This window comes from Chryseobacterium sp. MEBOG06 (genome assembly GCF_021869765.1).
Lineage (GTDB): Bacteria > Bacteroidota > Bacteroidia > Flavobacteriales > Weeksellaceae > Chryseobacterium.
Genome location: NZ_CP084580.1, coordinates 5,246,623 through 5,292,741, shown reverse-complemented (window position 1 = coordinate 5,292,741; position 46,119 = coordinate 5,246,623). Strand labels below are relative to the sequence as shown.

At 36.7% G+C, this 46,119-nt stretch carries 52 protein-coding genes (1 of these 52 only partly in view); 34 read left to right on the top strand and 18 right to left on the bottom strand.

The features are described from left to right. Positions 1–22: 22 nt before the first annotated feature. The 6 genes from LF887_RS24190 (at position 23) to LF887_RS24165 (ending at position 7,445) form a co-directional block, all read left to right on the top strand. Positions 23–4,921 carry an RHS repeat domain-containing protein gene (locus LF887_RS24190; protein WP_236856791.1) on the top strand — a complete coding sequence of 1,633 codons (4,899 nt, stop codon included), beginning with the start codon at positions 23–25 and terminating at the stop codon, positions 4,919–4,921. Continuing rightward, complete coding sequence (locus tag LF887_RS24185) at positions 4,911–5,444, top strand: hypothetical protein (protein ID WP_236856790.1); 534 nt, start codon at positions 4,911–4,913, stop codon at positions 5,442–5,444. Before LF887_RS24190 ends, LF887_RS24185 begins: the two co-directional genes overlap by 11 nt. A gap of 101 nt (positions 5,445–5,545) precedes the next feature. Then, positions 5,546–6,055: a hypothetical protein gene (locus LF887_RS24180; protein ID WP_236856789.1), complete on the top strand. Its 510-nt coding sequence runs from the start codon at positions 5,546–5,548 to the stop codon at positions 6,053–6,055. After that, on the top strand, positions 6,052–6,399 hold the full coding sequence (locus LF887_RS24175; RefSeq protein ID WP_236856788.1) for a tRNA-binding protein: 348 nt from the start codon (positions 6,052–6,054) through the stop codon (positions 6,397–6,399). Before LF887_RS24180 ends, LF887_RS24175 begins: the two co-directional genes overlap by 4 nt. 14 nt (positions 6,400–6,413) lie before the next feature. Continuing rightward, positions 6,414–7,115: a 3'-5' exonuclease gene (locus LF887_RS24170; RefSeq protein WP_236856787.1), complete on the top strand. Its 702-nt coding sequence runs from the start codon at positions 6,414–6,416 to the stop codon at positions 7,113–7,115. A gap of 3 nt (positions 7,116–7,118) precedes the next feature. Beyond that, positions 7,119–7,445 (top strand): SUF system Fe-S cluster assembly protein, encoded by a 327-nt coding sequence (locus tag LF887_RS24165; protein WP_034691980.1) that lies wholly within the window; start codon positions 7,119–7,121, stop codon positions 7,443–7,445. A 51-nt stretch (positions 7,446–7,496) separates the two neighbouring features. On the opposite strand, the gene LF887_RS24160 is transcribed toward LF887_RS24165, so the two are convergent. Both LF887_RS24160 and LF887_RS24155 read right to left on the bottom strand, forming a co-directional pair. Further along, positions 7,497–8,333: a sulfurtransferase gene (locus LF887_RS24160; RefSeq protein ID WP_236856786.1), complete on the bottom strand. Its 837-nt coding sequence runs from the start codon at positions 8,331–8,333 to the stop codon at positions 7,497–7,499. Between the two features lie 142 nt (positions 8,334–8,475). Further along, positions 8,476–9,324, bottom strand: coding sequence for a hydroxymethylglutaryl-CoA lyase (locus tag LF887_RS24155; RefSeq protein WP_236856785.1), 849 nt, complete (start codon positions 9,322–9,324; stop codon positions 8,476–8,478). A gap of 189 nt (positions 9,325–9,513) precedes the next feature. On the opposite strand from LF887_RS24155, the gene pepT reads away from it, so the two are divergent. The 6 genes from pepT to LF887_RS24125 all read left to right on the top strand — a co-directional run bounded on the left by pepT (position 9,514) and on the right by LF887_RS24125 (position 14,377). Continuing rightward, positions 9,514–10,761, top strand: coding sequence for a peptidase T (gene pepT, locus LF887_RS24150; protein ID WP_236856784.1), 1,248 nt, complete (start codon positions 9,514–9,516; stop codon positions 10,759–10,761). Between the two features lie 2 nt (positions 10,762–10,763). Beyond that, the gene (locus LF887_RS24145) at positions 10,764–11,330 is read left to right on the top strand and encodes an energy transducer TonB (protein ID WP_236856783.1); all 567 of its coding nucleotides are present in this window, start codon (positions 10,764–10,766) and stop codon (positions 11,328–11,330) included. A 198-nt stretch (positions 11,331–11,528) separates the two neighbouring features. Beyond that, on the top strand, positions 11,529–11,768 hold the full coding sequence (locus LF887_RS24140; RefSeq protein ID WP_236856782.1) for a hypothetical protein: 240 nt from the start codon (positions 11,529–11,531) through the stop codon (positions 11,766–11,768). Positions 11,769–11,914: 146 nt separating this feature from the next. Next, positions 11,915–12,511: a porin family protein gene (locus LF887_RS24135; RefSeq protein WP_236856781.1), complete on the top strand. Its 597-nt coding sequence runs from the start codon at positions 11,915–11,917 to the stop codon at positions 12,509–12,511. A gap of 80 nt (positions 12,512–12,591) precedes the next feature. Further along, on the top strand, positions 12,592–13,662 hold the full coding sequence (locus LF887_RS24130; protein ID WP_236856780.1) for a sensor histidine kinase: 1,071 nt from the start codon (positions 12,592–12,594) through the stop codon (positions 13,660–13,662). Further along, positions 13,643–14,377, top strand: coding sequence for a LytR/AlgR family response regulator transcription factor (locus LF887_RS24125; RefSeq protein WP_236856779.1), 735 nt, complete (start codon positions 13,643–13,645; stop codon positions 14,375–14,377). Before LF887_RS24130 ends, LF887_RS24125 begins: the two co-directional genes overlap by 20 nt. 59 nt (positions 14,378–14,436) lie before the next feature. Here the strand turns inward: LF887_RS24125 and LF887_RS24120 are convergent, their stop codons facing one another. The 5 genes from LF887_RS24120 to LF887_RS24100 all read right to left on the bottom strand — a co-directional run bounded on the left by LF887_RS24120 (position 14,437) and on the right by LF887_RS24100 (position 19,464). Beyond that, a complete protein-coding gene (locus tag LF887_RS24120; RefSeq protein WP_236856778.1) occupies positions 14,437–15,345 on the bottom strand; it encodes a DUF6268 family outer membrane beta-barrel protein in 909 nt (302 codons plus the stop codon). Between the two features lie 200 nt (positions 15,346–15,545). Then, positions 15,546–16,742, bottom strand: coding sequence for a multidrug effflux MFS transporter (locus LF887_RS24115; protein ID WP_236856777.1), 1,197 nt, complete (start codon positions 16,740–16,742; stop codon positions 15,546–15,548). A gap of 170 nt (positions 16,743–16,912) precedes the next feature. Then, a complete protein-coding gene (locus LF887_RS24110) occupies positions 16,913–17,731 on the bottom strand; it encodes a helix-turn-helix domain-containing protein (protein ID WP_236856776.1) in 819 nt (272 codons plus the stop codon). An 89-nt stretch (positions 17,732–17,820) separates the two neighbouring features. Further along, positions 17,821–18,882 carry a thiamine-phosphate kinase gene (thiL, locus tag LF887_RS24105; protein ID WP_236856775.1) on the bottom strand — a complete coding sequence of 354 codons (1,062 nt, stop codon included), beginning with the start codon at positions 18,880–18,882 and terminating at the stop codon, positions 17,821–17,823. Positions 18,883–18,969: 87 nt separating this feature from the next. Continuing rightward, complete coding sequence (locus LF887_RS24100; RefSeq protein ID WP_236856774.1) at positions 18,970–19,464, bottom strand: acyl-CoA thioesterase; 495 nt, start codon at positions 19,462–19,464, stop codon at positions 18,970–18,972. A 114-nt stretch (positions 19,465–19,578) separates the two neighbouring features. On the opposite strand from LF887_RS24100, the gene LF887_RS24095 reads away from it, so the two are divergent. Genes LF887_RS24095 through LF887_RS24080 form a run of 4 tightly spaced genes read left to right on the top strand, consistent with a single transcriptional unit; the run spans position 19,579 to position 22,760 of the window. After that, the gene (locus tag LF887_RS24095) at positions 19,579–20,781 is read left to right on the top strand and encodes an NAD(P)/FAD-dependent oxidoreductase (protein WP_236856773.1); all 1,203 of its coding nucleotides are present in this window, start codon (positions 19,579–19,581) and stop codon (positions 20,779–20,781) included. Positions 20,782–20,797: 16 nt separating this feature from the next. Then, a complete protein-coding gene (locus tag LF887_RS24090; RefSeq protein ID WP_236856772.1) occupies positions 20,798–21,199 on the top strand; it encodes a hypothetical protein in 402 nt (133 codons plus the stop codon). A 5-nt stretch (positions 21,200–21,204) separates the two neighbouring features. Further along, positions 21,205–21,843 (top strand): DUF2306 domain-containing protein, encoded by a 639-nt coding sequence (locus tag LF887_RS24085; protein WP_236856771.1) that lies wholly within the window; start codon positions 21,205–21,207, stop codon positions 21,841–21,843. Further along, positions 21,840–22,760: a YARHG domain-containing protein gene (locus LF887_RS24080; protein ID WP_236856770.1), complete on the top strand. Its 921-nt coding sequence runs from the start codon at positions 21,840–21,842 to the stop codon at positions 22,758–22,760. The genes LF887_RS24085 and LF887_RS24080 overlap by 4 nt, the downstream gene beginning before the upstream one ends. Positions 22,761–22,769: 9 nt before the next feature. On the opposite strand, the gene LF887_RS24075 is transcribed toward LF887_RS24080, so the two are convergent. The 3 genes from LF887_RS24075 to LF887_RS24065 form a co-directional block, all read right to left on the bottom strand. Continuing rightward, complete coding sequence (locus LF887_RS24075) at positions 22,770–23,159, bottom strand: DUF2809 domain-containing protein (RefSeq protein ID WP_236856769.1); 390 nt, start codon at positions 23,157–23,159, stop codon at positions 22,770–22,772. A 76-nt stretch (positions 23,160–23,235) separates the two neighbouring features. Beyond that, a complete protein-coding gene (locus LF887_RS24070; protein ID WP_236856768.1) occupies positions 23,236–23,892 on the bottom strand; it encodes a thioredoxin family protein in 657 nt (218 codons plus the stop codon). Between the two features lie 11 nt (positions 23,893–23,903). Then, positions 23,904–24,392 (bottom strand): TlpA family protein disulfide reductase, encoded by a 489-nt coding sequence (locus LF887_RS24065; protein WP_236856767.1) that lies wholly within the window; start codon positions 24,390–24,392, stop codon positions 23,904–23,906. Between the two features lie 163 nt (positions 24,393–24,555). Between LF887_RS24065 and LF887_RS24060 the strand changes: the two genes are divergently transcribed. The 4 genes from LF887_RS24060 to LF887_RS24045 all read left to right on the top strand — a co-directional run bounded on the left by LF887_RS24060 (position 24,556) and on the right by LF887_RS24045 (position 26,208). Beyond that, positions 24,556–25,401 (top strand): hypothetical protein, encoded by an 846-nt coding sequence (locus LF887_RS24060; protein WP_236856766.1) that lies wholly within the window; start codon positions 24,556–24,558, stop codon positions 25,399–25,401. A gap of 116 nt (positions 25,402–25,517) precedes the next feature. Beyond that, positions 25,518–25,676 carry a hypothetical protein gene (locus LF887_RS24055; protein WP_236856765.1) on the top strand — a complete coding sequence of 53 codons (159 nt, stop codon included), beginning with the start codon at positions 25,518–25,520 and terminating at the stop codon, positions 25,674–25,676. Positions 25,677–25,715: 39 nt separating this feature from the next. After that, a complete protein-coding gene (locus LF887_RS24050; protein ID WP_236856764.1) occupies positions 25,716–25,871 on the top strand; it encodes a class IIb bacteriocin, lactobin A/cerein 7B family in 156 nt (51 codons plus the stop codon). 172 nt (positions 25,872–26,043) lie between these two features. Continuing rightward, the gene (locus LF887_RS24045; protein ID WP_236856763.1) at positions 26,044–26,208 is read left to right on the top strand and encodes a bacteriocin; all 165 of its coding nucleotides are present in this window, start codon (positions 26,044–26,046) and stop codon (positions 26,206–26,208) included. 29 nt (positions 26,209–26,237) lie between these two features. Here LF887_RS24045 and mutS read toward each other — a convergent pair whose 3' ends face one another. After that, positions 26,238–28,829: a DNA mismatch repair protein MutS gene (gene mutS / locus LF887_RS24040; RefSeq protein WP_236856762.1), complete on the bottom strand. Its 2,592-nt coding sequence runs from the start codon at positions 28,827–28,829 to the stop codon at positions 26,238–26,240. 126 nt (positions 28,830–28,955) lie between these two features. Between mutS and LF887_RS24035 the strand changes: the two genes are divergently transcribed. Beyond that, the gene (locus LF887_RS24035; RefSeq protein ID WP_236856761.1) at positions 28,956–29,486 is read left to right on the top strand and encodes a GNAT family N-acetyltransferase; all 531 of its coding nucleotides are present in this window, start codon (positions 28,956–28,958) and stop codon (positions 29,484–29,486) included. A gap of 26 nt (positions 29,487–29,512) precedes the next feature. Here the strand turns inward: LF887_RS24035 and LF887_RS24030 are convergent, their stop codons facing one another. Further along, the gene (locus LF887_RS24030) at positions 29,513–30,400 is read right to left on the bottom strand and encodes a cupin-like domain-containing protein (protein WP_236856760.1); all 888 of its coding nucleotides are present in this window, start codon (positions 30,398–30,400) and stop codon (positions 29,513–29,515) included. A 130-nt stretch (positions 30,401–30,530) separates the two neighbouring features. On the opposite strand from LF887_RS24030, the gene LF887_RS24025 reads away from it, so the two are divergent. Beyond that, the gene (locus LF887_RS24025; protein WP_236856759.1) at positions 30,531–31,427 is read left to right on the top strand and encodes a bestrophin family protein; all 897 of its coding nucleotides are present in this window, start codon (positions 30,531–30,533) and stop codon (positions 31,425–31,427) included. A gap of 12 nt (positions 31,428–31,439) precedes the next feature. On the opposite strand, the gene LF887_RS24020 is transcribed toward LF887_RS24025, so the two are convergent. Beyond that, positions 31,440–32,039: a hypothetical protein gene (locus tag LF887_RS24020; protein ID WP_236856758.1), complete on the bottom strand. Its 600-nt coding sequence runs from the start codon at positions 32,037–32,039 to the stop codon at positions 31,440–31,442. A gap of 55 nt (positions 32,040–32,094) precedes the next feature. Here LF887_RS24020 and LF887_RS24015 point away from each other — a divergent pair, with 55 nt between their 5' ends. From LF887_RS24015 to LF887_RS23975, 9 genes are all read left to right on the top strand, one after another. Beyond that, the gene (locus LF887_RS24015; RefSeq protein WP_236856757.1) at positions 32,095–32,715 is read left to right on the top strand and encodes a toxin-antitoxin system YwqK family antitoxin; all 621 of its coding nucleotides are present in this window, start codon (positions 32,095–32,097) and stop codon (positions 32,713–32,715) included. 5 nt (positions 32,716–32,720) lie between these two features. Continuing rightward, complete coding sequence (locus tag LF887_RS24010; protein ID WP_236856756.1) at positions 32,721–33,251, top strand: RNA methyltransferase; 531 nt, start codon at positions 32,721–32,723, stop codon at positions 33,249–33,251. Between the two features lie 187 nt (positions 33,252–33,438). After that, complete coding sequence (locus LF887_RS24005; RefSeq protein WP_236856755.1) at positions 33,439–34,092, top strand: CBS domain-containing protein; 654 nt, start codon at positions 33,439–33,441, stop codon at positions 34,090–34,092. 1 nt (position 34,093) lies between these two features. After that, the gene (locus LF887_RS24000; protein ID WP_236856754.1) at positions 34,094–34,960 is read left to right on the top strand and encodes an NAD kinase; all 867 of its coding nucleotides are present in this window, start codon (positions 34,094–34,096) and stop codon (positions 34,958–34,960) included. Positions 34,961–35,031: 71 nt separating this feature from the next. After that, positions 35,032–36,102 carry a class II fructose-bisphosphate aldolase gene (gene fbaA, locus LF887_RS23995; protein WP_236856753.1) on the top strand — a complete coding sequence of 357 codons (1,071 nt, stop codon included), beginning with the start codon at positions 35,032–35,034 and terminating at the stop codon, positions 36,100–36,102. 98 nt (positions 36,103–36,200) lie between these two features. Then, a complete protein-coding gene (gene accD, locus LF887_RS23990) occupies positions 36,201–37,055 on the top strand; it encodes an acetyl-CoA carboxylase, carboxyltransferase subunit beta (protein ID WP_236856752.1) in 855 nt (284 codons plus the stop codon). A 55-nt stretch (positions 37,056–37,110) separates the two neighbouring features. Then, positions 37,111–37,620, top strand: coding sequence for a DUF6973 domain-containing protein (locus tag LF887_RS23985; protein WP_236856751.1), 510 nt, complete (start codon positions 37,111–37,113; stop codon positions 37,618–37,620). 264 nt (positions 37,621–37,884) lie between these two features. Next, on the top strand, positions 37,885–39,288 hold the full coding sequence (locus tag LF887_RS23980) for a spore maturation protein (RefSeq protein ID WP_236856750.1): 1,404 nt from the start codon (positions 37,885–37,887) through the stop codon (positions 39,286–39,288). Positions 39,289–39,351: 63 nt separating this feature from the next. Further along, positions 39,352–39,744 (top strand): hypothetical protein, encoded by a 393-nt coding sequence (locus tag LF887_RS23975; protein ID WP_236856749.1) that lies wholly within the window; start codon positions 39,352–39,354, stop codon positions 39,742–39,744. Positions 39,745–39,759: 15 nt separating this feature from the next. On the opposite strand, the gene LF887_RS23970 is transcribed toward LF887_RS23975, so the two are convergent. The 4 genes from LF887_RS23970 to LF887_RS23955 form a co-directional block, all read right to left on the bottom strand. After that, positions 39,760–40,644, bottom strand: a complete 885-nt coding sequence (locus tag LF887_RS23970) for a ferric siderophore ABC transporter substrate-binding protein (protein WP_236856748.1) — start codon at positions 40,642–40,644, stop codon at positions 39,760–39,762. 34 nt (positions 40,645–40,678) lie between these two features. Continuing rightward, complete coding sequence (locus LF887_RS23965; protein ID WP_236856747.1) at positions 40,679–41,077, bottom strand: ExbD/TolR family protein; 399 nt, start codon at positions 41,075–41,077, stop codon at positions 40,679–40,681. A 93-nt stretch (positions 41,078–41,170) separates the two neighbouring features. Next, positions 41,171–41,875, bottom strand: coding sequence for a MotA/TolQ/ExbB proton channel family protein (locus tag LF887_RS23960; RefSeq protein ID WP_236856746.1), 705 nt, complete (start codon positions 41,873–41,875; stop codon positions 41,171–41,173). Positions 41,876–42,050: 175 nt separating this feature from the next. Then, a complete protein-coding gene (locus LF887_RS23955; protein ID WP_236856745.1) occupies positions 42,051–42,512 on the bottom strand; it encodes a hypothetical protein in 462 nt (153 codons plus the stop codon). A 168-nt stretch (positions 42,513–42,680) separates the two neighbouring features. Between LF887_RS23955 and LF887_RS23950 the strand changes: the two genes are divergently transcribed. Both LF887_RS23950 and LF887_RS23945 read left to right on the top strand, forming a co-directional pair. Next, entirely contained in the window at positions 42,681–44,477 is a 1,797-nt protein-coding gene (locus tag LF887_RS23950; protein ID WP_236856744.1) for a DUF885 domain-containing protein, read from the top strand. 108 nt (positions 44,478–44,585) lie between these two features. Next, positions 44,586–45,032, top strand: a complete 447-nt coding sequence (locus LF887_RS23945) for a DinB family protein (RefSeq protein ID WP_236856743.1) — start codon at positions 44,586–44,588, stop codon at positions 45,030–45,032. 67 nt (positions 45,033–45,099) lie between these two features. On the opposite strand, the gene LF887_RS23940 is transcribed toward LF887_RS23945, so the two are convergent. Continuing rightward, entirely contained in the window at positions 45,100–45,720 is a 621-nt protein-coding gene (locus tag LF887_RS23940; protein WP_236856742.1) for an endonuclease III domain-containing protein, read from the bottom strand. Between the two features lie 33 nt (positions 45,721–45,753). Between LF887_RS23940 and bcp the strand changes: the two genes are divergently transcribed. Further along, positions 45,754–46,119, top strand: the 5' portion of a protein-coding gene (bcp, locus tag LF887_RS23935) for a thioredoxin-dependent thiol peroxidase (RefSeq protein WP_236856741.1). Its footprint extends 84 nt past the window's final position; the window shows 366 of its 450 coding nt (coding positions 1–366); the start codon lies at positions 45,754–45,756; the stop codon falls past the right edge of the window.

Below are 46,119 nucleotides of genomic sequence, written 5' to 3'. Positions count from 1 at the left end.
CATTGAAAATACAACTCAGTTTATGTGGTGGTTGTATACTTCGGATGGTAAAAAGTTTATTCCAAGTCAACTTGATCTTACAGCTCAGAAACTAGCTTATATAAAGCCTTCCCAAGATGAAACCGTTCCAAAACAATCCGGATGGGATTTATTTTTATGGGGTCCTGATAGCTCTATGACAGGTTTTGCTGTAGGAAATGTTGTTGTAACAGATATCAATAATGACGGGAAATCTGACCTTGTTTCCATCAGTAAGTTTGGTAAAATAAAGTATAATGATCCAAACCCTCTGATCAGTAATTTCACTTATGAAAATGTTAATGATTGGTATACTGAACAAGTATATTCGCATTCGTGCTTTAATACGACTGCCCAATCTATGCCAGCAACCTATATCAGCATATTTCAGGAATACAGATGTAACTTTCCGGGGTTCTCTCAATATGTGGGGCCACATCAATTTGGAAATGTACAGCTCCCGGGAACATATATGACGATGTTACCCAATTTTAATAAGGTAAAGTTCTTTGTCAATACAACGGATAATAACGGGAATACATCTTTTACCAAACTGAATCAGGAAATTGATTTACAAAATGAGAAAATAACACCATTCTCTCTTTTCACCGTTTCTGATGAGGTTAACTTCTTAAATACTTATAAAACATCCATCAGTAATTTCGACATTACTACGGGATCTGAGTTTAAGATTACATTCAACAATAACAATTTCCTAGAAAAGCAGATTCAGGAAGTAGATAACGGTTCTACTGTTCTTCAAAAGGTTGAATACCGCCCAATGATGAAACTGGATACAAAGGAAGAAATATGTTATCAACACAAGGATAATGATTTAAAATATCCTTTGTACTCGCATCAGACCAACGGAGCATTATATCTTGTTAATAAGATTCATACTCTTTTCAGCGGAAAAATTCTGTCAAAAGAGTATCGTTATGAAAATGCAATACAAAGCCTTGACGGACGCGGAGTCTTAGGGTTCCAAAAAACATATGTGTCTGACGGATATGAATCTGTTCTACAAAATGGAAAATACAGAAATAAGAAGCTTGCCAACGCTCTTTTCTGGACCATTAACACCAAAGATCCGCTATTGGATAATGCCTTAGTAAAAACAACTTACGGAGGAATTTCCAAATTTTTAACAGAGACCAACATCGTCAATAAAAAATTCACTACAGGAAATCAAAGTATCATTCTGAGTACTGAAGAACTTACTCAGGACTATCTGAGAAAAATGGTTGTTCTTAAAAGATATACTTACGATGAATCTGATGATCTAAAACTAAAGAAGGTTTGGACAAATTATAATGATCAAACTGTAACGCACACTAATTTCTCTTATGTGCCGGAATTCACTAATGGTCAGCATTATTTTTATGGCAAAATAAGCGAACAAGTGAACAATTCTTTTAGAGAAGGTGATTTTTTTACAGCAAAAGAAGTAAGTATTTATTATCCAACTCATGGTGGTTTAAAAGAAATTCAAAAATTCAGCCAGAACTCACAGCCAGTCGTTAAAAATTTCCTCTATGACAGCTACGGAAACCCCACACAGGAAACACTTTCTACTGTTGGAATAGCCTCTCAGACGACAACTTACGAATATGACCCTACTCACCGTTACCGGAATTCTACAACTTCTTCGGATGGCTTAGTTTCAAGTGCCGTAATAGATCCGAAGGGAAGAACCCTGGAACAAACATCAGCTGTTGGATCATTGAAAACTTACTTTGGCTATGACAACTGGGGTAATATTACAACGATTACTGACTATCTGGGTAAAAAAACGTTTATTTCCAAATCTGCAGCCACTGGAATTCAGGGTGGAATATACCAGATATCTACAAAAAAAGAGGCTGAAGCAGAAACCATCTCTGTATACGATGAATTTGACAGAGAAATTTTGAAAAAAACTCAGAGCATTAATGGAAAATGGATCGTTAAAAAATCTGAGTATGACATTTTTGGAAAAATAATAAAAGACTCACGTTCATCTTTTGAAGGTGACCAAACTCAATGGAATACTATAGAATACGATTCTTATAATCGTCCTGTAAAAAACATTACCTATACAGGAAAAACCATTATTACTTGCTATGAAGGATTAAAAGTAACAACAGATGATGGTTATCAAAAAACTTCAAAAACAATGGATGCCTTAGGCAACACCATTATACATCAGGATCATGGAGGAATTATCAATTATAGCTATTATGCAAACGGGGCTCTAAAAGAAACCGATTATGAGGGCAGCAAAACAACCTATGAAATTGATGATTGGGGTAACAAAAAGAAAGTAACGGAACCGTCAGCAGGAACTTTCAATTACCAATATGACAACCTGGGAAGACTTGTAAGGGAAGATACTCCGAAAGGATATACTATTATTCAGTATGATAATTCAGGAAAAACCGAATTTGAAAAAACCTATGGAAATACATCTGCTGAGAACACAAATATTGAAAGATATTATCAGTATAACCCCACCTCTAAGCTGCCGGAGAAAGTCTATGGGACAAGCAATGGGAAAAACTTTACCTATACTACAGAGTATGATCAGTATTTCCGTATAAAAGGGAAAAAAGAAGAAACTCCCGATTTTTCATATACCAGCTCCTTAACTTTTGACAGCTTTGGGAGAGTAGATGAAACCCATATTTCGGCGACATGGCTAAATCCACTTTACTCTACTTCCTCAAAAATAAAAAATGTGTATGACAGTAATGGTATACTGATACAACAAAATAATGTAGATGCTAATAAAACAATATGGCATATTTCATCTACAAATGCAATGAACCAGATTGCTCAGATGGAATATGGCAATGGTTATATTTTAAACAATTATTACAGTCCGCAGAATGGAAGCCTGCTAAGGGTAAATCATGCTAATGGAAGCCTTGTCGCCCTTGATATAAGCTACGATTTTGATGTCAATAAAGGAGTTCTCAAATCCAGAAATAATAACAATTTCGGGAAAAATGAAACTTTTGAGTATGACCAGCTAAACAGGCTGGTTAAGGAAACAACCAACGGAACTGTTACCAATCAATACTCTTATGACAAAAGAGGAAGAATGACCGCAAACCTTGAACTGGGTTACTATAACTACAATGGAGCGAATGATTATAAACTTAATAATATAGCCTTCAATGCCAGCGGACAGCAGGTAAATACCAACAGAGGTTTTGCTGAAGTAACTTACAATGCATTCAATGCACCATTGACGGTTAAGGTACCAAACAAAGAGGACTTAAGCTTTGAATACAGCCTGTTAAAATCAAGATATTCTATGACCTCAGCAATATCGGGTAAGAAAAAGTTCTATTCTGCTGATGGAACAATAGAATTTACCAGAAGATCAGGAAAAGGAGGAGGTAAGCTTGAAATTATCACCTATATCACAGGAGATCCTTATTCTGCAAACTACATCAAGAAAGATATAATTAATATCGCAGAGGCAACACAGGAGTCGCAAAATTACTACCTGCATCGTGACCATCTTGGAAGTATACTTGCCATTACCAAAGAGGATGGCTCTGTAGCCGAGAAACGTTTTTTTGATGCCTGGGGGAATCTTAAGGGACTGGCAGATAGTACCGGTCAGTTTGTTAATCTGGACCAGTTTACAGGAGAATCATTATTATTAGACAGAGGATATAGTGGCCATGAGCATTTATGGAGAGCGGGGCTTATCCATATGAATGCAAGAATTTATGATCCTATTCTGAGAAGATTTTTAAGCCCTGACAATGTCCTGCAGGAGCCGTTTGATACCCAGAATTATAACAGATACGGATATGTATTCAATAATCCTCTACTGTATACTGATCCAAGTGGAAATATCGGTTTAGCAGCTGTTTTACTTATTGCAGTAGCAGTCTCTGCCACTACCCATGCTATTGTAAATACTATAAAAGGAGTTCCTTACTGGTATGGTATGGGCCAGGCAATGACAACGGGTCTTGCGGCAGGTATCATCAGTTTTGGAGTAGGAAGTGTCGCCACTTCCATGTTTTCAGAAGCGCTCACAGTGGGTAAGGCTGCTTTCCAGGCTGGAATGCATGCATTGTCTGGTGGTATGATGTCTGAAATCAACGGTGGTACATTTATTTCAGGATTTATGAGCGGAGCTATCTCATCTATCATTTCAAGTGGTGTCGAAACGCTAGGGGGAATAGCAGAAGATTTTCAATTAACCAATGAAAGTGAGGGCGTAGGAATTTTAACTACTTTTGGAAGTAGAAATCCAGGAACAATTAAAGCCATCATGCTTGCATCAGGAGGTCTTTCGGGAGGGGTATCATCTACGATTGCGGGAGGGAATTTCTGGGATGGACTACAGCAGGGACTAATGACCTCGGGATTAAATCACGTTGCCCATTATTTAGCCATTAATTATGAAATCACCAACCTCATCAGAGATAAAGTAACCAACCCTGACGATGTACCTGAAATGAACACAAAATCAATAACCAGAGTGAAAGCAGAAATTCATTCTTTATTTGATGAGCGTATGAAAAAATATGAAGCTAAAGCTAAAGTTACCATCGATCCGGATAAAGTTACCATATTTGCTGCTGAAACATCGAACGGAAAAATTGGTGCTAACACAGGTAAATTTGACGGACCGCTAGTTATCACATTTTTTAAAGCTGCCTTTCAGTCTAATTATTCACTTGCAGTGGCCATTCTTCATGAGTACTATCATGTTGCTGATTTTGCTTCAGGACAAGCCACAAAAAATTTCTTAAATTTTAAGAAAACATTTAATGCCCAGCAAAGTGCTTTAAAAATGAAAGGATTAAATGAAAAAAAAGCTTATGAATTCGTTTTCAAACTAGGAGATACAAACAGCCAGTGGACTCCTGAAAAACAAAAAATGTATGGACTTTAAAAGAATTAAATTATTGATACTTCTTGTCGTTTTTGGGAATTTATTTTATTCCCAAAAACTAAAGATTTCAGCATCCTCACCTGCCACAGGAATTTTTGATGTGATACTTACCAATACTACCAATCATGAAATAAAGATTGTCATTGATACTACAGGTATTAATTTCGCGTGTAAAAAGGAGGATATCTATAACAATAACTATTTAAGAATTGCACTATGTACAACAATCCCAAAAAACACGGATTTCCCAACAGGAATAGAATTTAATCAACATGAACCTGATAACAAATACGGAGGATATCTGTCCCCAAAAGAATATATTGAAGCATCAAAAATTCTTTTGAAACCTGGCGAGCAGAAGAAAATAGGCTTTAATATTTTCAAACAAAAAGATATTTTCAGTAAACTGGATAAAAAACCAACTTTACTAAAATCCAGAATGATCCTTTTCAAAAATGATTTAATAGATGAAACCTTTATATCAAATACCTTTACTGCAAAAATGCCATTAAAAAAATGGTGATAAACAAAAAACAGTTGATTTCTTCAACTGTTTTTTTGTTTTTAGAAACCTTCTTTGTAATTATCAATATTTTAATACATTTGTTATAAAACATATTCAGAGTGAATTTCGAGCAGGTAAATCTACACCTTGACGCTTATAAAGAGCATAACCAGATTTTGGATGCGGCAGAATATCTGATCCATTCTTTTAATCTGGAACATGACAACTTCGCAGGGTTTGGATTCAGGGAAGAGCTTTCTCCTGTCTCTATGCTTCTTACTGCTGAAGGAGAACTGGGAGGTCCGCAAACCGTAATGATCCCGAGAAATTTATTCGATTTTGATTTGAATCTTGTCCTGAATATGGTTGCCCATGAAATGCTTCATGTAAGGCAGAAAGCTCCAGGGCAGGTTATAGAAGATAAAAATGAAAGAGAATTTCAGGCCTATTATGAAATGCTTTTTCATAAAGTATTCCCACAAATTCCGGAAGTCTCAGACTTTCATAAAAAATTCTTTGGCGGAAAAGCTTTAGAATATTATAAAAGAATGGGGGAAGATTCTGTGTTGCAACAAAAATATGCAGATCAGAAAACAGAAGTAGAACATTTAATCAGTAAATTATCATGACAGTAAAACCAGATATTACCTGGGCAGATTTTGAAAAAATAGACATCCGCTGCGGAACAATAATCGCTGTAAACGATTTCGAAAAAGCAAGAAATCCCTCTTACCAACTGGAAATTGACTTCGGGGACTTAGGAATCCTAAAATCGTCAGCACAGATTACTACTCTTTATGAAAAAGAAGACCTTGTAGGAAAACAAATCTTAGCAGTCGTTAATTTCCCTAAAAAACAGATTGCCAATTTCTTCAGCGAATGCCTTGTACTGGGAGTATATGGTGAAGATAAAAAAGACGTCACTCTTATATCTCCCTCACTACCCGTAAAAAACGGAATGCAGCTAGGATAATAAACAAAACACACATGATACAGCACATACCATTAGAAAGAGTCTTATTTCTTGATATTGAAACCGTTCCTCAGGCTGCATCCTGGGATGATTTATCTGAAACAGACCAATATCTCTGGGACAAGAAAACAAGATTTCAGAGAAAAGAAGAAGTCACCGCAGAAGAATTTTATGAAAGAGCAGGCATTATGGCCGAGTTCGGAAAAATTATCTGCATCACCATAGGAATGATTGAGAAGAATGAAACGTTGAAAATAAAAAGCTTCTCAGGACATGATGAAAAGAAAATGCTCAGAGAATTTGGTGAAATTTTCAACAGTCCAAGACTTAATAATGTCATTCTCTGTGCCCATAACGGAAAAGAATTTGATTTTCCATGGATTGCAAGACGATACCTGATCAATGGAATGCAGCCTCCCGCTCCATTTCAGATGTTTGGAAAAAAACCATGGGAGATCCCTCATATAGACCCCATGGAACTATGGAAATTCGGGGATTATAAGAGTTTTGTATCACTGGAATTATTGGCTCATGTATTCGGTATTCCCACTCCGAAGGATGATATTGACGGCTCAATGGTTTCATCAATTTACTACATAGAAAAAGACTTGCAGCGAATTGTTGATTATTGTGAAAAAGATGTCTTAACTTTGGCAAATATTTTCCGGCGTATGCGTCAGGAAGATTTGTTGAAAAGGAATATCAATCTAGATTAAAAAATGAAATTTACAGACGATCAAATTGCTGACATTGGTGAGGAAATCATTGGTGTACTGAAAACCGTATATGACCCCGAAATTCCGGTAGATATTTACGAATTAGGACTGATTTATGATGTCCAGATCTCCGATGATGCTGACGTAAAAATTATAATGACACTGACTACTCCGAACTGTCCTGTTGCTGAAACTCTTCCGCAAGAGGTAAAAGATAAAGTGGCTGAAGTAGAAAATGTAAAAAGCGTTGATTTAGAGCTTACTTTCGAACCGAGCTGGAATAAAGATATGATGAGCGAGGAGGCAAAGTTTGAACTGGGAATGCTTTAATCATTCTTAAAAATATAAAACCCCGAAAAATTAATTTTCGGGGTTTTACTTTTATATCTCTTTTGCAATTTCTTTTCCTTCTCTCCTGCTCCATTCACTCCATGAACCTACATACAGATCCGGGATCGGATATCCGGCATAATCTAAAGCTAAAATGGTATGGCATGCTGTAACTCCCGATCCACAGTGGATGATCAAATGCTCAGCCTTATTTTCCAGTATTTTACCGTATTTTTCCTTTAGAATTTCCGGCTTAAGAAAATTTCCGTTTTCATCAAGATTTTCAGAAAAAGGAATATTAATAGCCCCAGGAATATGACCGGCAACCAAATCAATCGGCTCAGATTCTCCTCTATAACGATAAGCATCTCTTACATCAATGACAGTAGAAGAAGTCTTTTCCAATTCATTTTCAACCTTTTCTAAGTCGGAAACAGGCAAATCCCAATGTTCTTTTCTTATCAGTGGAGATTTTTCAAATGTTTCTTCTCCAGACGAAAATTCAATTCCAATCTTTTCTGCAGACTGAATTCCTCCATCCAGAACCTGAACGTTTTTAAATCCAAAAGACCTCAGCATCCACCAGGCTCTGGCAGCTGCATTCGATCCGTTTTTGTCATCATATACTACAATATGAGAATTTTCAGCAATCCCAAGATTAGAAAGTGTTTCAGCAAATTTCTCCGGGTTTGGAAGCGGATGTCTTCCTCCAAAAGCGGCATTTTCAACTGTTTCAGCCAGATCTTTATCCAGATCAATGAATCTGGCCCCTTTGATATGCTTTTCCAGGTAGTTTTCCTGAACATCTTTTCCAGCTCTTGCATCAAGAATAACGAGGTTTTCTGACGGAAGATTTTTCAATTCGGATGGTGAGATTATTGGAGACATTGTATTGGTTTTAGGATTAATATAACTTATGTTTTGGCAAAAGCCACTGCATTTTAATAGAGTAAAGCGGACTACGGCCCGCTCTTCTTGATATTTTATAGGTCACAGAATTTTCATCCGTGAGAATTATTATTAATTCATTTTAAAAATGAAAAATATCTTTCGCTTTATTGTAAGAGCTTTCAAAGTTTAAAAGATTCAGCTTGTGATCTGCTTTTTCAACACTCATAAAGTTGATCACCTGCTCAGTAGGCATATTACCTACCAAATCATCTTTAGCCATAGGACATCCTCCGATTCCTTTGATAGCACTGTCGAATCTTCTGCAACCTTGATCATAAGCTGCTTTCAGTTTTGAATAAGACTCTTCATAACGGTTATGAAAGTGTCCTCCGAAATTGATTTCAGGATATTTTGAAGGAATTTTCTCAAATAAAAGCGCAATCGTTTCTGGTGTAGCCACTCCGGTTGTATCAGAAAGCAGGATATCCTTTATCCCGATCTCTGAAAATCGCTGTGCCCATTGGTCTACATCTTCCCACTTCCACATTTCTCCATACGGGTTTCCAAAAGCCATCGAGAAATAAATATTCAGCTGTTTTCCTTCTGTTTTTACCAGTTCAAGCATTTTAATGATCTCATCAAAAGCTTCTTCCTGACTCTTATTGGTATTTCTGTGCTGAAAAGTTTCGGAAATAGAAAACGGAAATCCAAGAATATCGACAGACTGATGCTTCAGTGCTTTTTCAGCACCTCTGTAATTTCCGATAATAGCAGAAACTTTTGTATTGGAGCGGGACTTATCAATATTTTCGGCAACCTCATCAGAGTCAGCCATCTGCGGAATTGCTTTTGGAGAAACAAAACTCAGACAATCCAATACATCAAAACCAACATCCATAAGTGAGTTGATATAATCTATTTTTTTATCGGTAGGGATAAACTCTCCCCATCCCTGCATGGCATCTCTAGGACATTCTGTAAGAAACATTTTTACTTTTTGATTTTCTCAAATATAATAAAACTAAACTACTTAGTATACTGTACATACAAATCTAACACTATTTTGATTTTCAAAGATTTATATCTGATTTATAATTTCAATAACTGATATTCAGTCTCAAATAATGCATTCTGAGCATCAAATTTGCTAACTTTGTTAAAATTTATGATAAATCTGATGAGTACAATAGAATTCAATCCTTTATGGAAAGAGAAATTACTGAACCGTTTTCTTAGTTATGTAAAAATATATTCAACGAGTGATGCAGAAAGTGAAGCAACTCCTTCTACAGAGCGTCAGTGGGATATTGCCAATTATATTACAGAAGAATTGAGAACAATCGGTTTAGAAGATGTTTCAATTGATGAGCACGGTTATATTATGGGCTATGTTCCTTCTAACCTTGAAAATGATGACAGACCTACGATTGGTTTCATTTCACACTACGATACATCGCCTGATTTCAGCGGAGAAAATGTAAAGCCTCAGGTTTGGGAGAATTATGACGGGAATGATCTTTTACTGAACCAGGCTACAGGATTCAAGTTGTCTCCTTCAAAATTTGAAAGTTTAAAAAAATATGTTGGCCAGACTTTAATTACCACTGACGGAACTACCCTTCTTGGCGCTGATGATAAAGCGGGCTGTGCAGAAATTGTAACGGCTGCTGAGTATCTTATCGCTCATCCAGACATCAAGCATGGAAGAATTGCGGTAGGATTTACCCCGGACGAAGAGATCGGAAGAGGTGCTCATAAATTTGATGTAGCTAAATTCGGTGCTGAATGGGCCTATACAATGGATGGTGGAGAAGTAGGTGAATTAGAATATGAAAACTTTAACGCTGCAGGCGCTGTTGTAAAAATCCACGGACTGAGCGTACACCCTGGTTATGCTTATGGAAAAATGGTTAATGCTGCACTTTTAGCCGCTGAGTTCGCACAAATACTTCCAGCTAATGAAACTCCTGCAACCACTAAAGGTTTTGATGGGTTTTATCATTTAATGGATATTACAGCGGATATCTCTGAAGCTAAACTTCAATATATTATTCGTGATCATGATGCCGAAAAGTTTGAAGCGAGAAAGAGGTTCTTAGAAGAAAAAGTAGCTGAATTTAACCAAAAACACGGTGAAGGAACAGCTGAAGTGGAGATCAAAGAGCAATACAGAAATATGAAGCAGCAGTTTGAAGGTAAAATGCACATCATAGACCTTGCTGCAAAAGCAATGACAGAAGCAGGCATTGAGCCTAAGATCAAAGCAATCAGAGGAGGAACAGACGGTGCACAGTTATCCTACATGGGACTTCCTTGTCCAAACATCTTTGCAGGAGGAATCAACTTCCATGGGCCGTATGAATATGTAGCTCTGGAAAGTATGGAAAAAGCAACCGGTGTAATTATTAATATTGTAAAAGCGTGATAATGAAAAAGCTCTTTGCATTAGCATTCATTTTCTCTTTTGTCTTCGGAAGTGCCCAGATCTCTGAGTTTCAGAGAGCAGATTCCCGATATGAAAGAAAGAAAAAGGCCCTGTATAACAAATACCCAAAGCCTAACGATTTAAGAACTAAGCGGGAGTGGCTTCTTACTGAGGATAAGATAAATGCTTATAAAGAAGCTCTTGACAAAATTTCTGAAGAAGAAAAAAAAGCAATAGCTAATGATCCACCTCTAAAGAATAAGGTAACCAAAGAAGCAGAATATGAAACAGGAAAAGTTTCTTTTCTGAAAATGCTGTATGAAGCTGTTGATCTTGATTTTTTAAATTATTCTTCAGACACTTACAGGGCTACATTAAGCTTTATAGTAGATTCTAAAGGCAATGCATTAGATGCTAAAATTAAAGGAAACAATGAAGATGTAAATGCATTTATCCAGGCTGCCTTTTATCGTATACAGGATAAGGGCAAATGGAAACCTGCAGAAGATAAGGGGAAACCTGTTTCATCCACAGTTACTATTCCTTTACAACTTATATTAAAAAAATAAACATCCATACACCCATTGTTACAGCAATGGGTTTTATTTTTTCAGCATGCAGTGGGGAAGTTATCATCATACTTTCTCTAGCTCTTTTTCATTCAATCACAATAAGTTATAATACAATCGATTACTTTTTCAGTATATTTACAATGTAATACAAACCGAATCATTAATTTTTTTAACCAAAACTTTACTATGAAAAAAATGAAAAAACTTTTGAGAAAGGATTTATCAACCATTCTGGGCAGCGGACTGGGAGATGGCTGTCATATGGGAGGTGACTCTTATAACTGTCAAAATGACTGCCAGTGTACTTTTGGAAGTGCCTGTGAAATGTATGAAAACGGAAGTGCGGGACAGTGCATTGCTGTTGGAGGAAATCCTGGAGGCGGCGGCGGAGGAGGATGTAATCCACCATCTCGTTGTGAAGAACAGCCTTTTTAATAAAAATACAATCGGAAGCAGATGTGCTTCCGATTTTTTTCATCCAAAAACAGATCCTCGTCAAAAGATCTCTGCCATTCATCAAATAAAATTTCATCTCATCAACGAGAATTGTTGTTTTGCATCAAATAATAGTATTTAATTTTATGAAACAACAATTTTTAGCATTTAGCTCTTTGCTTTTATGCATCATCAGCTCCGTAAACATTTATGCACAGCAAACCCCATCTTTTCATATTGGAGTAAAGGGAGGAACAAGTTTTACAAAAACCTCAACGGAGTCTTCTTCCTTGGAAGGGAAATACGGCTTCGGTTATCAGGCAGGAATTATGACCAGAATGGATATCGGAAAGCTTTATGTGCAAGGAGAAGCCTTATTCAACAAAAGAAAAACGTCCTACGAAGCAAAAGATGGAAGCTCGGCAAAACTAAGTTGGAATGCCATTGACATCCCGGTAGTTGTAGGATATAAAGTGGTAAAAACAGATGATTTTAATGTAAGAGTATTTGCCGGCGGAGTCTACAGCTATGCTTTTAATAACAAAATTTCCACTTCACAGGCTGTCGCCGAAGGCTTTAAAAATTTTGATAAATCCAATATTGGAATTACAGGCGGTTTGGGAATAGATTATAAGAATTTCACCGTAGATCTGAGATATGAAAACGGGCTTTCAAATATCAGTAAAGAGTTCAAGTCTAAACCTCACAGCTTTAGCCTTGGGATAGGGTATTTCCTGTTCTAAAAACTTAAATTACCTTTACATGATTAGAAACTGTTTCCCTTCAGTTTCTAATTTTTTATCAATCAACTTTAGATTATTTCATGGCAAGATTTTTTGTTTTAAGAAAACATACTTTCATTATCCTTTTCTGGCTCGTTTTTACGGTTGCCATTTGGATTAATTTTCAAGCTACATCGAATGGGTACACTGCGGTTTTTCAGACTTTTGTGATCACAGCTACGTCCTTTATTTTCACTCATTTTCTTACAACAAAACTACTTCCCAAGGCCCTTCGTTCAAAAAGGATGGGTTTCTTTCTTACACAGGCCACCCTGATTATTTTTGCATTAAGCTTTATATATTCTTTGATATTCACCTATGTTAAAGGAAGTTCGGACACTGTGCTTCCCCCAGATTTTTCTGATCAGATTCCTATTTTATGGAAGGGATTCTACCTTGCCCTTCCCGCCTCTTTCTTAATTAACGGTGCTGCCTGCGGTGTAAAATTCTATCAGGAGCATGGAAAAATAGAGCGGGATCATATTCTTCTTCAGCAGGCACATCTGGAAAACCAACTCAAGCTTTTACAAGATCAGATCAATCCGCATGTGGTATTCAACATTCTGAATCACATTCATATTTTAATGAGAACAGATACTCAGCTTGCAGATTATCTGCTCCTTAAATTTTCAGATATCTTACGCTACCAGCTATATCACTGTAATCAAAACACTGTCCCTTTAGATAAAGATATAGAGCATATTCAGAATCTGGTAGAAGTTGAAAAACTGAGATGGGGTAATGAACTGGACGTAACGACAATCTGGGAGATTAGCAGTAACAAAGCTTTTATTGCCCCTCTTCTCTTGGTAACTTTTATTGAAAATGCATTCAAATATGTATGCAGGCTTCCCGGCCATAAAGGTCACATCTCAATTTCTTGTATGGAAAGAGATAAAGTTCTCTCCTTTTATATAGAAAATTCTTATTCTGATGTATTGAGCTATAAAAAGAAGGATGGAGTTGGAGGAATTGGTCTTGAAAACGTAAAAAAACGCCTAAAATTACAGTATCCAGGCTCCCATGATTTAAAAATAGAAGCTGATCAGAATATATTCAAAGTAACTTTAACCTTAAATTTAGCTGAGTATCATGAGTACTACTATTCCTAAAATGAAATGCCTCATTATAGATGACGAACCTCTGGCAAGATTCCATCTTAAAGAGCTGGCCGGCCAGATTGACTTTTTATCAGTGGAAGGGACCTGTGCCACAGCACTGGAAGCTGATACTATAGTGAAGGAAAAAGAAATAGACCTTCTTCTTCTGGATATTAATATGCCCTACCTTACCGGTCTTGAGTTTCTGGAGCAGCTGGAAAACCCTCCTTTATGTATTCTCACTACCGCTTACTCTGAATATGCTTTAGAGGGATTCAGGCTTCAGGTGGTAGACTATCTTTTGAAGCCTATTGCTTTTAACCGTTTTTATCAGGCTGTAAATAAAGCACAGCAGCAGTTTATTGTCAGTGAAAAACTGAGAAAAAATATACCCCTTGATGATCCTTTTCTGTACGTAAGGCAATCTGACAGCTTTATTAAAGTTTCATGGGTGGATATTCTCTACGTAGAAAGTATGCAGAATTATACCAGGCTTCATTTTAAAGATAAATCGCTGATCATTCATCAGACAATGAAGGCTATTGAAGAATCGCTTCCCTCTGATCATTTTTTCAGGATCCATAAGTCTTATCTGATCAATATTACCCATATCGATATGATTTCCGGAGGACGTATTTTTATTAATAAGATCGAACTTCCCATTTCCCGTAACCGAAAGGAAGAGCTGCTGAATCAGGTGGTTTATAAAAAATTGATCAGCAAATAATTTTAAAAGGGAAGATACAGTATGATGACAGCCTTAGGCATCTTCCCTTTTTGAATCTTCTATGGAAGATTCCAGCGTAATGATACTGCTGCATAGAATGTGCTTGCGAATCTGGGATCTGCCATTTTTTTGTCCCGGAAAATATTTTTGATTTTTCGGTCACTTTCACTGAAGCTTCTTAATAATGCAGTTCCGCCTGTAAGACGCAATGTAAGTTTATCATTGATCTTAAACTCCGGTCTGAGTCCGGCAGTGATCTGCTGGTAACCCAACAGTATTGATTTTCCGTCCTTATTTCTTTCTACGGTCATTCCGTTAAGGTTTACTACAGCTTTTAATGCAAATTGATCAGAAAACAGATACCCGGCTTCCATTCCTTCCGGGAAGTTGATATTAAACTTAATTTTTCCGTTCGTCTTCCAGTCAAAATAGATCCAGGGTAAAATCATAGGAACGCCAAATGCTGTTGTCAATACCGGACCTCCTCCCAAAGCAAGATTAGGATTGAAATGTCTGATAAACAAAATTCCACCCTGTCCCAATACATCATCAAAGTTCACTTTTTCCATATCGGTATATACTCCTACCGATGCTGTCATCATCATACTCCACTTTTTACCCAGAGGCCTCATATGCTGAAGTCCGACCTGCGCATTCAGCATCTGGTCAGGAAATAATTGAGTGTCATAGTTGGTGTGTTTCATCTTTGCATAGGATCCGCTGAGAAGCATTGACCAGGCTCTTACTTTTCCATCTGTATCTTTTTTTACAGATAATGGAATCCTCAGATTCAGATCTACTCTTTTAAAATCGCTTTTAGAGTTGGTTTTGGTACTGTCTTCAGGGCGTATATAATTGGAGCCTGGTATATATTCGGTTTTAAGCTCGGCAGATATTCCGGATTGTGCACTTACCCAATACCCTAATGGCAATAAACAGCAGATAGCTGTCAAAAGGTTTCTTTTCATATTTTAAATTTTATGCAAATAGAACCCTTTGGCAATTTTTTACAAAAATTACTTGATTAAGTGTTTGGATAGTATGACAACAGGATCAAATAACAGGATCAATATAATATTAACAACTCATTAAAAAAGATAACCTTTTTAAAATAACTATACCCCTATTTAACTGTAACACAACCATAGAAACAGAGCCATTGCTATTTTTACACAGCAGCTTTTTGATTTTTAAAAATACGATACCCAAACCAAACTGCAATCAAAGCAATTCCTGCACGGGCCACCACCATTGGAATAATAGAGTCTGCTTCCAAAAGACCGATGAGTCCTGACATCAAAAATGTAACCATCAACTGCATAAATCCAAGCAAGGCTGCAGCCGTCCCGCGTCCTTCTTTAAATGGGGATAAAGCATGTGCTGAAGTAATAGGAAATAAAATTCCGATCGCAAGTAATGACAAATAGAGCATTGTAATTTCTAAAGCTACAGAAAGATTTTCTGCTGCAATTAAGATATGCAGGGTACACACAACCAGTAAAATAATTGTGGCAATAAATAAAACGGTTGAATTACTTATTCTCTTGATCAATTTGGGTGTAATGTAAGCAGCTGTTATCAAAGCCAGCGAGTTAAAAGCAAATATAAAACTGAAAACCCCGCTTGAGAAACCATGAAGTTCCATAAACAGAAACGGAGCATTTGAAATGTAGATGATAAGAGAGGCAAAAGCAATACTTCCGATCATCGTACTGTTGATAAAATCTTTATTTGAAATGATCATTTTCAGCTGATCTTTTAAGCTTTTTTCATTTTCATGGTCGTACTCGTCAGGAAGACTGATTTTCGCATTAGTTTCAGGAATGTATTTGTACACCATAAAAAAAGTAATCAGCCCCATAACACACAGGAAAGCAAAAGAACTGTTCCAGCCCCAAAACTTAAGAAATACACTTCCCAGCAAAGGTGCAACAATAGGCGCAATACCACTGATCTGTGACTGTTGGGAAAAGATTGCTACAGATTTTTGTTTATCATAAAGGTCAATGACAATGGCTCTTCCTATGACAATTCCGGCACTTCCTCCAAAAGCTTGTAGAAAACGCATTGCCCATAAAACATAAATATCTGATGTAAAATAGATGGCTGTAGCGCCTATGATAAAAAGTAAAAGTCCACAATACAGCATAGGTTTACGGCCTTTTTTATCCGATAAGGGCCCCCATAAAAGCTGTCCGAATGCAAAACCGGCAAAGAAAACCGAAATGGATATCTGGATATGCCCAATATCAGTATTAAAAATCTGGGCCATATTTGGAAAAGCGGGGAGATAAAGATCGATACTCAGAGACTCCAACGTGTTGAGTAGTGCCAAAATAAACACTACAATATTCAAATTCTTCATAAATAGTCATATAGCCTTCACAGGCGATTTTTGAGAGTACAAAAATGCTGTAAAAAGCAAAGGCTTACAATAAAAGAACTGAAGGATGACTAGCACAAACTGAGGATTACACCGTCTAAATATTTCCTTTTTATCAATTTTAAAATAAAACAACGGGAACTTTCTGAAGATTAGCCTTTTGCTGTTTTAAATTCTTCAGGACTCTGCCCGGTATGTTTTTTGAAAAATCTTGAAAAATAAGAAGCATCACCGAATCCCAGCTTAAAACTTACTTCTTTCACAGTCAGAGCTCCAAAACTAAGCTCTCTCTTGGCCTCCAGCACAAGACGTTGGGCAATCATCTTTTTTACTGTAGTACCTCTCAGTAAACGTACAATATCGTTAAGGTGATGAGCGCTTATTTTAAGATGATCGGCATAGAAACCGGTTTCCTTTTGCAGTATATAATTCTTTTCTATCAGCCCTACCAATTCCTGAACTCTCTGCCGGTCATTAAGTAAAGGTTCGTGGGGATTAATTTGTTCCGCAATGATAATACAAAATGCTTTCAGATAGGCCTTTAAGAGCTCAGTTCTTGAAGCCTCCTTATATTCCTGCTCAATAAGTGACATGATCGCGGTACAGGTCTTTTCATTTTGTGGATTTAAATAAAAGGGAAGTACCCCTCCTGTGAGTAACCACTCTATATCACAAACTTCATTGAAAATCTCCCGGCTTATGGCCATTGCATACCCTTCCTCTCCTGCTAATTTCATATTGAATGCCTGTCCCGGTGCAATGATGCAGATTTGATTGTTATCTAGTTTGTAACTTTCAAAATCCAATTCTAAGCGACTGTTTTCATACACCTCTCTGAACCAGATAATTTCAAAAAAATTATGCCGGTGTACATCATGGAAATTTTCCGGACCGGCTGCACTCAAGGTACTCATCTGAAATTTTTCAGATGTAAGATGGTGGACCGGAATTTCTTTTTCGGGTATGATCATGATTCTATTTTAAAATCGTTAAGCTACAAACAAAAACCACAGCAAAAAAAGTGCTGCGGTTTTCTACAATATTCAAAATTAAATATAATTTATCCATTCTGGTTACCAAGGAAGGCGTCCCAGCCCTGTGCCGTAAGAGCAACAAGCTGGTTAGAACCCCTTGCTACCATAAAGTTTCCATCTTCTTTTTCAACAGCATGTCCTATAATGGTAAAATCAGGATGGTTTTTAATTTTATCAAAATCATTAGATGAAATGGTAAACAGTAATTCATAATCCTCACCACCACTTAAGGCAGTCATTACAGGATTTAAATTCATTTCATCTGCCGTAGAGATCGTAAGGCTATCCATCGGAATTTTTTCTTCATAAAGCCTGAACCCTACTCCTGACTGATCAGAAAGGTGAAGAATTTCAGAAGCCAGACCATCAGAAATATCAATCATAGAAGTTGGCTTAATATCCAGTTCTTCCAAAATGGTTTTAATATCTGTTCTTGCTTCAGGTTTTAACTGTCTTTCCAGGATATAATCATATCCCTCCATCTCCGGCTGCATATTTGGATCTGCAAGATAAACAGCATGTTCTCTCTCCAAAATCTGAAGTCCCATGTAGGCTCCACCTAAGTCTCCGCTTACTACAAGAAGATCATTAGCTTTAGCACCACTTCTTTTTACAATATTCTCTTCATTCTCAAGTCCTACAGCGGTAATACTCATCACCAGTCCGGAATTAGAACTTGTAGTATCTCCTCCAATCAGATCTACCTTGTATCTTGTACATGCAGCCTGTATTCCTGCATAGATTTCTTCTAAAGCTTCTACCGGAAAACGGTTGGAAACAGCAAGGGAAACCAGTATCTGAGTAGGAACAGCATTCATAGCAGCAATATCGCTAAGGTTTACCACTACAGCTTTATAGCCAAGGTGCTTTAAAGGGACATACCCTAAATTAAAATGTACTCCTTCTGCCAGAACGTCTGTCGTAAGAACTACTTTTTTATTTTCGGGATTGATCACTGCCGCATCATCTCCTACTCCAAGTATTGAAGATTCATTGGATAGGGGAAAATTTTCCGTCAAATGTTTAATAAGGCCAAATTCTCCCAATTTTGAAATGGGCGTCAGCTCCTGTGATTTATCTTCAAACATAATTTTTTGTATTAATATTCAATGTAAAAAGTATTAATGATTCAAAGTTACCTTCTAAACATTAAACTCTAAACCTTGAATTCTGAATTATTTTGTAAGTTCTGCCGGATCAATATTGTGTGGATGAAAAGGGAACTTTTTAAAGTCTTCTTTTGACAAAACCACAGTTTCCGGGCTTTTATATTTATTCATGGCTTCCACAACATCATCTGGCGGGGTCGTCATTTTTCTAAGCATCATATCGATCCATACTCCTGTAGCTTCAGAAGTAGCACAGTGTACCCCATCCGGAGTATAAAACTTGTGTACAAAACGGTAGATAGAAGAATCTTCTGAGCATCCGTCTATTTCTACACTTACGATCACCGTTTGATCTGCATAGATTTCTTTAAAGAAAGAATATCTTTCGTGCAGGATCACAGGACCTATTCCCCATCTGCTAAGCTGGGTAACGCCCATTTTTTCTTTGGTCATAAAAGCCATTCTGGCTTGCGCACAATATTGTACATATGACGAATTGGCTAAATGCTTATTAGCATCAAGATCGCTCCATCGCACTTCAAATTTATGGTAGAAAATCATTTGAAAATCGTTTTTGGTATAATTAAAATTATAATCTTCAAAAATACTCAAATAAGATGGTTTATAAAAATTGTACTTTTGAAAAAATAATCTTCAGCATAGGATTACATATACATGAAACAGATCATTATAATCGGAGGCGGTGCTGCAGGCTTTTTCTGCGCATCCAACCTTGACGAAAAGAAATACAATATTACCATTTTAGAACAGAACTCTGATGTTCTACAGAAAGTAAAAATATCAGGAGGAGGGCGCTGCAATGTGACCCACGCCTGTTTTGATCCAAGGGAGCTGGTACAGTTTTATCCCCGTGGAAATAAGGAGTTATTGAGTGTTTTCAGCAAATTCCAACCCGGAGATACCATGGAATGGTTTGATCAGCGGAACGTTCCCCTGAAAATTGAAAATGACAACAGGACCTTTCCTGAAAGCAATTCATCACAGACCATTATCAATACTTTTTTAAATGAAACCCAGAAAAAAAATGTATCAGTAAGGACAAAATCTGTGGTGAAAGAGATTGAAAAGCAGGATGAAAAATACAGGGTAAAAACCAGTTCCGGTGATTTTGAAGCAGATTATATTGTTTACGCTACAGGAAGTTCTCCCAAATCACTGAAAATCATTGAAAATCTGGGCCATAAGATTGTAGATCTTGTTCCTTCACTTTTTACTTTTAATATTAAAGATGATTTGTTAAAAGATCTTCCGGGAACAAGTTTTGAAAATGCAGGGATTTCAATTCCTAAGCTGAAAACAGATGAAAGCGGGCCGCTGCTTATTACTCACTGGGGACTTTCCGGGCCTGCGGTTTTGAAAATTTCTGCATGGGAGGCGATAAGTCTTGCGCAGCTTAAATATAATTTTGAAATAGAGGTTAATTTTATTTCAATAGATCTGGATGAAGCAGAGGAAGTGTTCCATAGTTTTAAACAAAGCAATCCTAAAAAAACCGTCGGACAGTCAAAGATTTTTGATATTACGAACAGATTCTGGCAGAAAGTTTTAGAAATTTCAAAAGTTGACCTCAACAAACAGGTTGCTAATATTTCAGGAAAGGAAATGCAGAAAATCCTTGAAAATCTTTGCAGAAAGAAATTCCAGGTGACCGGAAAATCAACGTTCAAAGATGAGTTTGTAACAGCCGGAGGGGTTGATTTAAAAGAAATTAACTTTAAAAACATGTCTTCGAAACTTCTTCCGAACTTTTATATTGCGGGAGAAGTCTTAAATATAGATGCCGTGACAGGAGGCTTCAACTTTCAGGCGTGCTGGAGTGAAGGCTGGCTGATTGCACAGGATCTCAATAATTTGTAAAAAATAAATAACACATATGAAAAAAATAATATTTCTATTTCTGTCCCTGGGATTTTGCTTATGTTTTTCCCAAGCAAAGGAAACAGTAGTAAATCCTTCTAAAGAAAACAATACCACGGAAGAGCGTAAACAGGCAGAATACCCCGGAGGAATCAATGTATTTATGAGGGAAGTGTCTCAAAAAATAGATATCAAACGAATCAAAGGAGGTCCTGGACAAGTACGGGCCAGCGCAAAGTTCTCCGTCAATACTCAGGGTGTAATAGAAAAAATTTCTATTACAGGAAGCAACGAAAAAGTGAATAAAGAAATTGAAAGAGTAATGAAGTCTATGACAACCAAATGGACGCCCGGAGAATACAAAGGAAGCCCGGCAGAGATTTTTTATACCCTTCCATTCATTGTTAATTTTGAATAATTAAAATGCTATCACTCAAAAGAAATACCGCCATTTTCTTTAAAATCCTTTTAATTTTGGGATTCGGGTATTTCTTTTGGCTGATGGTGAAAATAACGCTGGAATATATTCCTTGTGATCCAGATGCCAGCTTTTTAATGATCAAACAAACGGAAGTTGCAGAAAGGCCGGAATATATTGTGTTTTTCTATACTCATGTTTATACCAGTATTTTTGTACTTCTTTCAGGCTTTCTGGCCATGCTCAGAAAAAATTTCGGATTAAAAAACTTTCACAGGAATATGGGAAAGATCTATATTTTTCTCATTCTCATCTTTGCTGCGCCATCAGGATTTTACATGGGGATATGGGCAAACGGAGGTCTTCTCTCGAAGGTTTCATTTGTCATTCTGGGTATTTTATGGTGGTTTTCAACCTTCAAAGCCTACCAGCTTGCCCGGCAGAAAAAGTTCAAAGAACATAAACAATGGATGTGGCGGAGCTTTGCCTTTACATTATCTGCCATTACCCTCCGAATGTGGAAAGTTATTATTGTATATTTATTTCATCCCAATCCGATGGATGTTTATCAAATCATTGCATGGCTGGGCTGGATTCCCAATATCCTTATTATTGAATATTTAATCAAAAGAAAACTAATATGAAAATTTTAAATTACACTCTTATTTCTTTACTTGCGGTTTCTCTGATAAGCTGTAAAAAAGATGGAAAAAGCAATGAATCCGGAAAAGATTCTCTGACGGCAAAAAAGGATTCTGTTTTCATTCCTGAAGTTCATAAAGAATATTACGGAATTTATACAGGTGAGTTTGCCGGAATGGAAAAGGTAGTTGATAAAATGGATGGTTCAGAGTATGACGTTAACAATTATAAAAAAATCTCATTAAAAATCAATAGAATTACAAAGGACAGCGTATACGGACAAAGCATTGTCAATGGAAACCAGCGTCCGTTCAGAGGGGTTTTTAATGAAGCGACATCTTCTTTTGTACTTGATGAACCGGGAAATGATAAAACCGACGGACGATTTGAAGTAAAACTGAAAGGAGACAGCTTGAGCGGAAAATGGAATGCTTTCAATAAAACATCGGTAAAAGCACCTTCAAAAACCGTGAAACTGATCAAAAAGGAATTTGTTTACAATCCCAACTTTATGCTGGATAAGGATTCCGACATTGTGGACTGGACAAATTCTAAAGATTTTACCGAAAAATATACAGATGAAGAAACCGGAAAAACAGAAAGTTATAAAACGACTAAAAACCGTGTTGCTTCCGAAGCGATATTCAAACTCAATGCATCCAAGCAAAAACTGACCGAGAAAGATCTTAAAAACCTAAGAAAACTGGATCTGGAAATCATCAAAAACTCTGTATTTGCAAGGCATGGCTACTCTTTTAAAAAAGAAACCTACAGAAATTTCTTTGAACAAACAGACTGGTATATTCCGGTTTCAGGCAATGTAGACAATGATCTTTCGCCTATGGAAAAAGAGAACGTGGCTTTACTGAATCGTTTTACCAAATATGCAGAGGATAAATATGACAGTTTTGGCAGATAGAAACAGCTTTTAAGAATTAGAGGCTTCAGTTCTGGCCATTTTTACGAAAATATAGAGGAAAAGACAGACTACTGCATAACAGAGAATATCAATCCACGAAAAAGAGTTCCCGATAACAATATACATCAGACTTCCGCGACGAAAGCCCAGTCTTTCTGCGATGTTGAAATACTGTGCAAATTCTATAAGAAATGAAAAAAGCAAAATTCCCAAGATCAGCTTCTGATCATTTACCTCCACAAAACTCTTCACAAAAGTATAAAGAAGCATGACCACAATGACGTCGCCCAGATAAGCTCTTACAAAGAAAATATCTTTCAGGATGGTAGCGATTGAAACTTCTACAAGAAAAATAAAGAGGGTCAGAAGGAGATATTTAAGGCTAAATTTCAGTTTCATTTCAATGGTATTTTCAGGGCATGAAAAATCGGTATTCAGAAAATACCGATTTTATTTTTTTATTCAGGCAAATATATTACTTCTTTACCTTGACCGTGCAACCGATAGCTACGGTTTTCGTCATTTTCACTGGCTCACCTTTGATCAAGGCATTCACAGCATCCTGAGCATAATATTCCGATACATCATTTGGATTATCATAATTGTTGTCGATAGCTCCAATATATTTGACGATATTTTTTCCTTTTTCTTTCTGCAGTACAAAAACATGCGGAGTTTTCGTTGCTCCATACTGCGGATAGATTTTCTGGCCCTCATCTACTAAATACGGAAAAGTAAAGCCTTTCTGTTTAGCTCTCTCGATCATTTGCTGATACCCATCCTCAGGCTGTACATTAGGATCATTAGGGTTGATAGCGATTACTGGATATCCCTGGTTTTTATATTTTTTATCAAGCTCAACAATACGGTCTTCATATTTCTTCGCATAAGGACAATGGTTACAGGTAAATATAACAATGAACCCTTTTGCACTTTTAAAATCACTTAGAGAAACCATTTTACCGTCAACATTTTTAAGCTTAAAATCAGCCGCTTCATCTCCAACTTCATAACCTTTTGCTGAAGAAACTTTTTCTTTCTGAGATTTATTGTGATCATGGTCAGTGGTTGTAAAACTTAACAACCCTAAGCCAACGGCAAATGCTGTGATTAAAATTTTCAGATTTTTCATATATAGATTATTTATTGTAGATTCTCTGTAATTGTTTTTTCAAGATCTTCCCTGCTCATTTCCCCATCATTGAAATTTATTTTTTCACCATTTTTATAAAACAGCGTCACCGGAATGTTACCATCCCAGTCTTTCTCAAATCTTGGAATCCAGGTATTCATTCTTTTAATATCATCCAGCAGCAGCACTTCAGCACTAAGATTTTTATTTTTCATAAACTTCAGTACTTTTTCTTTATCTGCAAGCCTGTCCAATGAAACAAGAATCATTTTATACTTTGGGCTTCCTGCATATTTATTATTGATTTCCATGAAGTGAGGAAGCTCCTTTACACATGGAGCGCAGGTTGTTGACCAGAAATTCACCACAAGAAGTTTATCTTTTTCCTGCTCAATACGTTTTTCGAGTTCTTCATATTTCATCACAGGCACAAAACTCTGCTGAGCTTTGAAGAAAGTACAAAAAACAAAGACTATTAAAATCTTTAACAAATTCTTCATAATCAAATTTAATAAATTAATATAAATCAACCGCCTGCCAAACAAAATTCTCTTCCTACACTACAGATTATATTTTTCATAAAATTATTATGTATTACCTTTATTATATTTACTATAATTGATTTTTTTTAATACTTTTACTCCCGTTTTTAAACTAGAAACCATGAAAAAATATTACTTACTACTACCTATTCTTTTTTTGGCATCTTGCTCAGACAGCAATGATGACAATGACTCATCCAACAATAATGGGAACAACAATGATAACAGCCCAGTTCTAGTAACGAAAATGATTTCGGACGGAGAAGTATCAACATATACTTACAATGGTTCGAAAATCGCTCAGATAAACAACAGTACCAATGGTGAGGTAACCACTTTTATGTATTCGGGAAACTTAATCACTCAACAGATCACTTCCGGCGCAAATACTAATTATAAAACCACTTATGCTTATGATGGAAACAGCAGATTGAGTAAAAAAATATACACTGAAACTTCTCTTTCATCCGGAGGTACTTCTACTGTAGAAACAAATTATAGCTATATTACCGGTAATAGTGTAAAGATATCCTACGTAGCAAGTTTTTCAGGATCTTCCAGTTCCAGAACCGGGACAAAAAATGCGATATTAAATACGGACGGCTCCCTGAGCAGCTGGACAGAAACGGCAGCTGTACCGGCTAATACCGGTGGATTTCATGCTGCAACAGGTACCATGAAGCCGATTGTGTATGATACTAAGAATGCTCCATTTAAAAATGTAACAGGATTCTTAAAAATTATTGACACTGAGGATGAAAACGGTTCTACCCATAACATTGTAAGTTATAATAGTATACTGAATTACAATAACGGAGCGGGAAGTGCTGAATGGACTATCTTTAAATCCAACTATGAGTATAACGCCAGCGGTTATCCTACAAAGAATTCCAGAACTTATTATAATAAGGCTGAAACCAACGTAACCAATAGCGGATTAAACATTTACGAATATAATCACTTATGATAAAAGAGAGCTTAAAGTTCTCTTTTTTGTTTTTTTAAAGGAGATATATTTTTTCACATTCTATAGAATTAAATGAATGATTTTGTATATTTGGGTGTAACCAAATTAAAATTATCATGAAAAACTTAAACATTCAGAAAAGAAAGCTTGGTAAATCAGAATTAAAAGAAATTAATGGTGGGGCTGCTCCCAGATGCTTACGTGGATTCTGCATGAATCCTGACTCAGGAGAAATGGTACCTGGCCTTGTAGGAAAAGACGGATTCTGCTGCTAACCCAGCATCTTTAAAACTAAAAACTAAATTATAACTACTATGAAAAAAACAAACATTCAAAAAAGAAAATTAACCAAAGCCGAATTAAAAGAAATTAACGGCGGAGGCGGACCAACCTGTTTAATGGCTTGCTTTTGTAATATTGACGGAGAGATGACATTAGGATCATGTACTCCGAAAGGACAATGCTGCTAAAATAACATTTATAACATTCTGAAAGTGATTGGAGAGAAATCTTCAATCACTTTTTTTTAAAGAACTCCTCTGAACAACCAATCTTCCACCAACATAACCAATTAATTTTCAGTATTTTATACTTAAATTAAAAAAATAAACCATATCTTAGAATTACCAAATTAAAATTATCATGAAAAAAACAAACACTCAAAAAAGAAAACTTACAAAAAATGAGCTAAAAGAAATCAGCGGAGGAAGAAGACCTGTCTGCCCAAGAGTAGTAAGCTGCACAGATCCGCAAACCGGAGAAGAGCGGTCCGGAGTTCCTGGTATTCAGGATGGACTATGCTGTTAACGATTGCTCAAATAAAAAAAATGATTGGATTACTTTCCAATCATTTTTTTTATTGCATTAAGCTTCATTAGAGCTTCAATAGGAGTCAGTGTATTGATATCTATTTTTGTCAGTTCTTCACGGATATTTTCCAAAACGGGGTCATCAAGCTGGAAGAAAGAAAGCTGCATATTTTCTTCGGTTACCCTTTTTATGTTTTCTGATGTACTTCCGCCGCCCTGTGTTCTGCTGGCTTCAAGTGTTTTAAGGATTTCATTCGCCCTATTTACTACTTTTGCAGGCATTCCGGCCAGTTTTGCCACATGAATACCGAAGCTATGTTCACTTCCTCCCGGCACAAGTTTTCTAAGAAAAATAATATTTCCTTTATTCTCCTGAATAGACACATGGAAGTTTTTCACCCTTTCAAAGTTGACCGTCATTTCATTCAACTCATGATAATGGGTTGCAAACAACGTTTTAGCCTGTGTAGTATGCTGATGCAGATATTCTGCAATCGCCCAGGCAATAGAAACTCCATCATAAGTAGAAGTTCCACGTCCAATCTCATCAAGTAAAATAAGGCTTCGCTCAGAAATATTATTCAGAATATTCGCCGCTTCATTCATTTCTACCATAAATGTAGATTCACCTGCTGAAATATTATCAGTAGCCCCTACCCTAGTAAAAATTTTATCCAGCATTCCGATCTCAGCATGCTTTGCCGGCACAAAACTACCAATCTGCGCCAAAAGACATACGATAGCCGTCTGACGAAGGATTGCCGACTTACCGGCCATGTTCGGTCCTGTAACCATAATGATCTGCTGAGAATCTTTATCCAGAAAGATGTCATTCGGAATGTATTTCTCTCCCAATGGAAGCGCATTCTCTATAATGGGATGTCTTGCTTCTTTTAAATCAATTGCATAGCCATCATTCAGAATAGGCTTTGTATAGCTTTCTGAAACAGCAAGTTCGGATAATCCGGAGGCAACATCAAGCTGGGCAATGATGTTGGAATTCCCCTGAATCTGATCAATATAAACCATGGTTTCTGCGCACAGATTTCTGTACAGAGAGGTTTCCAGCACACCGATTTTTTCTTCGGCCCCCAGAATCTGACTCTCATATTCCTTCAGTTCTTCGGTGATATATCTTTCAGCATTCACAAGGGTCTGTTTTCTTACCCAGTCATCAGGAACTTTATCTTTATGGGTATTTCTTACTTCAATATAATACCCGAAAACATTATTAAAATCAATTTTAAGGCTAGTAATTCCTGTTCTTTCAATTTCCCTCTGGCACATATCATCCAGGAATCCGCGGCCTTTGCTCTGTAGATTTCTCAATCTGTCCAGTTCTTCAGAGACCCCTTCTTTAATGACATTTCCTTTGGCAATGCTTACCGGAAGCTCTTCATTAAGGTGATTCTGTAAAAATTTAATCAGTTCTTCCAGATCAAATAAAGGTTCAAGCCATGCCAGTACATCTGCATGAGGATGCAATAAAGCTTTGATTTTATGAATATTAATTAAACTCTGGCGCAGATGTCCCAATTCTCTTGGCGAAATTTTCTCGGCTGCCAGTTTTCCCATCAGTCTGTCCAGATCAGATATAGACTTCAGCAGTTGGCAGATCTCATATTTCAGATGGTCGTTCTCGTTTAAGAAATCAATCAGAGAAAGCCTTCTCATAATCTCATCCACAGATTTTAAGGGAAGAATAATTCTTCTCCTCAATAGTCTTCCTCCCATTGGAGTAGACGTTTTGTCTATAATATCCAATAGTGATTTTCCCTGTGGATTACTTGGATAGACAATTTCCAGGTTTCTTAAGGTAAAATTATCCATCATCAGATAATCTTCCTGTGGAATAACCTGAAGTTTTGTAATATGGGCAAGCAGATTGTGGTGGGTATCTTCAACAAGATAGGCAAAAATAGCACCTGCAGCTGTAATCGCTAATGGAATATTTTCTACTCCAAATCCTTTTAAAGATTTAGTTTTGAAATGATTGGTTAGTTTATCGTAGGCAAAATTATATTGAAAAGCCCAGTCTTCAAGTTTAAAAGCATTTTTATTTTTAAACTGTTCCGGGATCTGTGAACTTCTCTGATAAATAATCTCACTTGGATCAAAAGTATTGACAATATGCAATAGTTTTTCCAGATTCCCTTCGCTTACCAAAAATTCTCCTGTAGAGATATCTACTAAGGCTATTCCGTATTTTTCTTTCTCTTTATGTAAGGAAAGAAGAAAATTATTCTTTTTCGAGTTCAGGACCTGGTCATTGAAGGTAACTCCTGGCGTCACCAGCTCGGTTACCCCTCTCTTTACAATTCCCTTTACCATTTTCGGGTCTTCCAGCTGATCACAGATAGCCACTCTCATTCCTGCTCTTACCAGTTTTGGAAGATAAGAATCTATTGAATGGTGCGGAAACCCTGCAAGTTCCACACTTCCTTCTCCATTATTTCTCTTGGTAAGAACAATACCCAGGATTTGGGATGTTTTCACTGCATCCTGCCCAAAAGTTTCATAAAAGTCCCCTACTCTGAAAAGTAAAAGTGCATCCGGGTATTTACCCTTGATGGTATTGTACTGCGTCATTAACGGGGTTTCCTTCTTCGATTTTGCCATAGTAAAAAATGAACCCCAAATTTAAAAAAATAAATTCAGGGTTTTGAGATTTGTTTCTTGGTTAATATTATCCTCTTTTTGGTATCATTAATTAGTTGTATTTTCACCATAAAATCAAATATTAATATGGAATTTCCTGTTTTAGAGACCGAAAGGCTTATTTTACGGCAACTTACCCATAACGACACTGAAGATCTTTTTGAATATTTTTCTCTGAATGAGGTTATGGAATATTATGATCTGGCTCCCTTTCAAAATTTGGAAGATGCCCAACACATCATTAGGCACTTTAATGGTGAATTTGAGAAAGGGAAAGGATTCAGATGGGCACTGGAATTAAAATCTGAAAAGCAAGTTATTGGAACCTGCGGCTACCACAACTGGTACAGGGAGCATTTCCGGGCAGAGATAGGTTATGAACTTAACCCAAAATTCTGGCAGCAGTCCTATATGAAAGAAGCCATTCTTCCTATTCTTACCTTTGGTTTTGAAACAATGAGGTTACACAGGGTAGACGCCTTTATCGATCCTTCCAATATATCTTCTGAAAGGCTGCTGTCGTCTCTCAATTTCAGCAAAGAAGGTACTTTAAAAGACTTCTTTTTTGAAAAAGGAAAATTCGTAGATGCAACCATCTTCGGGTTAATAAATAAATAATCTTAATTTAAGAGCAAAACATAAAGTCAGTTATTTTGTTTTTCAGATTTCAGATGCACCTCCAATGCTTCTGAGCTTTTCTTATATGCCCATTGCTGCTTGTAATTCACCCATTTAGCTTTAAACAGTTTACGCATCAGTTTATCTGTATACCTCATCACGAAAACATGATACAGCATATTGGCAAAAGTCTTCGGTTTATTGGGAAGAGCTCGTAACGAAAGGGAAAATCCGGGTTCCAGATATCTGTTGAAATGCCAGAATGCCCCTGGAATAAAAAGGGCATCCCCATGTTCCATGAAAATCTCATATCCTTTCGCATATTGTAAAGCCGGAAACTTTTCATAATCAGGATTTTCATAGTCCAGATCATAAATTGTATGGACCGATAACGGAACTTTATATAGAAAAGGCGACTGCTTCTGGTCAAACAGTAAAATTCTCTTTTTCCCTTCAAAATGGATATGCATAAAATCACCCAAATCAACATCATAATGCATTAAAACATGAGCCTCACTGCCACCGAAAAACAAAGTAGGCAGTCTTTTAAAAAACTTTATCCCAAGATCCGGATAGGTAAAGTTTTTCAAGAGTTCGGGCAGTTTATCCGTAATAATATAGAAAAAGATACGCAGATCTGAAGGCTTGCTTTTTATAGTATCAATATAATCCTTCATTTTCATACGGGCCACCGGAGCATCAGAACTTTTAGCAGCATCAGCGGGTTTATTATTATACAGCGGTATTTCCTGACCTCCTGCTTTTTCGCGGATATAAGCCAGATTCCATTTGTCAAAAGCAGACCAGCGGCTTGCAAAATTCTTGATTAAAAGAGGTTTTTGCTTTTTGAAATAATTTTTCTGAAAATCTTCTTTACTGATATCATTGACGACATCTACGTTTTCGAGGATCATGTATTTTGTATTTTGGGGAAATAAAAATAGTGTTTTTTTGATACTCGAAAAAATTTTAAAAGAAGAACTTCTCTCAAATAAATGTAACAGTTTTTCGTCAGTCATTACTAAATGAAAAAAAATTATATTTGTGGTATTAAGTGAATTTATGAGAGTCTACAATACCAAGCATTTCCTTAAAATCCTTTTCAGCTTACACAAAAGTGATACCCTAAAAATTCTTTTTCCAAGCATGATCCTTGTAGGATTATATTCCTGGGGAATTCAATATCTGGAGGTGGAATATTTTCATCTTACTTCAAAGTCAGGGATCAGCAATGTAGGAATGATTCATTCTTTACTGGGCTTTGTACTTTCTCTTCTGTTGGTTTTCAGAACAAATACTGCTTATGACAGATGGTGGGAGGGAAGAAAGCTTTGGGGAAAACTGGTGAATGATACCCGAAATTTTTCTATAAAAATCAATACTATTCTTGCAGACAATCGTCAGGATGCAGAACAGATTGCAAGATATTTAAAATTCTTTCCACACTTTTTAGCCAAACATCTTTCCAAAGAATCTACGAGACTTGCTTTGGATGAAGATTATTCTGAGATTGAAAAGTCATTGAAAAATCATGGCCCAAGTGAAATAATTATCCTTTTAACCCATAAGCTGAATCAGCTGAAAAAAGAAGGAAAGATTTCAGAAATTGAAATGCTGTATCTGGACACCCAGCTTTCCGGGTTCCTGGATGTATGTGGGGGTTGTGAGAGAATCAAAAATACTCCGATTCCCTATTCTTATTCGTCTTTTATTAAAAAGTTTATTATCCTGTATGTTTTTGCTTTGCCCATAGCCTACGTGATTAACATTGGACTTTTCATGATCCCCCTTACCGTTTTTGTATATTATGTTCTGATGAGCCTTGAGCTTATTGCCGAAGAGATTGAAGATCCGTTCAACAATGATGAAAATGACATCCCTATGGAAGTGCTGGCCCAGAATATTGAAAAAAACGTACATCAGATTATGAACAGAAAATAAGAAATCAAGCTTTTAAAGCTTGATTTCTTTTAATTCGCCGTCCTGTTTTATTTCTACAAATTTACTTTCTCTGTTGGCCGCAGAGTACCCGTAGAAAAATGTATTATATATAGGTGTGGAATACATATATCCACCCATTCCGTTATAAGTATCTGTAGTTCCTGTCTGTTTCTGATAGCTTGCCGATGCTGTGAAATTGATAATAGTCTCAAGATAATACTTTCCCGGTTTCAGTTTTTCGAATTTAAATCTTCCATGGTCATCTGTTAAGGCTTCCACTCTATATTTAAAAGCATCTTCAGACATATACACTGTAGTTTTTTTGTTTTCATATTTTCTTCTCATATCATAAAACTCCTCAAAATAAGGAGTCACCGGAAAAAGCATAACTACAGTTCCCTGTTTCGCGTAATGTTTTTCTCCGAGAAGAGGCTTAATTCCCAGAGATGTTTTTTGTTTGGTAGAAGCAACTCCTTCAATGGTTGAATTTCCAAAACCAAGCATGTCTCTGGCCAGTTTTTTATCAAAAAAAGCTTGAGGATAATAGGTGTTTTGAGCTTTTGAGTGCATAAAAGCAATCATAAGAATAAATAAAATGAATAATTTTTTCATAGTATATTTTGGAATCAAATATAAGTATTTTACTATTTTTGAAATAAAAACAGCCATGAAGTATATTTTTATATTATTTTTTTCTGCCTCTACCCTTATTTTTGCACAGAAACCTTGTGGATATAAAGACGGGCTTCAGGAAGGAAACTGCAAGGAGTTCTATGAAAACGGACAGGTGAAAAATAGTGTTGAATGGAGAAAAGGAAAGCTTGATGGCAATGCTGTTTTTTACCATGATAATGGAAAAATACAGTCAAAAGGAGAATACAAAAAAGGATTTAAGGTTCAAAAATGGGCTTATTATGATAAAAACGGAGTACTGACCTCTGAAGAAGTTTTCAGAAATGGCGAAAAAAATATTTATGACAACAGCCTTACTGCCACTTTTTACTCTCCTTCCGGTAAGGTTACTGAAATTTCCAATTATAAATTCAATAAATTGCAGGGGGAAAGCAGAACCTTCCATGAAGACGGAAAATCTGTGAAAGAAATTGGCCAGTATGACAACGGCCTTGCCACCGGAAAATGGAAAGTGCTTTATCCATCAGGAAAGATACAGCGTGAAACAGAATTTGCCAATGACAAAAGGAATGGCAACAGAGTTCATTACCGTGAAGACGGAAGCATTGAAAAAACAGAGGTCTATAAAGACGGAAAATTAATCTCAACAAAATAATACAATTGGTACAGAAACTAAAACTGGAGGAACTGAACAGAATAGATGTAGAAGCATTTAAGAAAGTTGAAAAAATTCCATTAGTCATCATTTTAGATAATATTAGAAGTATGCACAATGTAGGTGCAGCTTTCAGGACGGCAGATGCTTTTCTGATTGAAAAAATAATTCTCTGCGGAATTACGCCACAGCCCCCGCACCGCGAGATCCATAAAGCGGCATTAGGAGCTACGGAAAGCGTAGACTGGATTCATGAGGATGAAACCAACACCGCTATTGCCGATCTGAAAAGCAAAGGATACGAAATTATAGGAATTGAACAGACTACGGACAGCAAGCTTATTACTGATTTTACCATTGATCAATCCCAAAAATATGCTTTGATTTTAGGAAATGAAGTAGAAGGAATCAGTGATGAAGTATTACCTAATATTGATGTGTTTCTGGAAATTCCACAACTTGGAACTAAGCACTCTCTTAATGTAAGTGTATGTGCCGGAATTGTGATGTGGGAATTCTCAAAAGCCCTAAAATAAAAAAACTGCATATGTCGTTAGTAGACAGTGCAGTTTGAAATAAATCTAATAAAAAGTAAAAATGAAAGGCGACAAAGGTACTTTAATTTTCTTTACAAACAAATTTTGACGGCATTTTTTTTGCTTCATCTTAAAAAAAGTCGTGTTTTCAGAAAAAGTTTCATTTAATTTTTTATAAATTAGCACAATGTTTATCAAGGACTATATCTCAAAAGACTTCCCGTGTTTTAGTATGTCTGATTCAATAGAATCAGCCAGAAATATGCTGGAGGATTTCGGATATTCCCATATTTTCATCAAAAAATCCCAGCATTTTTACGGGGCTCTTGCGAAGGACTTTCTTTACGAAAAAGAAGAAGGGACTCTAAAGGAATTTGAGCATCAGATTGAGCGGTTTGCTATTTTGGAAGACAATAATATTATGGACAGTATCCGTCTGTTTCATACGTTCAGTTCCAATGTGATCCCGGTCATCAACAAAAATGAGAAATACCTGGGATATATTACCTGTGAAGATATTTTTCAGGACCTCTCCCGTTATCCGCTATTTTCGGAATCAGGAGCTATTCTTACCATAGAAACTCCTGCAAGGAAATATTCAATGACAGAGATTGCCAATATTGTGGAGAGTAACAACTCGAAATTTTATGGTGGATTCATAAGTTTCATGTCTGATGAAGTGGTTCATGTCACCATCAAAATCAGCAATGAAAACCTGGCTTCGATAGACTCTACATTTGACCGGTATGATTACAGGGTTGTTGAAAAATACTATTCTGATGAGAAATCCGATCTTTTTAAAGACCGCTTTGGTTTTTTCCAAAAATTCATAGAAATATAACATGAAGGCAGCCATATATTCTCAGAAAAAAGATCTTGATACTTTTTTATATTTAAGCAAGTTTATCTCTGAACTTGAAAGCAGAGGGGTAAAATCTGTTCTGTATGATGAAATGGCTGAAGCACTTCAGTTTTCAAAAATATTCGATACCTTCAACTGTAAACAGGATCTTCTGGATAAAGAAGTCGATCTGTTTTTCACTTTCGGTGGAGATGGAACGATTGTAAATTCTTTGACCTTCATTGAAGATCTTGAAATTCCCGTTGTGGGAGTTAATACAGGAAGACTTGGTTTTTTGGCTTTTTTCACTAAAGAAGAAGCTTTCAGAGAACTTGACTCTATTTTAAAGGGAGATATAAAAACAAGCCGACGTTCGGTAATTGAAGTTGTTTCTCCTAAACTAGAAGGATCATTCCCCTATGCATTAAATGATGTTACTGTTTCCAGAAAAGAAACGACCTCAATGATTACAGTAGACTCTTATATTAATGATGAGTTTCTGAATGTATTCTGGGGAGACGGAGTGATTATTTCAACTCCCACAGGTTCTACTGCTTACTCACTGAGCTGCGGCGGGCCAATCATTTCTCCAAACAACGAAAATTTCGTCATTACTCCTATTGCCCCTCACAATCTTAATGTGAGACCATTAGTAGTAAATGACAAAGTAGAAATAAAATTCAGGGTGGAAAGCCGTGTACCTCAATATTCTCTTTCTTTAGATTCCCGATTGATTCACATAGAAACGGATAAAGAAATCATCATTAAAAAGGCAAAATTCCAGCTTCTTCTGGTACAGCCAAACAGTTTGAGCTTCTATGAAACCATCCGCCAGAAGCTTCTTTGGGGAAGAGACAAAAGAAATTAACAATTTCTTAAAAATGATTACCTTTACACGAAATTAAAACACCTAATAAAATTTATAATAAAAAGTAAAACATGAGCAGAATTTTTCCGGCAGGAGTTGCCACAGGTCAGTTAGTTACTGATATCTTTCAGCATGCTAAAGAAAATAAATTTGCATTACCCGCAGTAAACGTAATTGGATCAAGCAACGTAAACGCTGTGATGGAAACTGCAGCGAAATTGAACTCTCCTGTAATTGTACAGTTTTCAAATGGTGGAGCAGCTTTCAATGCAGGGAAAGGACTAAGCAATGACGGACAGAAGTCTGCTATCTTAGGAGCTATCGCAGGAGCAAAACATATTCACACCCTAGCGGAAGCTTATGGAGCAACTGTAATTTTACACACAGACCACTGTGCAAAGAAATTACTTCCTTGGATTGACGGATTAATGGATGCTAACGAAGAATTCTTCAAGCAGACAGGAAAATCTCTTTACTCTTCTCACATGTTAGACCTTTCTGAAGAGTCTTTAGAAGAAAACATTGAAGTTTCTTCCAGATATTTCGAAAGAATGGCTAAACTTCAGATGACTCTTGAGGTAGAAATCGGGGTAACCGGAGGTGAGGAAGATGGTGTTGACAACTCAGATGTTGATAACTCAAAATTATATACTCAGCCTGAAGATGTAGCTTATACTTATGAAAAATTAAGAGCGATCTCTGATAACTTTACAATCGCTGCCGCTTTTGGTAACGTACACGGAGTTTACAAGCCAGGAAACGTAGTTCTTACTCCAAAAATCCTTGACAATTCTCAGAAATATGTTCAGGAAAAATTCGGAACAGCTGCTAAGCCTGTTAACTTTGTATTCCACGGAGGTTCAGGATCTACTTTAGAAGAGATCAGAGAGGCAATTGACTATGGAGTGATCAAAATGAACATCGATACAGACCTTCAGTTTGCATACACAGAAGGTGTTAGAGACTATATGGTAAACAATATTGATTATTTAAGAGCTCAAATCGGGAATCCTGAAGGAGAAGAAAAACCTAACAAAAAATTCTATGACCCAAGAGTATGGGTAAGAAAAGGTGAGGAAACATTCTCTACAAGGTTGGTGAAAGCATTTGAAGATTTAAATAACGTAAATACTTTAAAATAAAATTTGTATAAAGTAAAATGTATAAAGTACAAAGTATTTTCCAAATCTCTGTTTTTATACATTTTACACTATACACAGTACATTAATACTTATTAAAAATGGCATTCGACTGGTTTAAAAGAAAAGCAAAAAACATAACCACCTCTACTGATGAAAAAAAGGACGTTCCTAAAGGCCTTTGGCATCAGACTCCATCCGGAAAAGTTGTGGAACATGATGAACTAAAGAGAAATAACTATGTTTCTCCTGAAGATGGATTTCATGTAAGAATAGGAAGTGCAGAATTTTTTGACATCCTTTTTGACGGCGGTAAATTCACCGAACTGGATGCCAATGTGGAAAGTATTGATATCTTAAATTTCAAAGATACAAAACCTTACAAAGACCGTTTAAAAGAAGTAAGAGCGAAAACAAAACTTACAGATTCTATCAGAAATGCTGTAGGAACCGTAAAGGGAACTGAAATGGTAGTTTCTTGTATGGATTTTGCTTTTATCGGTGGATCTTTAGGTTCTGTAATGGGCGAAAAGATCAGAAGAGCTATAGACTACTGTATTACACACAAACTTCCTTATATGATTATCTGTCAGTCTGGAGGGGCAAGAATGCAGGAAGCTACTTATTCTCTGATGCAGCTGGCTAAAGTGCAGGCTAAGCTTGCTCAGCTTTCAGAAGCTGGGCTTTTATATATCGCTTACCTTTGTGATCCTACTTTTGGAGGAATCACAGCCTCTTTTGCAATGACAGCTGATATCATTATGGCTGAGCCGGGAGCTCTTATCGGTTTCGCGGGACCAAGAGTAATCCGCGAGACAATTGGTAGAGACTTACCGGAAGGATTCCAGACATCGGAATTCTTACAGGAGAAAGGATTTGTAGATTTCATCGTAAAAAGAACTGAAATTCAGGATACTGTTGCCAAAACGGTTAATTTATTAGCTGTAAAAGCATAGTATCTGTAACAAAAACAATACAATCTCTCTCTAATTGGGGAGAGATTTTTTATTTATGAGGACTTTTAAGATATTTTTCAACACCATCAGGAGTATGAGCTTTAAAAAGATAATCCGTCTTTTGTCGCTTGTTCTTCCCCATCCTCTTTTTGCTATATTAAGCTTTCATGCTACTATAAAGGCCTTCACTATAGCACAGGCAAAATTCCCAAAGACAGCCTCTACCAATGGTATAGGAAACGCTTTCCGACATGCCCTTTGGTGCTGTTTTATCATCATGTACTGCTCTAAGATCTCTTCACCCAAGAAAGCCCTTGATTTCTGTAAGAGAATGACTGACATGCATGAGGAGCTGTTTCCCAACAAACCGCTGGAAACCAAAATGGACCTCCACAACAACAAATTCGGAATGGATTATTTCATGGAGCTTCTTCCGGGAATACACCGTCAGTTTTTTGAAAAAAGCTTCTTTATAGACGGATTGATCAAAAAAATGGATGATGCAAAAGTTCTGAAAAACCTGGATGATGACTTTGAAGGGTACCTAGTTTACCTGGAAGAGTAACTTTATCTTTCTAACGTTAAAAAATACACAGAGCGAAAATAAAACCTACTGTTTATTTTTCATTCACAAGGTCATACCATTCAGCAATGTGTTTAAGCATAACCCCTTCTAAGTGCCAGCACCTTTTCGAATGCTGCATTATATAAACCTGAAAACCGGCAGACTTCAATTACTTCTCTCAATAAACTGTAGAATAACAAAAGACATTAGTTATTTTTGTGGTTTAAAGTATTTTTGATAAGTTTAAACAATTAATTAAATCAGATGGTGCTCAGCAGAATTTGGTCGGCTTTTATTATCATTGCCATTACCATTGCCAGTATAAAATATATTTCATCAGACAACTACAAAACCATTTTTAACGATATGGTAGTGGGAAAAGGCGGTGATACGGTGAAGATTACATCACAACCTATAGCAGTACTTTCTCCTGTGGTGAAAGATAATCTGATGAAAAAAAACGATTTTGCAGACAGCAGAATTCATTATAAAACAGATTCTTTAAAAACAAAGGTACAGGTTTACCGTGTTCAGGAAACTGATGGGGTTATTGGAACCTCAGAAACGGCAGTAAAAATCTGCCTTGGACTTATTGGAATCATGACCTTGTTTATGGGCTTTATGAGTATTGCAGAAAAAGCAGGAGGTATTAATCTGTTAAGCCGCCTGATCCAGCCATTTTTCTCCAAATTATTTCCGGAAATCCCAAAAAACCATCCTGCATTCGGGCATATGCTGATGAATTTCAGTGCGAACCTCCTTGGTTTGGATAATGCAGCTACTCCTTTTGGCTTAAAAGCTATGGAAAGTCTCCAGACTTTAAACCCCAATAAAGATACTGCCAGCAATTCACAGATTATGTTCCTCTGCCTTCATGCCGGAGGACTGACCCTTATACCCGTTTCTATCATTGCTATCAGAGCTTCTGCAGGCTCAAAAAACCCTACCGATATATTCCTCTACTGCATGATCGCCACGTTTGCCGCTACTTTAGCGGCGATGATCATTGTTTCTTTATATCAGAAAATTAATTTATTAAAGCCTGCCGTTCTTATTTACATAGGCGGAGTTTCAATAATTATCGGCCTTCTTGTGTGGTATCTTACAGGACTTAGTAAAAGTGAGCTGGATATTTTCAGCCAGGTTTTAAGTAATGGGCTGATTCTTTTTATTTTCCTGGCGATCGTGCTTGGAGCTCTTTATAAAAAAATCAACGTTTTTGACGCTTTTATTGAAGGGGCAAAAGAAGGTTTCACCACCTGTGTAAAGATCATCCCTTATCTCGTGGGAATGCTTATTGCTATTTCATTATTAAGAACTTCCGGTGTTTTTGATGTGGTTATTGACGGAATGAAATGGGTTGCCAATATTGCAAACCTTGACCCTCGATTTGTTGACGGACTTCCAACAGCCTTAATCAAACCTTTATCCGGTTCAGGAGCCAGAGGAATGATGGTGGATACGATGTCTACATTTGGCCCGGACAGCTTCCAGGGTAAATTGGCAGCGGTTCTTCAGGGCAGCTCAGATACGACATTCTACGTGATTGCCGTTTACTTTGGGGCCGTTGCTGTGAAGAACACCAGATATACTGTAGTTGCTATGCTTCTGGCCGATCTAGTGGGGGTTATTACTTCAATAGCACTTGCTTATTTATTTTTTGCTTAACTAAGTCCTGGTTGAGCAAATGCTGTTAACTTTATACATTCAACTCAAAACCCTAAATCTATTATGATTACAGATAAAGAATTTACCCTAAGACTCATCCGCCAGCTGACTCAGGCATTGGAAAAATTGATTCTTGACAAACCTGAAGAAAGTTTAATGCAAAAGGAGTTAGATTTTGATACTCTGATGAGAGATATTTTCAAGATGAGCTTCACCGATATTTCTTCTAAAACCAAAGAAGAAATAATTGAAATTGTGAACGAAAGACAGGACAGAGACCACAAAGATTATTATGAAATGCTTGGGAACCTTTTCTATTTTAAGAGCAGAGAAAGTCAGAATAAAGATTTTCAGGATAAAGCCAAGACATTTTATGAGCTTTATCTTCAGACCAGCGGAATCTTTGCCCTTCCGATTATTAACAGAATTAATGAATTGAAAAAAGCACTTGAATAAAGTGCTTTTATATTTTTAGAATGTAATCTTATAAGTTCCGGTGGATGATGTATTGGCTTTCTCAGCCTTTACATATTTCTTGACCCAGGCGACAGATGTGGATGATACGCAAGGATCTGAAACTCCTCCTAACCTTCTGGCAGAAACCACATTTCCAGCTTTATCTACTGTGTAAGCAATGGTAATAGATCCACTTTCGGTGCAGCTGTGAGATGGCTGTGCACCTCCTCTGCCCATTGTCCCGGGGATATATCCTACCAGCTTCCTGTCGATTCCTACCTTGCTGTCTCCATTTCCATCACCGCCTAAAGGATCTCCTGCATTTCCTATCCCATCACCAGTTCCCTGGCTTCCGGCTTTTGTACCTCTTCCTTTTATCAGGTTACCAATAGCAGCATTTCCTTTTCCGTCACCAGTTCCTGTTTTTGAATTAGCAGTAGCAGCTCCGGATTTCTTAGTATTTTTTGAAGCATTGGTACTCGTTGCTTCCTTTTTCTCAGCTTTTTTTGATTCCTCTTTTTTAGGAACTGTATTTTTTGAACTATTTCCTGTAATGATTTTTTCCTTAGCTTCAGTTTTCTTTGGCTCAGGAGCAGGCTCCGGCTTTACTACAGTTTTAGTTTCAGGCACAGGTGTTTCCGCAGGTTCCGGAATAACTTCTTCTGTAGCTGCAGCTAAACTTCCCGGTTGCTCAGCAGGCTCTTCAACTCCTTTCCCGTTTCTGTTGTCTCCAAAGTTCACAAGCATTGTTGTCACTACTTCAGAGTCTTTATCCAGCTCAGGTTTTAATTTATATAAAAAAACAAAAAGCAAAACGGAAGCCCAGATAAGAATAGTAAGCAAAGCGCTCTTTATCCTATCTTTATTCTCTTCATTTTTATTTGCTGTATAGCTTCTCATCTTTAAAAGTAATTCTTTCCGAGATTCGGATTTGTTATTTGTCTTTAACCGTTGCGATAGCAATATTAAATTTATATTTTTCAGCGATTTCCATAACGAAAACAACATCTTTATGCAGTGTATTTTCGTCTGCTCTTATCGTGAAAGATTTATTGGTCTGATTGGCCATTTTATCGGCAATAACCTGTTCCAATTCTCCTTTGTTCACTGGGTTATCATCAACAAAAAATGAACCATCCGGTTTGATGCTTACCGTAAGAGGATTGGGAATATTATCTTCAGTAGCTCCCGCCTTTGGCAGATTTACGTCTATAGCACTCTGATTGGCTGCAGAAGATGTTATCATAAAGAAGATCAGCATCAACAGGATAACGTCTGTCATCGCTGCTAAACTGAATTCCGGATTCGCTTTATTTCTTCTCTGAATTTTCATCTGTTTATTCTAATATTTTTAATGGTCAGATGGAATCGCTCTATTGTTAATTTTCTTAAAAAATTTCTGATAGTACGATTTCATAAGAAAGATTTATAAAGGTTTGTTGATAAGATCTAAAAATTCTCCAGACATATTCTGTGCCTTCAATACAAACCGGTCAATTCTTGTTAAAAGAATATTATAACAGAAATTGGCAGGAATAGCTACCGCCAAACCTACAGCAGTTTGCCCTAAAGCAGTATAAATACCTTCAGAAAGCGTTTTTGGAGAGAAAGATCCTGTTGCATGAGATAAATTAAAGAATGCAATAATCATCCCGATTACTGTTCCCAAAAGTCCCAACATTGGAGCAATACTAGGTACTACAGCCAAAAGATTTAAGTTCTTTTCCATATTGGCCACTTCTACCTGAGCCTGAGATTCCATAGCACTTACAATATCAGAAACAGGGCGTCCCAATCTTGAAATCCCTTTTTCTAAAATTCTTCCTTCCGGAGAATTCTGTGTTTTGCAATAATCTGCTGCAGCTTCTATTTTTCCTGCTTTGATAAAATCTTCAATATTATTCATGAAATTGGAATCTGTCTTTGAAGACAGCCTCTTGATAAAGAAAAATCTTTCAAAAAACAGATATAGGGAGAATATGCCCAACAGCAATACAGTTCCCATTACTATTTTAGCGAAGGCTCCTCCGTGGAACATGATCTTCCAAAATGAAAATTCTAAATTGTCTGTGGCAACTACAGGTGTAGCAATTTGCGCAAATAAAATCTGAGAAAGTTCCGTTAACAGCATTAAATGTGAATTTTATTAAAGTTTCAACGACAAATGTAGTGGAATATTATTAATTGATATCTTAAAAATTGCTTAAAACCACTTAAATTTTGTTATGATTTATACAAATAGCAAATTTCTTTCCAAAAAGAAATTTTGAAAAGAAATTCGATATTAAAAAAGAGGAAAGACTCTGTTAGTCTTCTTCTACGTCAATATCATCCTGCCTGAATTCACATTTTAACCTAAAAGGAATCGGTGTATCTGATCCGGTATAGAAATCATCAATACTCCCCTTCCAGATTAGCTGAAGTTCACCTTCCTCGTTTCTTTCAAAAAGAAGCTCATTGTCATAGACATAAGCGTCTTCATCATCGAAGAGGTCTACCTCGGTATAGGTATCTTCATCAGAATCATTGATTTTAATGGTTTTGCCTTCTATCTCCCCAGAATCTATGGGGAAATCAAAAATTTCTAGTGAAAGCTGCGGAAAGTTGTACTGTAATGAATCATCATCTACGTGATCCAAGCTGTCATCCGTTATAATTTCAACCTCTAAAAAATGTTGCTGGTTGCTGTAGACGGCTTTACAATAAGTATTTCTGATATTGTATTTTAGCGTTTCGTCCGGATGGTAAATTTTTAAAATCCCTTTCATTTTTCCTTAAAAAAGAACTGTAATAATATGATTGTTAAACGTTTTAGACAAAGATAAAAAATTGATTCAAAGTTAAAAGGATTTTGAAAATTATTTTTTAAAATCAATTCAGACAATGGGTATGAATCTCCCAATAATACTTACTTTTGTTTCATAAAGATTCTGAAAATGAAAAACATTTTATCAAAAAGTATCCTGGGAATAGGATTGATGATAGGCCTTGCTTCGTGCAAAAAGACGGACTCACCACTTACAAAGGTGACTCCCAGCAATCTGGATTCTATTGCTGCCAACTATTATGAGCAGTACCTTAAACTATATCCTTTAGATGCTACAGCACAAGGAGATACAAGGTATAATGACCAGCTACCTATCAATATTGATAAAGATTTTATCTCAGGAGAGGTAGCGTTTTACAATTCGGTACAAAAGCAGCTGGATCATGTAGATTACAAAACACTGTCTGACGATGATAAAGTAGTGTATGACGTGCTGGATTATACTTTAAAAGATAAAATTGAGGCTTATGCCTATCACCCCGAATATATTCCTTTCACTCAGTTTGGAGGGCTTCCGCTTACTTTTCCTTTATATGGAAGCGGAGAGGGAAATCAACCTTTTAAAACAGAGAAAGACTACAGTGACTGGCTAAAAAGAATGGAAAAGTTCCCGGAATGGATGGATGCGGCAGCAGACAATTTCCGTGAAGGGATCAATAATAAAATCGTACTCCCTAAAAAACTGGTTTTCAAAATGATTCCTCAAATGAAGGCAGAGGAAATCATTACACCAGACATGGAAAAAAATATTTTCTATGGGCCGATTAGAAATTTCCCAAAAAACTTCTCTCAGGCTCAGAAAGATAAATTTTCGGGGCTTTATAAAGATGCGATTACTAAAAAAATTATTCCTGCCTATACCAAGATGGGAGCCTTTTTAGAAAAAGACTATCTGCCGAAAGCCAGAGATACTGATGGTTACAACAGTCTTCCCAATGGGAATGAAATTTATGGCTATTATGTAAAAAGCTGGACAACTACTAAGAAATCTCCAGACGAGATCAATAAAATCGGCCTACAGCAGGTGGCTATGCTTCGTGCAGAAATGGAAAAAGTAAAACAGCAGGTAGGTTTCTCCGGAACTCTGGAAGAATTCATCACCTTCGTGAAAACTGATCCCAAAGCAATGCCTTATAAAACATCTAAGGATGTTTTGAATGGGTTCAACAGCATCTTAACCAAAATTACTCCGAAGCTGAAGACCATGTTTAATGTGACCCCAAAAACAAAGTTTGAGATCAGACAGACTGAGAAATTCAGAGAGGCAAGTGCGAGTGCGGAATATATTCCGGGAACTCCGGATGGCAAAAGAGCGGGAATTTTCTATGTTCCTCTTCCTGACCCCACCAAATTCAATGTTACCTCAGGAATGGAATCTCTTTTCCTTCATGAGGCAATCCCGGGACATCACTATCAGGTTTCTCTTCAGCAGGAAAATACAAAACTTCCGAAATTCATGAGATTCGGATGGTTTGGAGCATATGGTGAAGGATGGGCACATTATTGTGAAACACTGGGCCCTGAGTTTGGATTATATACAGATCCTTACCAGAAAATGGGATACCTGAGTGATCAGATGCTGAGAGCGGTAAGACTTGTGGTAGACACAGGGATTCATACGGGAAAAATGTCACGGGAAGAAGCCATCAAATATTTCTTAAGCAATATTTCTTATGATGAAGGATCGGCTGTTGCAGAAGTGGAAAGATATATGGCAATGCCCGGACAGGCGCTAGGATATAAAATAGGTTCTTTAAGAATCCGCGAACTTAGAGAGAAGTATCAGAAAGAGCTTGGAAATAAGTTTAATCTGGCCAGCTTCCATGATGAAGTACTAAGCCAGGGATGCCTTCCTTTGGACGTTCTGAACAGAAAGATGGAGCTTTGGGCTAAAAAACAGAAATAAAATCTTTATTAACAAGAAAATACAAAGGGTACTGAAGAACAAACAGTGCCCTTTTTCGTCTCTTTTTTTCCATTTCGAAAATTTAAATAAATTTAAATATAAAAAATCATGATCACAGAAAGCCTGAAATCCCTATACAACAGAGATCTGAATAAACTAAAAACAGAGATAGAAGCCTATCAAAATGAAGAAAACCTTTGGAAAACCGATAAAAACATTGCCAATTCTGCCGGAAACCTCTGCCTTCATTTAGTGGGAAACCTCAATCATTTCATAGGCACACATCTTGGAAATACAGGTTATGTGAGACATCGCGAACTTGAATTTTCTTTAAAGGATGTCCCAAGAAAGGAACTTATTGAAAAGATTCGGGCAACCGCCGTCGTAATAGAGACAGCACTCAGCCAATTATCTGAAGATGATCTGAAAAAAGAATACCCTCTTGTGGTTTTTGAGGATATTATGACCACAGATTATTTTCTGATTCACCTTATTGCCCATTTAGACTATCATCTGGGACAGATCAACTATCATAGAAGGTTACTGGACTATTAATGACCTTTTTATTAGTAAAAATTCCCTCTGAAGAAGAGGGAATTGTGTTTTTATATGATTACTGATATTATTTTTCAAACATCATATTGGTGATAAAATCTTTATCTCCCTTCCCTCTTGCAGGGGAATATTCTCTTCCGTAAAAGATAATCTGAAGGTGAAGTTTGTTCCATACCTCTTCCGGGAATAATTTTTTGGCATCACGCTCTGTTTCAACCACATTTTTCCCTGAGGTAAGTTTCCAAAGTGTCATCAGACGATGAATATGGGTATCTACCGGAAAAGCAGGAAAACCAAAGCCCTGGCTCATCACTACTGAAGCCGTTTTGTGTCCTACTCCCGGAAGCGCTTCCAGTTCTTCGTAGGTCTGGGGAACGATGCCCTCATGTCTTTCCAATAAAAGTTCGGCCATCCTTTTCAGGTTTTTGGCTTTGGTATTGGACAGCCCTATTTCTTTGATCAGTTCTTTGATCTCAAATTCTTCCAATTTCGCCATTCTCTGCGGAGTTCCTGCTACGGCAAAAAGATCAGGAGTCACCTGATTCACTTTTTTATCTGTTGTCTGGGCAGAAAGCGCTACGGCAACCATCAATGTATAAGGATCAGTATGATCCAGCGGAATAGGTGTTGTAGGATATAATTTCTCCAGTTCTATCTGAACGAGCTCAGCTCTTTGCTTTTTTGTCATGTAACCCTTAAATTTGAACAAAATTAAATCATTATGCTGAAAGTTGGAGACAAATTACCTGAATTTGAAGGAATAAATCAGGACGGGGAAACAGTAACCTCATCAAAGTTGATAGGTCAAAAACTAGTTGTTTTCTTTTATCCTCAGGCCAGTACACCAACATGTACTGTGGAAGCGTGCAATCTGAGCGACAATTATTCGAAGCTTAAAGAAGAAGGATTTCAGTTATTGGGAGTGAGCGGTGACTCTGTAAAGAAACAGAAAAATTTCCACAGTAAGTTTGCTTTTCCTTATGATCTTATTGCGGATGAAAACCGTGATATCATTGAAAAATTCGGAGTCTGGAAGGAGAAAAAAACGTTTGGGAAAACCTATATGGGGATTGTAAGAACAACCTTT

What these genes read in the sequence shown, in the direction of transcription:
- LF887_RS23970 (WP_236856748.1), bottom strand. Translation starts at nt 40,644, where the DNA reads ATGAGAAGCTATACAGCAAATAAAAATGAAGAGAATAAAGATAGGATA.
- LF887_RS24140 (WP_236856782.1), top strand. Translation starts at nt 11,529, where the DNA reads ATGAAAAAACTTTTGAGAAAGGATTTATCAACCATTCTGGGCAGCGGA.
- LF887_RS24135 (WP_236856781.1), top strand. Translation starts at nt 11,915, where the DNA reads ATGAAACAACAATTTTTAGCATTTAGCTCTTTGCTTTTATGCATCATC.
- LF887_RS24185 (WP_236856790.1), top strand. Translation starts at nt 4,911, where the DNA reads ATGGACTTTAAAAGAATTAAATTATTGATACTTCTTGTCGTTTTTGGG.
- LF887_RS24100 (WP_236856774.1), bottom strand. Translation starts at nt 19,464, where the DNA reads ATGATTTTCTACCATAAATTTGAAGTGCGATGGAGCGATCTTGATGCT.
- LF887_RS24115 (WP_236856777.1), bottom strand. Translation starts at nt 16,742, where the DNA reads ATGAAGAATTTGAATATTGTAGTGTTTATTTTGGCACTACTCAACACG.
- LF887_RS24035 (WP_236856761.1), top strand. Translation starts at nt 28,956, where the DNA reads ATGGAATTTCCTGTTTTAGAGACCGAAAGGCTTATTTTACGGCAACTT.
- LF887_RS23950 (WP_236856744.1), top strand. Translation starts at nt 42,681, where the DNA reads ATGAAAAACATTTTATCAAAAAGTATCCTGGGAATAGGATTGATGATA.
- LF887_RS23980 (WP_236856750.1), top strand. Translation starts at nt 37,885, where the DNA reads ATGGTGCTCAGCAGAATTTGGTCGGCTTTTATTATCATTGCCATTACC.
- LF887_RS23955 (WP_236856745.1), bottom strand. Translation starts at nt 42,512, where the DNA reads ATGAAAGGGATTTTAAAAATTTACCATCCGGACGAAACGCTAAAATAC.
- LF887_RS24030 (WP_236856760.1), bottom strand. Translation starts at nt 30,400, where the DNA reads ATGATCCTCGAAAACGTAGATGTCGTCAATGATATCAGTAAAGAAGAT.
- LF887_RS24070 (WP_236856768.1), bottom strand. Translation starts at nt 23,892, where the DNA reads ATGAAAAATCTGAAAATTTTAATCACAGCATTTGCCGTTGGCTTAGGG.
- LF887_RS24060 (WP_236856766.1), top strand. Translation starts at nt 24,556, where the DNA reads ATGAAAAAATATTACTTACTACTACCTATTCTTTTTTTGGCATCTTGC.
- LF887_RS24085 (WP_236856771.1), top strand. Translation starts at nt 21,205, where the DNA reads ATGCTATCACTCAAAAGAAATACCGCCATTTTCTTTAAAATCCTTTTA.
- LF887_RS24165 (WP_034691980.1), top strand. Translation starts at nt 7,119, where the DNA reads ATGAAATTTACAGACGATCAAATTGCTGACATTGGTGAGGAAATCATT.
- thiL (WP_236856775.1), bottom strand. Translation starts at nt 18,882, where the DNA reads ATGTTTGAAGATAAATCACAGGAGCTGACGCCCATTTCAAAATTGGGA.
- LF887_RS24020 (WP_236856758.1), bottom strand. Translation starts at nt 32,039, where the DNA reads ATGAAAAAATTATTCATTTTATTTATTCTTATGATTGCTTTTATGCAC.
- LF887_RS24190 (WP_236856791.1), top strand. Translation starts at nt 23, where the DNA reads ATGTGGTGGTTGTATACTTCGGATGGTAAAAAGTTTATTCCAAGTCAA.
- LF887_RS23940 (WP_236856742.1), bottom strand. Translation starts at nt 45,720, where the DNA reads ATGACAAAAAAGCAAAGAGCTGAGCTCGTTCAGATAGAACTGGAGAAA.
- LF887_RS24125 (WP_236856779.1), top strand. Translation starts at nt 13,643, where the DNA reads ATGAGTACTACTATTCCTAAAATGAAATGCCTCATTATAGATGACGAA.
- mutS (WP_236856762.1), bottom strand. Translation starts at nt 28,829, where the DNA reads ATGGCAAAATCGAAGAAGGAAACCCCGTTAATGACGCAGTACAATACC.
- accD (WP_236856752.1), top strand. Translation starts at nt 36,201, where the DNA reads ATGGCATTCGACTGGTTTAAAAGAAAAGCAAAAAACATAACCACCTCT.
- fbaA (WP_236856753.1), top strand. Translation starts at nt 35,032, where the DNA reads ATGAGCAGAATTTTTCCGGCAGGAGTTGCCACAGGTCAGTTAGTTACT.
- LF887_RS24015 (WP_236856757.1), top strand. Translation starts at nt 32,095, where the DNA reads ATGAAGTATATTTTTATATTATTTTTTTCTGCCTCTACCCTTATTTTT.
- LF887_RS23965 (WP_236856747.1), bottom strand. Translation starts at nt 41,077, where the DNA reads ATGAAAATTCAGAGAAGAAATAAAGCGAATCCGGAATTCAGTTTAGCA.
- LF887_RS24075 (WP_236856769.1), bottom strand. Translation starts at nt 23,159, where the DNA reads ATGAAACTGAAATTTAGCCTTAAATATCTCCTTCTGACCCTCTTTATT.
- LF887_RS24065 (WP_236856767.1), bottom strand. Translation starts at nt 24,392, where the DNA reads ATGAAGAATTTGTTAAAGATTTTAATAGTCTTTGTTTTTTGTACTTTC.
- LF887_RS24130 (WP_236856780.1), top strand. Translation starts at nt 12,592, where the DNA reads ATGGCAAGATTTTTTGTTTTAAGAAAACATACTTTCATTATCCTTTTC.
- LF887_RS24160 (WP_236856786.1), bottom strand. Translation starts at nt 8,333, where the DNA reads ATGTCTCCAATAATCTCACCATCCGAATTGAAAAATCTTCCGTCAGAA.
- LF887_RS24045 (WP_236856763.1), top strand. Translation starts at nt 26,044, where the DNA reads ATGAAAAAAACAAACACTCAAAAAAGAAAACTTACAAAAAATGAGCTA.
- pepT (WP_236856784.1), top strand. Translation starts at nt 9,514, where the DNA reads ATGAGTACAATAGAATTCAATCCTTTATGGAAAGAGAAATTACTGAAC.
- LF887_RS24095 (WP_236856773.1), top strand. Translation starts at nt 19,579, where the DNA reads ATGAAACAGATCATTATAATCGGAGGCGGTGCTGCAGGCTTTTTCTGC.
- LF887_RS24155 (WP_236856785.1), bottom strand. Translation starts at nt 9,324, where the DNA reads ATGTTTCTTACAGAATGTCCTAGAGATGCCATGCAGGGATGGGGAGAG.
- LF887_RS23945 (WP_236856743.1), top strand. Translation starts at nt 44,586, where the DNA reads ATGATCACAGAAAGCCTGAAATCCCTATACAACAGAGATCTGAATAAA.
- LF887_RS24170 (WP_236856787.1), top strand. Translation starts at nt 6,414, where the DNA reads ATGATACAGCACATACCATTAGAAAGAGTCTTATTTCTTGATATTGAA.
- LF887_RS24145 (WP_236856783.1), top strand. Translation starts at nt 10,764, where the DNA reads ATGAAAAAGCTCTTTGCATTAGCATTCATTTTCTCTTTTGTCTTCGGA.
- LF887_RS24110 (WP_236856776.1), bottom strand. Translation starts at nt 17,731, where the DNA reads ATGATCATACCCGAAAAAGAAATTCCGGTCCACCATCTTACATCTGAA.
- LF887_RS23960 (WP_236856746.1), bottom strand. Translation starts at nt 41,875, where the DNA reads ATGCTGTTAACGGAACTTTCTCAGATTTTATTTGCGCAAATTGCTACA.
- LF887_RS24090 (WP_236856772.1), top strand. Translation starts at nt 20,798, where the DNA reads ATGAAAAAAATAATATTTCTATTTCTGTCCCTGGGATTTTGCTTATGT.
- LF887_RS24120 (WP_236856778.1), bottom strand. Translation starts at nt 15,345, where the DNA reads ATGAAAAGAAACCTTTTGACAGCTATCTGCTGTTTATTGCCATTAGGG.
- LF887_RS24050 (WP_236856764.1), top strand. Translation starts at nt 25,716, where the DNA reads ATGAAAAAAACAAACATTCAAAAAAGAAAATTAACCAAAGCCGAATTA.
- LF887_RS24080 (WP_236856770.1), top strand. Translation starts at nt 21,840, where the DNA reads ATGAAAATTTTAAATTACACTCTTATTTCTTTACTTGCGGTTTCTCTG.
- LF887_RS24005 (WP_236856755.1), top strand. Translation starts at nt 33,439, where the DNA reads ATGTTTATCAAGGACTATATCTCAAAAGACTTCCCGTGTTTTAGTATG.
- LF887_RS23975 (WP_236856749.1), top strand. Translation starts at nt 39,352, where the DNA reads ATGATTACAGATAAAGAATTTACCCTAAGACTCATCCGCCAGCTGACT.
- LF887_RS24055 (WP_236856765.1), top strand. Translation starts at nt 25,518, where the DNA reads ATGAAAAACTTAAACATTCAGAAAAGAAAGCTTGGTAAATCAGAATTA.
- LF887_RS23985 (WP_236856751.1), top strand. Translation starts at nt 37,111, where the DNA reads ATGAGGACTTTTAAGATATTTTTCAACACCATCAGGAGTATGAGCTTT.
- LF887_RS24175 (WP_236856788.1), top strand. Translation starts at nt 6,052, where the DNA reads ATGACAGTAAAACCAGATATTACCTGGGCAGATTTTGAAAAAATAGAC.
- LF887_RS24000 (WP_236856754.1), top strand. Translation starts at nt 34,094, where the DNA reads ATGAAGGCAGCCATATATTCTCAGAAAAAAGATCTTGATACTTTTTTA.